Annotated in this window: 39 protein-coding genes and 1 pseudogene; 23 read left to right on the top strand and 17 right to left on the bottom strand. The window is 73.6% G+C overall.

Annotated features, from left to right (window positions below; all coding sequences use genetic code 11):
• Positions 1–216: 216 nt before the first annotated feature.
• Together ABZY20_RS36175 and ABZY20_RS36170 are read right to left on the bottom strand one after the other, a co-directional pair.
• Complete coding sequence (locus ABZY20_RS36175) at positions 217–840, bottom strand: LysE family translocator (RefSeq protein WP_356447617.1); 624 nt, start codon at positions 838–840, stop codon at positions 217–219.
• An 86-nt stretch (positions 841–926) separates the two neighbouring features.
• Positions 927–2,816, bottom strand: coding sequence for an ATP-binding cassette domain-containing protein (locus ABZY20_RS36170; RefSeq protein ID WP_356447615.1), 1,890 nt, complete (start codon positions 2,814–2,816; stop codon positions 927–929).
• 499 nt (positions 2,817–3,315) lie between these two features.
• Here ABZY20_RS36170 and ABZY20_RS36165 point away from each other — a divergent pair, with 499 nt between their 5' ends.
• From ABZY20_RS36165 to hypA, 10 genes are all read left to right on the top strand, one after another.
• Positions 3,316–4,056 carry an SDR family oxidoreductase gene (locus ABZY20_RS36165; RefSeq protein ID WP_356447613.1) on the top strand — a complete coding sequence of 247 codons (741 nt, stop codon included), beginning with the start codon at positions 3,316–3,318 and terminating at the stop codon, positions 4,054–4,056.
• Between the two features lie 111 nt (positions 4,057–4,167).
• The gene (locus tag ABZY20_RS36160; RefSeq protein WP_356447611.1) at positions 4,168–4,632 is read left to right on the top strand and encodes a DUF6069 family protein; all 465 of its coding nucleotides are present in this window, start codon (positions 4,168–4,170) and stop codon (positions 4,630–4,632) included.
• A 341-nt stretch (positions 4,633–4,973) separates the two neighbouring features.
• The gene (locus tag ABZY20_RS36155) at positions 4,974–6,506 is read left to right on the top strand and encodes a hypothetical protein (protein WP_356447609.1); all 1,533 of its coding nucleotides are present in this window, start codon (positions 4,974–4,976) and stop codon (positions 6,504–6,506) included.
• A 1-nt stretch (position 6,507) separates the two neighbouring features.
• Entirely contained in the window at positions 6,508–7,596 is a 1,089-nt protein-coding gene (locus tag ABZY20_RS36150; RefSeq protein ID WP_356447607.1) for a hydrogenase expression protein HypE, read from the top strand.
• 49 nt (positions 7,597–7,645) lie between these two features.
• Positions 7,646–9,439: a nickel-dependent hydrogenase large subunit gene (locus ABZY20_RS36145; RefSeq protein ID WP_356447606.1), complete on the top strand. Its 1,794-nt coding sequence runs from the start codon at positions 7,646–7,648 to the stop codon at positions 9,437–9,439.
• Positions 9,432–9,956 carry a NifU family protein gene (locus tag ABZY20_RS36140; protein ID WP_356447604.1) on the top strand — a complete coding sequence of 175 codons (525 nt, stop codon included), beginning with the start codon at positions 9,432–9,434 and terminating at the stop codon, positions 9,954–9,956. The genes ABZY20_RS36145 and ABZY20_RS36140 overlap by 8 nt, the downstream gene beginning before the upstream one ends.
• Positions 9,953–10,549, top strand: a complete 597-nt coding sequence (locus ABZY20_RS36135) for a DUF5947 family protein (protein WP_356447602.1) — start codon at positions 9,953–9,955, stop codon at positions 10,547–10,549. Before ABZY20_RS36140 ends, ABZY20_RS36135 begins: the two co-directional genes overlap by 4 nt.
• A gap of 40 nt (positions 10,550–10,589) precedes the next feature.
• Entirely contained in the window at positions 10,590–10,796 is a 207-nt protein-coding gene (locus ABZY20_RS36130; RefSeq protein ID WP_356447601.1) for a hypothetical protein, read from the top strand.
• 5 nt (positions 10,797–10,801) lie between these two features.
• Complete coding sequence (locus ABZY20_RS36125; protein ID WP_356447599.1) at positions 10,802–11,026, top strand: hypothetical protein; 225 nt, start codon at positions 10,802–10,804, stop codon at positions 11,024–11,026.
• A gap of 7 nt (positions 11,027–11,033) precedes the next feature.
• A complete protein-coding gene (gene hypA / locus ABZY20_RS36120; protein ID WP_356447598.1) occupies positions 11,034–11,390 on the top strand; it encodes a hydrogenase maturation nickel metallochaperone HypA in 357 nt (118 codons plus the stop codon).
• A 57-nt stretch (positions 11,391–11,447) separates the two neighbouring features.
• On the opposite strand, the gene hypE is transcribed toward hypA, so the two are convergent.
• From hypE to paaI, 9 genes and pseudogenes are all read right to left on the bottom strand, one after another.
• Positions 11,448–12,518 (bottom strand): hydrogenase expression/formation protein HypE, encoded by a 1,071-nt coding sequence (hypE, locus tag ABZY20_RS36115; protein WP_356447595.1) that lies wholly within the window; start codon positions 12,516–12,518, stop codon positions 11,448–11,450.
• Entirely contained in the window at positions 12,511–13,644 is a 1,134-nt protein-coding gene (gene hypD, locus ABZY20_RS36110) for a hydrogenase formation protein HypD (RefSeq protein ID WP_356447593.1), read from the bottom strand. The genes hypE and hypD overlap by 8 nt, the downstream gene beginning before the upstream one ends.
• A complete protein-coding gene (locus ABZY20_RS36105) occupies positions 13,641–13,958 on the bottom strand; it encodes a HypC/HybG/HupF family hydrogenase formation chaperone (RefSeq protein ID WP_356447591.1) in 318 nt (105 codons plus the stop codon). Before ABZY20_RS36105 ends, hypD begins: the two co-directional genes overlap by 4 nt.
• A 3-nt stretch (positions 13,959–13,961) precedes the next feature.
• Entirely contained in the window at positions 13,962–16,274 is a 2,313-nt protein-coding gene (gene hypF, locus ABZY20_RS36100; protein WP_356447589.1) for a carbamoyltransferase HypF, read from the bottom strand.
• Positions 16,271–17,008 (bottom strand): hydrogenase nickel incorporation protein HypB, encoded by a 738-nt coding sequence (gene hypB / locus ABZY20_RS36095; RefSeq protein WP_356447587.1) that lies wholly within the window; start codon positions 17,006–17,008, stop codon positions 16,271–16,273. The genes hypF and hypB overlap by 4 nt, the downstream gene beginning before the upstream one ends.
• A gap of 37 nt (positions 17,009–17,045) precedes the next feature.
• A complete protein-coding gene (locus ABZY20_RS36090) occupies positions 17,046–17,633 on the bottom strand; it encodes a hydrogenase maturation protease (protein ID WP_356447585.1) in 588 nt (195 codons plus the stop codon).
• Positions 17,630–19,375, bottom strand: a complete 1,746-nt coding sequence (locus ABZY20_RS36085; RefSeq protein ID WP_356447583.1) for an enoyl-CoA hydratase-related protein — start codon at positions 19,373–19,375, stop codon at positions 17,630–17,632. The genes ABZY20_RS36090 and ABZY20_RS36085 overlap by 4 nt, the downstream gene beginning before the upstream one ends.
• 188 nt (positions 19,376–19,563) lie before the next feature.
• The gene (gene paaK, locus ABZY20_RS36080) at positions 19,564–20,916 is read right to left on the bottom strand and encodes a phenylacetate--CoA ligase PaaK (RefSeq protein ID WP_356447581.1); all 1,353 of its coding nucleotides are present in this window, start codon (positions 20,914–20,916) and stop codon (positions 19,564–19,566) included.
• A pseudogene (gene paaI, locus ABZY20_RS36075) lies at positions 20,913–21,301 on the bottom strand (hydroxyphenylacetyl-CoA thioesterase PaaI). The gene paaK and the pseudogene paaI overlap by 4 nt, the downstream one beginning before the upstream one ends.
• A gap of 211 nt (positions 21,302–21,512) precedes the next feature.
• Between paaI and paaA the strand changes: the two are divergent.
• Genes paaA through paaE form a run of 5 tightly spaced genes read left to right on the top strand, consistent with a single transcriptional unit; the run spans position 21,513 to position 25,251 of the window.
• Positions 21,513–22,499 carry a 1,2-phenylacetyl-CoA epoxidase subunit PaaA gene (paaA, locus tag ABZY20_RS36070; RefSeq protein ID WP_356447579.1) on the top strand — a complete coding sequence of 329 codons (987 nt, stop codon included), beginning with the start codon at positions 21,513–21,515 and terminating at the stop codon, positions 22,497–22,499.
• Positions 22,496–22,789, top strand: coding sequence for a 1,2-phenylacetyl-CoA epoxidase subunit PaaB (gene paaB / locus ABZY20_RS36065; protein ID WP_356447577.1), 294 nt, complete (start codon positions 22,496–22,498; stop codon positions 22,787–22,789). Before paaA ends, paaB begins: the two co-directional genes overlap by 4 nt.
• 10 nt (positions 22,790–22,799) lie before the next feature.
• Positions 22,800–23,627: a 1,2-phenylacetyl-CoA epoxidase subunit PaaC gene (paaC, locus tag ABZY20_RS36060; RefSeq protein ID WP_356447575.1), complete on the top strand. Its 828-nt coding sequence runs from the start codon at positions 22,800–22,802 to the stop codon at positions 23,625–23,627.
• The gene (paaD, locus tag ABZY20_RS36055; protein ID WP_356447573.1) at positions 23,621–24,136 is read left to right on the top strand and encodes a 1,2-phenylacetyl-CoA epoxidase subunit PaaD; all 516 of its coding nucleotides are present in this window, start codon (positions 23,621–23,623) and stop codon (positions 24,134–24,136) included. The genes paaC and paaD overlap by 7 nt, the downstream gene beginning before the upstream one ends.
• Entirely contained in the window at positions 24,136–25,251 is a 1,116-nt protein-coding gene (paaE, locus tag ABZY20_RS36050; protein WP_356447572.1) for a 1,2-phenylacetyl-CoA epoxidase subunit PaaE, read from the top strand. The genes paaD and paaE overlap by 1 nt, the downstream gene beginning before the upstream one ends.
• A 46-nt stretch (positions 25,252–25,297) precedes the next feature.
• Here paaE and ABZY20_RS36045 read toward each other — a convergent pair whose 3' ends face one another.
• The gene (locus ABZY20_RS36045; RefSeq protein WP_356447570.1) at positions 25,298–27,163 is read right to left on the bottom strand and encodes a PucR family transcriptional regulator ligand-binding domain-containing protein; all 1,866 of its coding nucleotides are present in this window, start codon (positions 27,161–27,163) and stop codon (positions 25,298–25,300) included.
• Between ABZY20_RS36045 and ABZY20_RS36040 the strand changes: the two genes are divergently transcribed.
• The 4 genes from ABZY20_RS36040 (at position 27,162) to ABZY20_RS36025 (ending at position 33,093) form a co-directional block, all read left to right on the top strand.
• On the top strand, positions 27,162–28,421 hold the full coding sequence (locus tag ABZY20_RS36040; protein ID WP_356447568.1) for an aminotransferase class III-fold pyridoxal phosphate-dependent enzyme: 1,260 nt from the start codon (positions 27,162–27,164) through the stop codon (positions 28,419–28,421). The genes ABZY20_RS36045 and ABZY20_RS36040 overlap by 2 nt on opposite strands.
• 133 nt (positions 28,422–28,554) lie before the next feature.
• Positions 28,555–29,994, top strand: a complete 1,440-nt coding sequence (locus tag ABZY20_RS36035) for an NAD-dependent succinate-semialdehyde dehydrogenase (RefSeq protein WP_356447566.1) — start codon at positions 28,555–28,557, stop codon at positions 29,992–29,994.
• Positions 29,995–30,092: 98 nt separating this feature from the next.
• Positions 30,093–32,057, top strand: coding sequence for a heavy metal translocating P-type ATPase (locus tag ABZY20_RS36030; protein WP_356447564.1), 1,965 nt, complete (start codon positions 30,093–30,095; stop codon positions 32,055–32,057).
• A 634-nt stretch (positions 32,058–32,691) separates the two neighbouring features.
• Positions 32,692–33,093, top strand: a complete 402-nt coding sequence (locus tag ABZY20_RS36025; protein ID WP_356447563.1) for an SseB family protein — start codon at positions 32,692–32,694, stop codon at positions 33,091–33,093.
• Between the two features lie 30 nt (positions 33,094–33,123).
• On the opposite strand, the gene ABZY20_RS36020 is transcribed toward ABZY20_RS36025, so the two are convergent.
• The 5 genes from ABZY20_RS36020 to ABZY20_RS36000 form a co-directional block, all read right to left on the bottom strand.
• On the bottom strand, positions 33,124–33,513 hold the full coding sequence (locus ABZY20_RS36020; protein WP_356447562.1) for a MarR family transcriptional regulator: 390 nt from the start codon (positions 33,511–33,513) through the stop codon (positions 33,124–33,126).
• A gap of 70 nt (positions 33,514–33,583) precedes the next feature.
• Positions 33,584–34,615, bottom strand: coding sequence for a LacI family DNA-binding transcriptional regulator (locus ABZY20_RS36015; protein WP_356447561.1), 1,032 nt, complete (start codon positions 34,613–34,615; stop codon positions 33,584–33,586).
• Positions 34,612–35,520 carry a carbohydrate ABC transporter permease gene (locus ABZY20_RS36010; protein ID WP_356447559.1) on the bottom strand — a complete coding sequence of 303 codons (909 nt, stop codon included), beginning with the start codon at positions 35,518–35,520 and terminating at the stop codon, positions 34,612–34,614. Before ABZY20_RS36010 ends, ABZY20_RS36015 begins: the two co-directional genes overlap by 4 nt.
• Positions 35,517–36,506: a sugar ABC transporter permease gene (locus ABZY20_RS36005; protein WP_356447557.1), complete on the bottom strand. Its 990-nt coding sequence runs from the start codon at positions 36,504–36,506 to the stop codon at positions 35,517–35,519. The genes ABZY20_RS36010 and ABZY20_RS36005 overlap by 4 nt, the downstream gene beginning before the upstream one ends.
• Entirely contained in the window at positions 36,503–37,822 is a 1,320-nt protein-coding gene (locus ABZY20_RS36000) for an extracellular solute-binding protein (protein ID WP_356447555.1), read from the bottom strand. The genes ABZY20_RS36005 and ABZY20_RS36000 overlap by 4 nt, the downstream gene beginning before the upstream one ends.
• A gap of 184 nt (positions 37,823–38,006) precedes the next feature.
• Between ABZY20_RS36000 and ABZY20_RS35995 the strand changes: the two genes are divergently transcribed.
• The 4 genes from ABZY20_RS35995 to ABZY20_RS35980 all read left to right on the top strand — a co-directional run bounded on the left by ABZY20_RS35995 (position 38,007) and on the right by ABZY20_RS35980 (position 43,346).
• On the top strand, positions 38,007–40,028 hold the full coding sequence (locus tag ABZY20_RS35995; protein WP_356447553.1) for a beta-galactosidase: 2,022 nt from the start codon (positions 38,007–38,009) through the stop codon (positions 40,026–40,028).
• Between the two features lie 117 nt (positions 40,029–40,145).
• Positions 40,146–41,705: an arabinogalactan endo-1,4-beta-galactosidase gene (locus tag ABZY20_RS35990; protein ID WP_356447551.1), complete on the top strand. Its 1,560-nt coding sequence runs from the start codon at positions 40,146–40,148 to the stop codon at positions 41,703–41,705.
• Positions 41,706–41,919: 214 nt separating this feature from the next.
• Positions 41,920–42,177, top strand: a complete 258-nt coding sequence (locus ABZY20_RS35985; protein ID WP_356447550.1) for a helix-turn-helix domain-containing protein — start codon at positions 41,920–41,922, stop codon at positions 42,175–42,177.
• Positions 42,178–42,386: 209 nt separating this feature from the next.
• On the top strand, positions 42,387–43,346 hold the full coding sequence (locus tag ABZY20_RS35980; RefSeq protein ID WP_356447548.1) for an SMP-30/gluconolactonase/LRE family protein: 960 nt from the start codon (positions 42,387–42,389) through the stop codon (positions 43,344–43,346).
• Positions 43,347–43,466: the final 120 nt, after the last annotated feature.

The following is a 43,466-nucleotide window of genomic DNA, read 5'->3' as shown; positions in this document are numbered from 1 at the left end:
TCCCGCCGCCTGGCGCGCGGAGTCCGCCGAGCGGGACACGCACTGGTTCACCTGGCCGACCGACAAGTGGGACTGGGGCGAGCACGGCGCGGCCCACGCCACCTGTTACGTGCTCACCCGATGACGCCACGCCCGGCTCCGGGACCCGAGGGCCCGGGGCGGTGGCAGCAGAGGGCTGCGGAGCGAGCGTCAAGGCGTACGAGGCCGGGTGCACCGTCAGGCGGCCGCGGCGACCGAGGCGCCGATGGCGACGAACAGCCAGCCGGTCGTCAGCTCCCAGCGGTGGCGGAACGCCGGCCTGGCGAGCAGGGTGCGAAGCCGCCCGGCGACGGCGACCAGGGCGAACCAGTAGCCGACGCCGATGACGACGTCCAGGGTGCCCAGCAGGAAGATCTGCCGGGCCGGGGAGCCGCCGCCGTCGACGAACTGCGGCAGGAGGCTGAGGAAGAAGAGCGCGGCCTTCGGGTTCAGCACGTTGGTGAGGAACCCCTGGGTGAAGGCCGAACGTCCCCGAGCGGTTCCCTCGCGTGGGCGCCGCTCTCCGGCGCCCCGGGCGGCCCGGCGCGCGGCCAGCACGGCCCGCACCCCGAGGAAGACCAGGTAGGCCGCGCCCAGCAGCCTGATCCCGTCGTACACCACCGGCGTACGGGTGGCGATCACCGAGAGCCCGAGGGCCGCGGCCAGCATGTGCACGCAGAGCCCGGTCTGCGCGCCCAGCGCCGCGGCCCTTCCTCGGGCGGGGTGCTCGGCCGCCGATCTGAGCACCACGACGAAATCGGGCCCGGGCACCAGGTACGCCACCAGCACCACACCGAGGAAACCGACCAGATCGACCGTCATCCGCCCTCCGCTCCGTCCCCCCGCCCCCGCGAGGCCGCCCTCCGGTCCAGGGGGGCGGTCGCGTCGGGTACCCCGGCTCAGGCCGTTCAGCGGTCCTTGGCCAGGGCGACGAGTTCCGCGAACAGGCCGCCGCCCGCGGCCAGTTCCTCGTACGTGCCGTGCTCGACGACCCGGCCCTGGTCCATGACGACGATACGGTCGGCCAGGCGGGTGTTCTCCAGCTGATGGGTCACGACGACCGTGATGCGCTCGGCGGCGATCCTCTTGATCTCCAGGAAGATGCCGTGCTCACCCCGGGCGTCCATCTGCGAGGTCGGCTCGTCCAGGATCAGCAGCGGCGTACGGCGGTACAGGGCGCGTCCGCACACCAGGCGCTGCCACTGCCCGCCAGACAGCTCGGCACCGCCCCACAGCTCCTTGGCGAGGAGGGTGTCGAGCCCCTGCGGGAGCTTCTCGATCGCCTCGCGCATGCCGACGGCGTCGACGACGTCCCACACCGGCCCGTCGTCGAAGGTCTTCGGCTGCCCGAGGGTGATGTTCTCCCGGGCGCGCAGCGGCCAGCAGGCGAAGTTCTGCGGGACGAGCGCGGTCCGGCTCCACACCGCGTCGGGATCGGCGTGGGCGAGATCGGCACCGTCCCACAGGACGCGTCCCTTGTCGGCGAGGAGGATGCCGGTGACCAGCCGGGTGAGGGTGGACTTGCCCGAGCCGTTCTCGCCGACGACCGCCACGATCTCGCCCCGCCGCAGGCTCAGCGACACCCCGGCGACGGCCGGCTCCGCCTTGCCCGGGTACCGGTACACGACCTCGTCGAGGCGGATCTCGTCCACGCGTGCGGGGATGGCCAGGTCGCCTCTGCGGGGGGCGCGTTCGGCGGCCATGTCGAGGAAGGCCCGCATGTCGGCCAGGTAGAGCGAGGTGTGGAACATCGCCGCGCCGTGGACGACGAACTGACCGAGCGCACCGAGAGTGGTCTGCACGGCGACCACGGCCGTGGCCGCGACGGGCAGGCCGATCCGGCCGCCCGCGGCCAGCCAGGCCAGCGCGGCCCACGTGCACAGCAGGAAGAGCCCTCCCAGGGCGCTGGTGGCCAGCGTGATGCGCAGCAGGCGCGGCGCCGCGGTGAGGGTGCGCCGGTCGATGCGGTCGGACAGGGCCCGGTACCAGTACACGAGGTAGCCGGTCATGCCGTTGGCGCGGACCTCGTCGCCGAAGCGGGAGTAGGTGGCCCACCAGCGCATCATGGAGCGGACGTTGCGGTCGCCGACGTTGAGGTAGTGGGTCTCGTAGTCGACGCGGGCGGACAGCACGGCCCCGGCTCCCGCGGGGAGCACGGCCAGGAGAAGCAGCGGCAGCATCAGTGGGTGCAGGGCGGTGATGACGCCGCTCGCGGCGATCATCCGGATCAGGGCGGACAGGAACCGCTGGGCGTCCTGGACCATCAGCCGGGTGCGCGTGACACCCACTTCGGCGGCTTCCTGCCGGTCGGCGAAGCCGTCCTCGCCGTACGCGGAGGACTCCACCCGGCACACCGCGGCGACCAGCGCGATGTCCGCCTCGGTCGTCAGCAGCGGGGTGATCCGGCCGTCGGCGTAGGAGGACAGTGCGCCGCTGATCCGGCCGGTGGCCGCCGCCGCCGTCACCACGATCAGGGCGGGCAGCGCGCCGTGCAGGCGTTCGGAGACGGAGCCGCCGCCGAGGATGTGGCTCATGGCCTGTGCGGTGAACGCGAGAACGACCGCCGCCGCGATGCCGGTGAGGAGCTGACAGACGACCAGCAGGACGACCCCGCGCCGGTCGACCGACCAGGCCATCCGCGCGGTGTGTCCGAGGACCGACGGCAGACGGCGGCACATCGCGCCGAAACCGGCGTCAGCCAGCGGGTTCTTGCCGTGCTTCCCTCCGAAGGCGAGGGTCGCGGGCGGCGGAGGGGGCGGCGTCTTCCCGCCGGTGGTCGAGGCGTCGGGCACGGTCACGTGCGTCCCTCCCGTGGGGTCGGTGCCGGACCGGGACGGTTCGGCGGTGCCCGGACCAACGACGTGCCACCGGAATCGAACGCGCTCGATTCCGGTCGCGTCGGGAGCCTTGCCGCGTAAGGGGACGGCGTGCGCGAGGCGGCGCTGGGGCCGCTCCGGGGCGCGCGCGATTGGCCGAATCGCGGAGACTCGAAACGCGTGTGACGGATGAGGGGACCCGGCCGCGCCGAGTCCGCGCCGCGCGCCCGGCCTCGGACCTGCCGCGCACTCCCGTCCCGGGCCCTCGGTCTCGGCCTCCTTCCCCGGCACCCGGTACCGGCCCCCCGGGCCCGGCCTCCTTTCCCGGCCCTCGGTCCCGGACCCCCGGTCGCGGACCCCCGTCGAGCCGCGCCCGGGCGAGCCGCTGTGCCGGGGGAGTGACGTCCCGGCCCGCCTGTCGCACAACCGGACCCCGCCCTGCCTCTCTGGTGAGTCAGAGCCTCAGCGAAGGGAGACGGTGATGAGGATCGTGGTCGTCGGCGGTACGGAACTGGTCGGCTCACAGGTGGTCGCACTGCTGCGCGCCGCCGGGCACGAGGCCGTGCCCGCCGACCCGTCCACGGGGGTCGCCACCCTGACGGGGGAAGGCGTGGCCGAGGCGGTCGACGGCGCGGACGTCGTCGTGGACGTGTCGAGGGCGCCGTCCTTCGAAGCGCGGCGGGCGCTGGACTACTTCACCCGCTCGGCCCGCACCCTGTTCGCCGCCGAGAAGGAGGCGGGCGTCCGCCACCATGTCGCCCTGTCGATCGTCGGCGTCGACCGGGTGCCCGGCAACGGCTACTACGAGGCCAAGGCCGCCCAGGAGAAGGCCGTGCGCGAGAGCGGTGTGCCGTACAGCCTCGTACGCGCCCCGCAGTTGCTCTTCGAGTTCGTCGCCCCGGTGATGGACCTGTCCACCGAGGGCACGCACGTGCGGCTGCCGTCCACGCGGCTGCGGCCCATCGCCTCCGCCGACGTGGCCGCGGCCGTCGCCGAGGCGGCGCTGGGGGAGCCGTCGAACGGCATCCGCACCATCGCGGGCCCCGAGGTGTACCGGCTCGACCGGCTCGGTGAACTCACCCTGGCGGCGAAGCCGGACGGCCGCACGGTCGTCACCGACGAGACGGCCGGCCTGTTCGCGGGCCTGCCCGACGTGCTCACCGGCGACGACACGACGCATTTCGCCACCACCCGCTACGAGCAGTGGCTGAAGCAGAGCTGACCGAGACCTCGCGCGGCTCCCGAGCCCGGCCACCGATGAGTTCCTCCACGCCGACCGGTCTACCTCTCCGCAAGGACCACCGAGCCACAACGTCCCCCAGGAGACAGCGACATGAGTGTGACGTCCTCTCAGAACCGGTCCGCCCGGCCCGCGTTCGGCAGCGCCCTTCTCACCACCCGCCCCGTCTGGCTGGCCGGCCTCGTGGCCGCCCTCGCCGGTGCCGTCGTGACGGAGGTGTTCGCGCTCGTCACGCGGGCGGCCGGGGTCCCGATGGACGCGGCCGGCCCCGGCGCCACGGAGGCGGCGGAGATCCCCGTGGGCGGGTTCTTCGGCGGCGTGGTCTTCTGGTCGATCCCCGGCATCGTCCTCGCGATGGCCCTCGCCCGCTGGGCGAAGCGGCCCGCGCGCACCTTCACGATCGTCACCGTCGCGCTCACCGTCCTGTCCCTCGCCGGACCCGCCGTCGCCCCGCACACGGCCACCTCCACCCGGATCGTCCTGGCCGTCTCGCACGTGGTGGCCGCCGCGGTGGTCATCCCCCTCCTGGCACGCCGCCTGTCCCACGCCGGGCGGTGACGCCCCCCGCCGCTCCCGTACGACCGACCCCCGGCCCCGAAGCACCGGCCCGTCGCGCCCACCCCGGGCCGACGGGCCGTCGCCATGCCCGCCCACCGCCACCCCCGGACGCACCTCGCCACCCCGAACGCACCGCACCGCCCCCCGGCCGCACCACGCACCCACCACACCGCCCCCCGGGCCGCACCGCCCCACCCCCGGGCCGCACCGCCCCACCCCGCCTCCCCCCCACCCCCCGACCCGAACGGCTCAACGGCGCTGAGCCGGAGGAGGCGACCGTGGATGGCCGGTGTGAATGTGGTGGAAGGGATGCGTGCACACCAGCGGGACGAGGAGGCGCGATGGCGGACGGGCTGGCCGAGGGCGGCACGGCAGGCACGGGGACGCGGGACCGCGCGACCCGTTCCCCGGGCGTCTTCGAGCAGATGAGCGCCGTCGCCGACGCCGTCCTCTACGAGGGCTACCTCCTCTACCCCTACCGCCGCTCCTCCGCCAAGAACCGGGTCCGCTGGCAGTTCGGGGTGCTGTTCCCCCGGGACTGGGTGGAGGCGGACGGACCCGTCCTCCCCGGCGTCTCCGGTTCCGCCGACTCCTGGTACCAGCAGACCGAATGCCTGCTGCGGATCCCGCGGCCCGGCGGCGCCCGCGCCCGTGCCCGCGTCCGGGTGCGCGTCCGCTGTCTGCAGATGCAGCGCAAGCAGGTGGAGGACGCCGGCCACCGGCCCGTCGCGTCCCTGCGTACCGGCGACGGCACGCTGCACCTGACCTTCGACGAGGCCGTCCCGCGTGACGCCGAGGTCGAGGTGCCGATCGACGCGCTCCTGCGGGACGCGCGCACCGTCGCCGTGGACGCGCCGGCCGGCACGGACATCGAGCCGCTGCCCGGGGACGCGGGCCGGATCGTGCGGTCCCGCGAGGACGTACGGGCCGAGACGACCGTCACCGCGGAGCGCCTCACCGACGACCTGTGCCGGCTGCGCGTACGGACCGTGAACACCGGACCCGCCCCCCGGCCGGGCGCCCCCCGGGAGGAGGCGCTGCGCCGGGCCCTCATCGCCACCCACACCCTCGTCGGCGGCGACGGCGTGGAGTTCGTGTCGCTCATCGACCCGCCGGACGACCTGGCCGGGCACGCCCGCACCTGCCGCAACGAGTTCACCTTCCCCGTGCTCGGCGGCCTCCCCGGGGAACCCGGACACGTCCTGCTCTCCGCCCCGATCATCCTGCCCGACCACCCCCAGGTCGCCCCCGAGAGCCCGGGCGACCTGCACGACGCCGCCGAGATCGACGAGATCCTCACGCTGCGCACGATGCTGCTGACCGACGAGGAGAAACGCGAGGCCCGGGCCACCGACCCGCGGGCCGCCGCCATCCTCGACCGCGTCGACACCATGCCGCAGGAGGTGTTCGAGCGCCTGCACGGCGCCGTCCGCTCCCTGACCCCGGCCGCCCCCGCGCCCACGGTGCCCGCCGAACGCCCCGCCTGGTGGCAGGAGGGCGGGGACGCCGGCCTCTCCCCGTCCACCGACACCGTCCTCGCCGGCGGCGTGCCCCTGGGCCGCGGCAGCCGCGTCCGGCTCCGCCCCCGGGGACGCGGCGCGGACGCCCAGGACATGTTCCTGGCCGGACGCACCGCCGAGGTCGCCGCCGTCTTCCACGACGTCGACGGCAGCGTCCACCTCGCCGTCACTCTCGACGACGACCCCGCGGCCGAACTCCACACCTGGTACGGCCGCTTCCACTACTTCCGGCCCGACGAGCTCGAACCCCTCGGGCACGCCGGAACGCCGGAGGAGCCGTCGGCACCGGCTCCCGCCGCGGCCCAGGCCCGGCACACGACCGACTCCGAGACCCCCGCAGCGGAGGCCGAGTGACATGACCACGCACAGCAGCACCACCGACGTCAGCAAGGAACCCGCCCGGGCCGAGGACCGGCAGGGGATGGAGGAGATCACCATCCTCTGGATCTCCGAGGGCATGAGCTGCGACGGCGACACCGTCTCCCTGACGGCCGCCGACCAGCCCTCCATCGAGGACCTGGTGCTCGGGCTGATCCCCGGCCTGCCCAAGGTGAACCTCGTCAACAAGGTCCTCTCCCCGAGCCTGGGCGGCGAGGACTTCCTCGCCCCCTACCGGGCCGCCGCACGCGGTGAGCTGACCCCCTTCGTGCTCGTCATCGAAGGCTCGGTCCCCAACCAGAACATCATCGAGGGCGACGGCTTCTGGACGTCCTTCGGCAACGACCCGGAGACCGGCGAACCGCAGACCCTCAACTGGTGGATCGACCAACTCGCCCCGAAAGCCTGGGCGGTGGTGGCCGCCGGCACCTGCGCCACCTTCGGCGGCATCCACGCCATGTCCGGCAACCCCACCGGCTGCATGGGCCTCGCCGACTACCTGGGCTGGGACTTCGTCTCCGAGGGCGGACTGCCCGTCGTCAACGTCCCCGGCTGCCCCATCCAGCCGGAGAACTTCATGGAGACCCTCGTCTGGGTCCTCTACCACGCGGCCGGCTCCGCGCCCCCGCCGCCGCTGGACCACATGCTGCGCCCGCAGTGGCTGTTCGGCAAGACGGTCCACGAGGGCTGCGACCGCGGCTCCTACTACGAGCAGGCCGGCTTCGCCAAGGACTACAACTCCCCCAAGTGCCTGGTGAAGACGGGCTGCTGGGGCCCGGTCGTCAACTGCAACGTGCCCAAGCGCGGCTGGATGGCCGGCATCGGCGGCTGCCCCAACGTCGGCGGCATCTGCATCGGCTGCACCATGCCCGGCTTCCCCGACGCCTTCATGCCGTTCATGGACGAGCCCCCCGGCGGCACCCTGTCGTCCCTGGCCATCAAGCCCTACGGGGCGGTCATCCGCCGGCTGCGCGGCATGACCAACGAACTGGTCAACCACGAGCCTAAGTGGCGCCACAACAAGCGCAAGCTGACCAGCGGCTACGACCCGCGCTGGCGGCCCTGATGACACCACTCGTCCACCACACCACCGACAGCGAGGGGCAGTACCGCAGATGACCACCACCGAGGCCCGGCCCACTGAGCGCAAGCCGCCACAGCTCGTGGACATGTCCTGGGATCCGATCACCCGCATCATCGGAAACCTGGGCATCTACACGAAGATCGACTTCGCCAACCGGGAAGTCGTCGAATGCCACAGCACCTCGTCGCTGTTCCGCGGCTACTCGGTGTTCATGAAGGGCAAGGACCCGCGTGACGCGGGCTTCATCACGTCCCGGATCTGCGGCATCTGCGGCGACAACCACACCACCTGCTCCGACTACGCCCAGCAGATGGCCTACGGCGTCAAACCGCCCCCGCTGGCCGAGCACATCGTCAACCTCGGCGAAGCCGCCGAGTACATGTTCGACCACACCATCTTCCAGGACAACCTGGTGTTCGTGGACTTCTGCGAGGCCATGGTCAAGGCCACCAACCCCGGTGTGCTGGCCCGCGCCGAACGCACCGACGCGCCCCGCGGCGACATCCACGGCTACCGCACCATCGCCGACATCATGAAGGCCTTCAACCCCTTCGAGGGCGAGGTCTACAAGGAGGCCCTGAAGGTCAGCCGCGTCACCCGCGAGATGTTCTGCCTCATGGAAGGGCGGCACGTCCACCCCTCCACGCTGTACCCGGGCGGCGTCGGCACCATGCCGCAGCCGACCGTCTTCACCGACTACCTCAGCCGCCTCATGCGGGTCATCGACTTCGTGAAGAAGGCCGTCGCCATGAACGACGACGTCTTCGACTTCTTCTACGAGGCGCTCCCCGGCTACGAGGAGGTCGGCCGCCGCCGCGTCCTGCTGGGCTGCTGGGGCGCCTTCCAGGACCCCAAGGTCGTCGACTACCGCTACGAGACGATGAACACCTGGGGCAAGGCGATGTACGTCACCCCCGGCATCATCGTCGACGGCGAACTCGTCACCAACAACCTCGTCGACATCAACCTCGGCCTGCGCATCATGCTCGGCAGCTCCTACTACGAGGACTGGGTCAACGAGAACCCCTTCGTCACGCACGACCCGCTCGGCAACCCCGTCGACATGCGCCACCCCTGGAACCAGACGACCCTGCCCGAGCCGCAGAAACGCGACTTCGACGGCAAGTACAGCTGGGTGATGAGCCCGCGCTGGCTCGACGGGCGCACCGGCGACCACCTCGCCCTCGACACCGGCGGCGGCCCGCTGGCCCGCCTGTGGTCGACCGCGCTCAGCGGCCTGGTCGACACCCCGTACATCAAGGCCACCGGCCACAGCGTGCGCATCTCCCTGCCCAAGGGCGAGTCCCTGCCGGAGACCACCCTGGAGTGGCGCATCCCGCAGTGGAGCAACACCATCGAACGCGACCGCGCCCGGCCCTACTTCGTCGCCTACGCGGCCGCCATGGCCCTGCAGTTCCTCGAAGAGGCCATGGGCCTGGTGCGGGCCGGCGAGACCAAGGTGTTCGAGAACTACGAGGTGCCCGACGAGGCGATCGGCTGCGGCTTCCACGAGGCGGTGCGCGGTGTCCTCTCCCACCATCTGGTGATCAAGGACAAGAAGATCGCCAACTACCACCCGTACCCGCCCACCCCGTGGAACGCCAGCCCCCGCGACATGTACGGCACCCCCGGCCCGTACGAGGACGCCGTGCAGGGCCAGCCCATCTTCGAGGAGAACGGGCCGGACGACTTCAAGGGCGTCGACATCATGCGCACGGTCCGCAGCTTCGACCCCTGCCTGCCGTGCGGCGTGCACATGTACGTCGGCAAGGGCAAGACGCTGACCACCCTGCACTCGCCGACGTACGGGGCCAACCATGGCTGAGGCCGCTCCCGCACGGCTCGCGGACCCGGACGTCGAGGCCCGGCTCGCCCGCCTCGACGAGGTCCTCGACGGACTCGGACCGGTGCCCGGCCCCGCCACCGAGGCGGTCCGGCTGCTGACCGAGGTCTACGGCGAGGCCCTCGCCCGCGTCCTCGACCACGCGGACGCACCGCTGGCGGCCCGCCTCGCCGACGACGAGCTGGTCGGACACCTGCTGGTGCTGCACGACATCCACCCCGAGCCCGCCGAACAGCGGGCGGCCCGCGCGGTGGAACGGCTGCGGCCCGCCGTGCGCGAGCGCGGCGGCGACGTGGAGTGGGCGGGCCTGGACGGGCAGGTCGCCCGGGTGCGCCTGACGACGGGCTCCGGCTGCGGAGGCGGTGCCGCGGAGGTCACCGACGCGGTCCGGGAGGCGGTGCTCGCCGCCGCCCCCGAGCTGACGGCGGTGGAGCCGCTGACCGAGACCCCGCCCGCCTTCGTACCGCTGACCACGCTCACGCACCGGGGCGCGCGGTGACCACCGACGGGGCGCTGGCCCGCCTCATCCGCTCCTCGGCCGGCCAGCCGGCGGCGGCCGCGGCGCAGACGTGCGACCTGTGCGCCGCGCCGGTCGCCGAGGAGCACGCCCACCTGCACGACTCCGGGCGGGACGAGGTGCACTGCGCCTGCGGTCCCTGCTCGGTGCTGTTCGCCGAGGCCCCGGCGGGTGACGGCCGGTACCGGCTGGTGCCGCGGCGCCGGGTCCGGCTGCCGCACGTCGACACGGCCGTGCTGGGCGTGCCGGTCGGTCTGGTCTTCTTCGTGCCCCGGGCGGACGGCACCGTCACCGCCCAGGGCCCGAGCCCGGCCGGCGCCATGCGCTGGGAGGTGGACGCGGATGCCTGGCGGCGGCTGGCCGGGACGTGTCCGCCGCTGGCCGGTGTGGAACCCGAGGTGGAGGCCCTGCTGGTCAACACCGTCCACGGTCTCGACCACCACTGGATCGTGCCGATCGACGACTGCTACCGCATGGTCGCCGTCGTACGCCGGGAGTGGCGCGGCCTGTCCGGCGGGGGCCGGGTCTGGCCCGCGGTCGAGCGGTTCTTCGAGGACCTCACCGAGCGGCCATGAGCACGCACTCCGCACGTCGGAGGCGAGGAAGGAGCACCCCATGGGCAGGATCAGAGTCGGCCGGGCGCAGGCGAGGCCCGACACGCCCGGACACGTCGCCGGTATGCACCAGGGCAACCAGGGCCGGTACGAGGACCAGAAGGGACACCACGCGGACGGCACCGCGGACGCGCGCCGCTCCACGGGGATCCACTGGAAGCGGCATGACGCCCTCGTGGAGACCATGCCGAACATCTCCCCGGGATGAGCACCGTGACGACAGAGCAGAAGGAAGCCGCGATGAAGGTCCAGCGAGCATGCAGATTCGCCGCGCGCAGGCGCGGCGGCACGAGCGGAGGGCGGGTGCTGAAGGCCGAGGCCCTGCTGATGGGCGGGGTGGTCCTGGCGTTGCTTGCCTGGGAGCTGCCCAGCCTGCGGCGCGAGGTGCGGATCTGGCGGATGGCCGGCGGTTTCCGCGCCGGCCGCCGCTATCCGTGAGCCGGCCGTGCACGAACTGTCCATCGCGACCGCGATCATCGATCGGGCCGGCGAACTGGCCCGCGCCGACGGGACGGACGCCGTCGGGGCGGTGACCGTCCGGGTCGGCGAGCTGGCGGGTGTCGTCCCCGACGCCCTCGGCTTCGCCTTCGAGGTGGCCCGCGACGGCACCGCCCTCGCCCGCGCCCGGCTCGTGGTCGAGCAGGTCGCCGCGCGGGCCTGGTGCGAGGACTGCGCCGAGGAGTTCCCGGTGGGCATGCCCCCGTTCTTCTGGTGCCCGCGCTGCGACCGGCCCTCCGGCGAGCTGCGCAGCGGCCGGGAGCTGGAGATCACGGGGATCGAGCCCTTACCGGCCCCGGCATGACAGCAGGGGGCCCCGCCGACACCTCGGCGGGGCCCCCTCGTGCCGATGGGGCTCCGGTCAGCAGATCCGCGGCAGCTGCTCCCCGAGCGGCAGGTCCACCACCCGCGTCCCCCCGAGCCCGGTGGCGACCACGACCATGCCCGGATGGTCGGCGACGCACTCGCCGATCACCGTCGCCCCGGCGCCCTGCGGATGGGCGCGCATCGCCGCCAGCACCTCCTCCGCCCGGGACGGCGGCACGAACGCCACCAGCCGCCCCTCGTTGGCGACGTAGAGGGGGTCGAGCCCGAGGAACCCGCAGGCGTTCGCCACCGCGTCCGGCACCGGCACGGCCCTCTCCCGCAGCCTGACCCCGGTCCCGGACGCCCGGGCGATCTCGTTGAGGGACGCCGCGAGACCACCCCGGGTGGGGTCGCGCAGGACGTGGATGTCCGGCGTCACCGCCAGCATCGCCGCGACCAGGTCCGCGAGCGGCGCGGTGTCGCTGGCCACCTCCACCCCGAACTCCAGCCCTTCGCGCACGCTCATGATCGCCACCCCGTGCAGTCCGATCGGCCCGCTGACGAGGACCACGTCCCCGGGCCGCGCCCGCTGGGGCCGGATGTCGACGCCGTCGGGCACCAGCCCCACCCCGGCGGTGGTCACGTACACCCCGTCGCCGTGCCCGGACTCCACCACCTTGGTGTCGCCCGTGGCGATCGTGACCCCGGCGGCCTCGCAGGCCGTGCCCATGGCACGCGCGATCCGCTCGACGACGCCCAGTTCGACGCCCTCCTCCAGCACGAACGCGGCCGAGAGGCAGGCGGGCCGCGCCCCGCTCATCGCCAGGTCGTTGACCGTGCCGTTGACCGCGAGGTCGCCCAGGCAGCCACCGGGGAAGAACAGCGGCCTGACCACGTAGGAGTCGGTGGAGAACGCCAGCCGCGCGCCGCCCAGTTCGAGAACGGCCGAGTCGGTGAGACCGGCGAGGACGGGATTGCCGTAGGCGGGGGTGAAGACCCGTTCCATCAACTCCGCCGACAGGGCGCCCCCGCCGCCGTGCCCCATCACCACCACTCCCTGGTCGCGCAGGGGAGCGGGGCAGGTCCAGCCGGCCGGGTCCACGACGTCCGCGAGCGGTTCAGCCAACGGGAGTCACCTCCTGCGCCGCCCCGCCGTCCTGCGGGGTGTTCATCCTGCGGTACAGGTAGTAGGCCGCGCAGGCGCCCTCGCTGGAGACCATGGTGGCGCCGAGCGGTGTGCGCGGGGTGCAGGTGGTCCCGAACGCCGCACACTCGGTCGGCTTGATCAGCCCTTGGAGCACCTCGCCGCTGCGGCACTCGGCGGGCTCCTCGGTCCGGATGCCGGTGACGTCGAAGCGGTGCTCCGCGTCGTAGGCCCGGAAGGCGTCGGACAGCCGCCAGCCGCTGGCCGGGATCCGCCCGATGCCGCGCCAGGAGCGGTCGCAGACCTCGAAGACCTCCTCGATCATGCGCACCGCGGCCGGATTGCCCTCCTCGCGCACGGCCCGCGGGTAGGCGTTCTCCACCCGGTGCTCACCGCGCTCCAGCTGGCGGACCGCCCGGCGGATGCCCTCCAGGATGTCCAGCGGCTCGAAGCCGGTCACCACCATCGGCACCCGGAACCGCTCGGCGAGCCCGGGGTACTCGGCCATGCCCATCACGCTGCACACGTGCCCGGCGGCCAGGAAGCCCTGCACCCGGCACGCGGGCGCCGTCATGATCGCCTCGACGGCCGGGGGGACCCGTACGTGCGAGACCAGCAGGCTGAAGTTGTCCAGGCCCAGGCGGCGCGCCTGGTGCACGGCCATCGCGTTGGCGGGCGCGGTGGTCTCGAAGCCGATGGCGAAGAACACCACCTGCCGGTCCGGGTTGCGGCGGGCCAGCTCCAGGGCGTCGAGCGGTGAGTAGACCACCCGGACGTCGCCGCCCTCGCCCTTGACCCGGAACAGGTCCCGGCCGGTGCCCGGCACCCGCAGCATGTCACCGAAGGAACAGAAGACCACCTCCGGCCGCGAGGCGATCTCCAGCGCCTTGTCGATCACCTCCAGCGGCGTGACACAGACGGGACAGCCCGGGCCGTGGATCAACTCGACCTTTTCCGGGAGCAGTTGATCGATGCCGTGCCGGATGATCGAGTGCGTCTGCCCGCCGCACACCTCCATCAGGGCCCACGGCCGGGTGGCGGTGGCGTGGATGTCGTCCAGCAGCCGCCGGGCCAGATCGGGGTCGTTGAACTCCTCGACGTACTTCACCGGGCCTCACTCCCGGTGTCCTGCCGGTCCGCCACCGCGGCTCCCGCCTCCTGCGCCGCCTGCTCCCAGGCGTCGCCGAACTCCTCCTCCAGCAGCCCCAGTTCCTCGAACAGCTTCAGCGAGGCCAGGGCCGACTCCTCGTCCAGGCGCTGCAGCGCGAAACCGACGTGCACGATGACGTACTCACCCACCCGCACGTCGGGCACGTACTCCAGGCACGCCTGTTTGCGCACTCCGCCGAAGTCGATCAGCCCGGTGAGCGGGTCGGCGCCGTCGTCGATGGCCACCACCTTGCCGGGCACTGCCAAACACATGGGTCACTCCTCCTGTCGTAGGTGTGCCGCGACCACCAGCTGGCCGAGGGCCAGCCCGCCGTCGTTGGGCGGGACCTCGCCGTGGCGGAGCACCGCGAAGCCGTCCCCGGTCAGCAGCCGCGCGCACTCCTCCTCCAGCAGGGCGTTGGCGAACACCCCGCCGCTGAGCGCGACGGTGGCCAGGCCGGTGTCCTCGCGTGCCCGCCGGCAGACCGAGGCGACGGCCCGCGCCACCGCGCGGTGGAAGCGGGCGGCCAGCACGGGCGCCGGGGTGCCGCGCCGCAGATCGGCCACGAGGGCGCGCAGCACGGGCGCCGGGTCGAGGTCACCGGTGAAGGCGTACGCCGAGGTGTCGGCGTCCCAGGCCGTGGCGGCCGCCGCCTCCAGCTCCAGCGCGGCCTGCGCCTCGTATCCGGCGCGGTGGCAGACGCCCACGAGGGACGACACCGCGTCGAAGAGCCGCCCCATGCTGGAGGTCGCCACACACGCCAGACCGCCGGTCAACTGCCGCTCGAGCAGCGCGCGTTCCCCGGGCGCGCAGGCCGTCACACACGGCAGGCCCGGGTCCCAGGGCAGGCCCGCGGCCCACAGCCGGGCCAGGGCCAGCCGGCACGGGTTGGCCACGCCCGCGTCCCCGCCGGGCAGGGGCGCGGGCGAGAGGCGGGCGTAGCGCCGGAAGCCGGTGTAGCCGGCCAGGAGGATCTCGCCGCCCCAGACCGTGCCGTCGTCGCCGTAGCCCGTGCCGTCGAAGGCGACACCGATCACCGGTGAGGTGCCGTCGAGCCCGTGCTCGGCCATCGCGGAGGCGATGTGCGCGTGGTGGTGCTGGACCCGCACCGGGGCCTGGCCGGCCAGCCGGGCGGCCAGGCGCGCCGAGTGGTATCCGGGGTGCCGGTCGGCGGCCACGAGCCGGGGGCTGACGCCGGTCAGGCACCGCAGGTGCGCCTCCGCGCGCCGGGCCGCCTCCAGGGTGGCCAGATCGCCCATGTCACCGATGTGCGGGCCGAACCAGGCGTGCTCGCCCTCGCCGAGGCACAGGGCGTTCTTCAGGTCGCCGCCCACCGCCAGCGCGGGCCGCACCGGCACCGGCAGCAGCAGCGGGCGCGGCACGTACCCCCGGGAGCGGCGCAGCACCTGTTCGGTGCCGTCGGGCCGGACCCGCAGCAGGGAGTCGTCGCAGGGCGAGGCGATGGGCCGGTCGTGGGCGAGCCAGGCGTCGGCGAGTCCGGCCAGCCGGGTCAGCGCCTCCTCGTCGTCGGTGACGATGGGCTCGCCGGAGCGGTTGCCGCTGGTCATGACGAGCAGACGGGGGCCGGGCGGGTCGCCCGGCAGGCCGAACAGCAGGCTGTGCACGGGGGTGTAGGGCAGCATGACGCCCAGGTGCGGGCTGCCGGGACAGACACCGGGCGCCAGCCCCGTCGCCTCCGCGCGGCGGCGCAGCAGCACGATGGGGCGCCGGGGGCCGGTGAGGGCGGTCTCCTCGGCGGCGGTCAGCACCGCGATCCGCCGTACGGCGTCGAGGTCCGCGGCCATCACCGCGAACGGTTTCCCGCCGCGCGCCTTGCGCGTGCGCAGCGTCCGCACGGCCCGGGCGTCGGTGGCGTCGCACGCCAGGTGGTAACCGCCCAGGCCCTTGACGGCGACGATCCGCCCGGCGGCCAGCAGTTCACGCGCCGCCGCCAGGGCCCCGCCGTCCCGCGCCGGCCGCACCCCGCTGCCGGAGGCGGGAACCAGGCGCAGCCGGGGTCCGCAGCCGGGGCAGGCGACCGGCTGGGCGTGGAAGCGCCGGTCTCGCGGATCGCCGTACTCCCGGGCGCAGTCGGCGCACATCCGGAAGCCGCTCATGGTGGTGACGGCCCGGTCGTAGGGCATGCCGGTGGCGAGGGTGAAGCGGGGGCCGCAGTGGGTGCAGGTGACGAAGGGGTGCCGGTACCGGCGGTCGGCCGGGTCGGCGAGCTCCCGCAGGCAGTCGGCGCAGGTCGCCGTGTCCGGCGGGAGGTGGGTGCGGCCCGGGGAGCGGTCGGTGGAACGGATCGCGAAGGCGCCGCCGTCGCCGGTGGCGGGCAGGTCCTCGAAGCCGACGCCGGTGACGGCGGCCAGCGGCGGCGCCTGGGCGGCCAGCCGGTCGCAGAAGCCGGCGACGCCCTCCGGCGGGCCCTCCACCTCGATGAGGACACCGCCCGCCGTGTTGCTCACGAAGCCCGCGAGGGCGAGATCGGTCGCCAGGCGGTGCACGAAGGGCCGGAAGCCCACGCCCTGGACCGTGCCGCGCACCAGGACGCGGCGGCGCACCGCCCGGGTGGCGGGCGCGGTCACGGGACGAGGCCGGCTGCGGCGCCCTCGTGGGTGTGGGTGTGCGGCCGGGGCGCCAGGGGCGGCCGATGCACCGGGGCCCCGTCCCGCACGGCGAGGACGCGTTCCAGCAGCGCGTCGACCCCGGCACCGGTGCGGGCGCAGGAACGCACCACGTCCACCCCGGGGTTGACGCGCTGGACGTGGGCGGTGAACGCGGTCTCGTCGAAACCGGCCGGCCCGGCCAGGTCCGTCTTGGTGAGCACCACCAGGTGGGCGGAGCCGAAGGCGGTGGGGTACTTCAGCGGCTTGTCCTCGCCCTCCGTCACCGCCATCAGCACGATCCGCAGGCTCTCGCCCAGGTCGTAGGACGCGGGGCAGACCAGGTTGCCGACGTTCTCCACGAACAGCAGCGAGGTCTCGTCCGGCAGCCAGCTCTCCAGAAGGCCGCGCAGCTGCCGCGCCTCCAGATGGCACAGCCCGTCGGTCAGCAGCTGCTTCACCGGGGCCCCGGAACGGGCCAGCCGGTCGGCGTCGTTCTCCGTCGCCAGGTCGGCGGTGAGCGCGGCCACCGGAAGACCCCGCTCCACCGCCCTGGCCAGCACCCGCCCGAGCAGTTCCGTCTTGCCGCTGCCCGGGCTGGACAGCAGGTTGACCACGCTCACCGCGCGCCGGGCCAGTTCCTCGCGCAGGCCCGCGGCCAGACGGTCGTTCCTGGCCAGGACGGCCTGAGTGACCTCTTCCACGGAATCGCACATGGGCGCCGCTCCTCGCGGTCGGGGGCAGATCGGTCCGTCAGCCATCCTCCGCGCCGCCGCCCGGCCTCCCCGGCAGCCCGGCCGGGGACAGGGCGGCGGATTCGTCCGGGCGGCTCAACGGGGGCGTGGCGGCCGGATCGGCGAGCAGTGCCGGGACCAGGGTGTGCAGCGCGGCGACGGCCCGCCCGACCGCCTCCCGCACGGTCACGCTGACGCCTGGGGCGATGTCCTCGTCGGCGGGGGCCCGCAGTTCGGGCTCGCAGGCGAGGACCAGGACGCGGGGGAGCGGCTCGTCGCCCAGGTGGGCGGCCAGCGCGAGCACCTTCGCCGGATCCATGCCGTGCGCCTCGGGAGGCGCCCCCGCTCCGCTGCCGTCGGGCAGGTCCGGCTCGATCAGTGACAGGGTGCCCGGCGGGTGCCCGCGTACGGCCGCGTCGACCAGGACGGCCGTGTCGTAGCCGTCGAGCAGCTCGTACGCCAGGTCCATGCCGCGGATGCCGAAGTCACGCACCCGCACCCCGGACGGCAGGGGGCGGTGCTCCAGGGCCCGGATCACCTCCGGGCCGAAGGCGTCGTCGGCGAGGAAGATGTTGCCGACGCCCGCCACCAGCAGGCGCGCGGTCATCCGGCGTCCCGCGGGGCCAGCGGCCGGGCGGAGCCGTGCGGAAGCTTGCGCACGAACGCCGAGCGCAGCGCGTGGTACGGCGCCCGGGGGTCGAAGAACACGGCGCGCATCCGGGCCAGTTCCTCGCGCCGGTACTCGGCGAGCGGCCGCCGCTCCTCGTCCGAACGGCGCGCCCCCACCTTGGCGTTGATCCGGCGGGGCAGGTCGGGGTCGGCGGCGAGCGCGGTGGCCAGCTGCTCGGTCCTGGCGGTGAACTCCGCGGCCGGGACCGGCACCACGTGGTCCACCAGCCCGATGCGCGCGGCCGTCGCGGCGCTCACCGGCAGCGCCTGGGCCGTCAGCCGTTCGGCCGTCTCCGCCCCGACGCGGCGCGGCAGCGAGTACGTCCAGTACTCGGAGCCGTACAGGCCCATGTTCCGGTAGTGCGGGTTGAGGACGCTGCCCGCCCGGCACCAGATCTCGTCGGCGGCCAGGGCGAGCATCACGCCGCCGGCCGCCGCGTTGCCGCCGAGGGCCGCAACCACCAGCCGGTCGGTGGTGCGCAGCACCGCCTCGACCAGGTCGTTCATGGCATTGAGGTTGGCCCAGGACTCCTCGGCCGGGTCGGCCGCCGCCTCGATGACGTTGAGGTGGATGCCGTTGGAGAAGAAGTCGCGGCAGCCGCCGAGCACCAGGACCGAGGTGGGGCGGGTGAGCGCGTACCGGTAGGCGGCGAGCAGCCTGCGGCAGTGCGTGGTGCTCATCGCGCCGCCGGGGAACGAGAACGCCAGGTAGCCGATGGAGCCGCGCTGCCGGTAGCGGATGTCGGTCCAGGTGGTGCGGTCCGGGGGCAGTTCGAGCGGGGCGGCGATCTCCGGCAGCCAGTGTGGGCGCTCGGTCGAACTCGGCATGCCCGGACCGGAGTCGGGCGGCACTGGCAGCCCCGCGAGGACCGAGGCCGCCGGGCGGCGGAACGGGGCCGGGTCGCCGGAGCTCTTGCGGGGGCGCAGCTCCGGGATCCACACCGCGCCGTCCCGGGTGGCCCGGCACAGCGCACCGGACCGGGTGGCGAGCAGCTCCCCGGGCTCCCCGCGCAGCCGGTCCTCCCGGTGCCCGCCGTGCAGGAACACCTCCCGGCCGCAGATCTCGTCCAGGACCCCGGGCCGCGAGTCGGCCCCGCGCAGCTTGCGCAGCACCGTGTCCGTGTCGTCGTGCTCCCAGTCGATCCGCCGCTGCTCCTGCCGGAAGAAGTCCCGCCACACCACGCGGATGCCGGAGTCGCTCTGCGGCCGGGGCTTGAACGACCCCTCGGCGTAGCGCCGCACCGCCTGGAGCACCGCGGCCGCGGCGGCGTCGGACACCTCGTTGCGGTACATGTCGCTCTTGCCGGTCACCGGCACCGGGAAGGTGCCGTCCGCCCACACGTCGCCCGCGTCCATCGCCGCCTCGGCCTGGAGCACCGTCACGCCCCACTCGGACGCCTCCTCGGCGATCGCCCAGTCCAGCGACGACGGGCCCCGGTCGCCGGGTGGCCCCGGGTGCACGATCAGACAGGTGTGCTCCTGCCACACGTCCTGCGGCAGGGCCGACTGCAGCATCGGGGCGACGATCAGCTCCGGGCGTACCTCGCTCACGGCGGCCCGGACCGCGTCGGTGCCGTGCGAGGCGAGGACGACGTCGACGCGGTGGCCCTCGTCGGACAGTTCGGCGTACACACGCTGGGACAGGCTGTTGAACGCGCTGGCGACAAGCAAGATGTCCATGACACGGCATGCTCGCCCTTCGGAGCGGGGCCGCGAAGGACATCACGGCGTTTCGCCCTCCGCTTCCGCTTGCTGGCCTACTGCAGGCAGGCAGGCAGGCAGGCAGGCAGGAAGGAAGGAAGGAAGGGAGGGAGACAGGCAGGCAGGCCGTCGGGGCCCGGCGCGCCCTCGCCGGGCCCCGGGCCGCGTCACGCCTCGCGCAGGTCCTTCACCCGGCGGAGCTTGCCGAGGGAGCGCTCCAGGGTCTCCGGTTCGACGATGGCGACGTCGGCGGAGACGCCGACGCCGTCCTTGACGGCCTTCGCGATCGCGCGGGCGGCGGCGTCCCGCTGCCCGGGTCCGGTGCCGGGGCGGGACTCGACGCGCACGGTCATGTGGTCCAGCCGGCCGCGCCGGGTCAGCTGGATCTGGAAGTGCGGGGCGACGCCGGGCGTGCGCAGCACGATCTCCTCGATCTGGCTGGGGAAGACGTTCACCCCGCGCAGGATGATCATGTCGTCGCAGCGGCCGGTGATCTTCTGGATGCGGCGGAACGCGGGCCGGGCCGTGCCGGGCAGCAGCCGGGTCAGGTCGCGGGTGCGGTAGCGGACGATCGGCAGGGCCTCCTTGGTGAGCGACGTGAAGACCAGCTCGCCCTCCTCGCCCTCGGGCAGCACCTCGCCCGTGATCGGGTCGACGACCTCGGGATAGAAGTGGTCCTCCCACACGTGCAGCCCGTCCTTGGTCTCCACGCACTCCTGCGCCACACCCGGGCCGATCACCTCGGACAGGCCGTATATGTCGACGGCGTGGATGCCCGTCCGCTCCTCGATCTCGCGGCGCATCTCCTCCGTCCACGGCTCGGCGCCGAAGATGCCCACCCGCAGTCCGCTGCCGCGCGGGTCGACGCCCTGCCGCTCGAACTCGTCGAGCAGGGTGAGCATGTACGACGGGGTGATCATGATGATCTCGGGCCGGAAGTCCTGGATGATCTGCACCTGCCGGGCCGTCATGCCCCCGGACGCCGGGATCACCAGACAGCCGGCCCGCTCGGCGCCGTAGTGCGCGCCGAGGCCACCGGTGAACAGGCCGTAGCCGTAGGAGACGTGCACCTTGTGGCCCGGGCGTCCGCCGGCCGCGCGGATGGAGCGGGCCACCAGGTCCGACCACATGGACAGGTCGTTCTCGGTGTAGCCGACGACCGTGGGGCGGCCGGTGGTGCCGCTGGAGGCGTGGACGCGGCGCACCCGGTCCATGGGGACGGCGAACATGCCGAAGGGGTAGTGGTCCCTGAGGTCGGCCTTGGTGGTGAAGGGGAAGCGGGCCAGGTCCTCCAGGGAACGGCAGTCCTCGGGCGTGACCCCGGCCGCGTCGAACTTCTCGCGGTACGCCTCCACGTTGTCGTAGGCGTGGCGCAGGCTCGCGCGCAGGCGGTCGAGCTGGAGTGCGCGCAGCTGCTCGCGCGTCAGGCGCTCGGCGTCGTCCAGCAGCGCGTGGGGGAGGGGCTCGCCCCGCCGCCCGGTGGCGTCCGTGGCCCGGGGGGCCGTGGTCTCGCTCGTCATCCCGACTCCTTGGACGTCGTGCTCCTGATGCTGCGGCTGCGGCCCCGGAACTCCGCTATCACCTCGTCGCCGCGCCGGACGCTCACGTCGTAGAGGCCGCTGCGGCCGTACCGGGTGCGCTCCTCGGCCCGCGCCTCGAGGACGTCGCCCTCGTGCGCCGGGCGACGAAGGTGATGTCGGCGCCGGCCGCCACCGTCACCGGGCCGTGGCTGTTGCAGGCGCAGGCGAAGGCGCTGTCGGCCAGCAGGAAGACGTAGCCGCCGTGGGCGATCCCGTGCCCGTTGACCATCGACGGGGTCACGGTCATCCGGAGCACGGCCGACCCCTCGCCCCGCTCGACCAGCTCGATCCCGAGCCCGCGGGAGGCCTCGTCCGCGGCGAACATCGCCTCCGCGGCCGTCGTCGCGTCAGCGGCATGGGTCACTTCTCGCACCACCTTGTAGCCCGACCGAACATTCGGTTAGCTTCGGTTTCGCCAAGTAATCAACTCGCTCCGGCGCCTGTCAAGGGCCGGGGACTTGCCGGGAGGTCTTACCAAGGCGCGCCCGCTTGTCCTACCATGGACCGAACGAATGGTCGGTTGGGAAGTGGGACGGATGGACACGACACACTCCAGCGCCCCGGGGGCGGACGGCACCGAGCCGGCTCTCCAGCGGCACTTCGACGCGACGATCGCGCGGGACCAGCGCATCGAGCCGCGCGACTGGATGCCCGAGGGCTACCGCAAGACGCTGATCCGGCAGATCGCGCAGCACGCGCACTCGGAGATCATCGGCATGCAGCCGGAGGGCGAGTGGATCACCCGCGCCCCGTCGCTGCGCCGCAAGGCCATCCTCTTCGCCAAGGTCCAGGACGAGGCCGGGCACGGGCTGTACCTGTACTCGGCGGCGGAGACCCTGGGCGCCGACCGCGCCGACCTGACCGAGCGGCTGATCGAGGGCCGCCAGAAGTACTCGTCGATCTTCAACTACCCGACGCTGAGCTTCGCCGACGTCGGCGTGATCGGCTGGTTCGTGGACGGCGCCGCGATCTGCAACCAGGTGCCGCTGTGCCGCTCCTCCTACGGGCCGTACGCGCGCGCCATGGTGCGGATCTGCAAGGAGGAGTCGTTCCACCAGCGGCAGGGCTACGAGCTGCTGATGACGATGATGCGCGGCACCCCGGAGCAGCGCGAGATGGTGCAGGACGCCGTGAACCGCTGGTGGTGGCCGTCGCTGATGATGTTCGGCCCGCCCGACGACGCCTCGCCCAACTCCGCGCGGTCCATGGCCTGGAAGATCAAGCGGCACAGCAACGACGAACTGCGCCAGCGCTTCGTCGACATGACCGTCCCGCAGGCCGAGAAGCTCGGCGTGACGCTCCCCGACCCGGAGCTGCGCTGGAACGAGGAGCGGGGCCACCACGACTTCGGCACGCCCGACTGGGACGAGCTGATGCGGGTCATCAAGGGCGACGGCCCGTGCAACGAGCAGCGCATGACGCGGCGGCGCACGGCCCACGAGGAGGGCGCCTGGGTGCGTGAGGCGGCCACCGCCCACGCGGCCAAGCAGGCGTCCCGCGAACGGAAGGGAGCGGTGGCATGACCGCCGGCAAGCAGGACTGGCCGCTGTACGAGGTGTTCGTGCGCGGCAAGCGCGGCCTGAACCACGTCCACGTGGGCTCGCTGCACGCCGCCGACGACCGCATGGCGCTCACCCACGCCCGCGACCTGTACACCCGGCGCAACGAGGGCGTGAGCATCTGGGTGGTCCGCTCCGAGCACATCGCCGCCTCCACCCGCGACGAGAAGGACCCCTTCTTCGCGCCCAGCGCCGACAAGGTCTACCGGCACCCCACGTTCTACGACATCCCCGACGACGTCCCCCACATCTGAAGGAGAGGGCATGAGTGACGACCACGTCTACCTGACCCTCGCCGAGGGACACGAGGACGACACCCGCTGGGCCTACGGCACCGGCTTCGAGGACCCGCTGCACGGTGTCGACACCACCGTGCCGGACGGCGTCGACGCGGGTGAACTGGCGACGCTCTGCGTCACCCTGGCCGACGACGCCCTGGTCTCGGCCCAGCGGCTCGCCGAGTGGACCACCCGCGCCCCCGAGCTGGAGGAGGAGGTGGCGCTGGCCAACATCGGGCTCGACCTGCTCGGCCAGGCCCGCCTGCTGTACTCCCGCGCGGGCCAGGCCGACGGCACCGGCCGCGACGAGGACGCCTTCGCCTACTTCCGCGACGCCGGCGACTTCCGCAACGTGCGCCTGGCCGAACTGCCCAACGGCGACTTCGCGTTCTCGATCGTGCGGCTGCTCGTCCTGTCCAGCTGGCGCCTGGCGCACTTCGAGCGGCTCACCGCCCACCGCGACCCGGTGCTCTCCGCGATCGCCGCCAAGGGCGTGAAGGAGCTGGCCTACCACCGGCAGTACGCGGCCGAGTGGGCCGTGCGCCTCGGCGACGGCACCGAGGAGTCGCACCGCCGTATGCGCCGCGCGCTGGAGCAGGCCGGCCCCTACCTGGGCGAGCTGTTCACCGCGTACGACGTCCGCGACGAGGTCGTCGCCGTGCTGCGCCAGGTCACCGAGGCGGCCGGGCTGCCCATGCCGGTCTACCGTCCGCTGCCCGGCTCGGGCCGCTCCGGCGAGCACACCGGGCATCTCGCCCCGCTGCTGGCCGAGTTGCAGGGCGTGGCCCGCGCGCACCCGGAGGCGGCATGGTGACCACGCTCCTGGACGAGGCCCGGGCCCGGCGGATCGCCGAGCGGGTGCCCGACCCCGAACTGCCCATGCTGACCCTGGCCGACCTCGGCGTGCTGCGCGAGGTGTCCCTCACCGAGGACGGCACGGTGGTCGCGAGCCTGACCCCGACGTACTCGGGCTGCCCCGCCATGGCCGAGATGCGCGCCGGCGTGGCCGCCCGGCTGCGGGACGCCGGGTACGGGCGCGTGGAGATCCGCACCGTGCTCGACCCGCCGTGGAGCAGCGACTGGATCACCGCGGACGGCCGCCGCAAGCTCGCCGAGCACGGCATCGCGCCGCCCGGCGCCGCGCCCGCGCGCACCGGCGGCCCGGTGCCGCTGGTGCTGTCGCCGACCCGCCGCTCGGTGGCCTGCCCCCGCTGCGGCAGCGCCGACACCGAGGAGACCTCCCGCTTCGCCGCCACCTCCTGCAAGGCCCTGTGGCGCTGCCTGGCCTGCCGCGAGCCCTTCGAGTACGTCAAGGAGATCTGATGGAGGACCTGATGGAGCCGGCCCCCGCCCCGGCGGCACGCGCGCGTGCCCGCCGCCGCCCGGCCTTCCACTCCCTGCGGGTCGCCGCCGTGCGGCCGCTGTGCGAGGACGCGGCCGCCGTCAGCTTCGACATCCCGGCCGGGCTCGCCGAGGAGTTCGCCTTCGCGCCCGGCCAGTCGCTCACGCTCCGGCGCGAGATCGACGGCCGTGACGAGCGCCGCTCCTACTCCATCTGCTCGCCCGCCGGATCGGCACCGCGCATCGGCGTCCGGGTCGTCCCGGGCGGGCTGTTCTCCTCCTGGCTGGTGCACGAGGTGCGCCCCGGCGACACCGTCGAGGTGATGGCCCCCACCGGCGCCTTCACCCCGGACCTCACCGCCCCCGGCCACCACGTGCTGATCGCGGCCGGCTCCGGCATCACCCCCATGGTCTCCATCGCCGAGTCCGTCCTGGCCGCCGACCCGCGCTCACGGGTCACCCTCCTGTACGGCAACCGCCGCACCGGCACGGTGATGTTCGCCGACGAGCTGGCCGACCTGAAGGACCTGTACCCCGCGCGCTTCCAGCTCGCCCACGTCCTCTCCCGCGAACCGCGCGAGGCCGAGGTGCTCTCCGGCCGCCTCGACGCCGAGCGGCTCTCCGCGCTCGTCGGCGCGCTGGTCGACGTGGAGTCCGCCGACCACTGGTGGCTCTGCGGCCCGCACGGCATGGTCCGCGCCGCCCAGCAGGTCCTCACCGGCCTCGGCGTCCCCGCCGACCGCGTCCACCAGGAGCTGTTCTACGCCGACGACGAGCCCGTCCGCGAGGTCCGGCACACCGAGACCGGCCCGTCGGGCCCGGTCAGCCAGGTCACGGTCACCCTCGACGGCCGCTCCACCACCTCCCCGCTGCCCCGCGACCGCTCGATCCTCGAAGGCGCCCAGCAGACCCGCCCCGACCTGCCCTTCGCCTGCAAGGGCGGCGTCTGCGGCACCTGCCGCGCCCTGGTCACCGACGGTGAGGCGGACATGCGCCGCAACTTCGCCCTGGAACCGGCCGAGGTGGACGCGGGCTACGTCCTCACCTGCCAGTCGTTCCCGGTGTCACAGACGCTGACGGTGGACTTCGACACCTGAGCCCGCCGCGGGCGTGCGGGACCGCGGCCTCCTCGGGCAGCTCCGCTCAGTGGTCGCGCAGGACGCGCAACGCCGTGAGGGCGACGTGCAGTTCGGTGCGGCGCTCACCGGATTCGAGGTCCTGGCCGAGGAGCCGTTCGATGGTGCGCAGCCGCTGGTAGAGGGTCTCCCTGGACAGCCCGCCCCGGCGCGCGGCGGTGGTCTTGTTGCCGGCGGCGTCCAGGTAGTGGCCCAGGGTGGTCAGCAGGCCGGTGCCGTGCCGGGCGTCGTGGTCGATGAGCCGGCCGAGGCGGCGCTCGGTGTAGTCCTGGATGCGGGTGTCCTCGCGCAGGGCGTACAGCAGGCGGCGCAGGTCGACGTCCGGCGGTTCGTGGAAGGAGCGGCCGGCCGGGAGGGGCTGCCCGGGCGGGGTCGCCTCGCTGACCCGGGCCGCCTCGCGGAAGGAGCGGGCGGTGCCGGCGAGGTCCGCCGCCCGTGAGCCGACGCTGACGATCGCCCCGGGGGACAGGCCCAGCGCGGTGCGGCCCAGGCGCTCGGCCACCGCACGCCAGGGCTGCTCGGGGCGCAGCGCCAGGAGGATGCCGAGGCGGCCGGGGGAGAGTTCACCGACCAGTGCCGGGATGCCCGCCGACCTGAGCTCCCGGCGCAGCCCGGGTTCCGGATCGCCGCCCGCCTCTCCGGGACCCGGGTCGACGAGGACCGCCAGGAACACCACGCCCCGCGTGGGCAGCCCCAGGGCGGCGCAGCGGGCCCGGGCGTCCGCGGGGGAGTGGTGGCGCTGCTCCACCAGTTCCCGCAGGGCGGTGCGGTGCGCCGTGTGCTCCCACGGCGTGGAGTGGATCAGCCGGGCCACGGTCAGGGCCATCGCCGTGCGCTCCAGCACGGTGAGGTGCTCCGGTGCGAAGTCCGACCCGCCGCCGGGCAGCATCGCGAGCCGGCCCCAGCGTTCGCCGCGGTAGGACACGGGCGCGACGAGCCAGCCCTCCCGACCGCCCGCCCCCGTGCGGTCCGCGGGCCCCGCCGCCCGGGAACGCCGCTCCCAGCCGGCCAGCGCCTCCTCGATGGTGCTGCCCGACGGCTCGCAGATCAGCGCCTGGTGCACCAGGTTCTCCAGCACGACCGTGCGACCGCTCATCTCCGCCGCCGCGCGGACCACGTCCTCCGCTCCGGCGCCGCGCAGCGTCAGCGCCGTGAACGCCTCGTGGATGCGCTGCGTCCGGCGCATCGCGTCCGCCTGATGGCCGAGGATCAGGGCGTGGACGACCTGGGTGACCTCCAGGAAGTTGACGTCCCGGGCGAGCGTGACCAGCGGGAGATCCCGCGCGCGGCAGGCCCGCACCAGGGCGTCGGGCGGGCGGTGGTAGCGCCGTACCAGCTCGATGACCAGGGCGGCGGCCCCCACTTCCGTGAGCTCGTCGACGTACCGGCGGACTCCCGCCGCGTCGTCCGGCAGCGGCATGCCCGTGGTCAGCACCAGTTCGCCGCCCTTCAGGAAGGACGCCGGGTCGGTCAGCTCGGTGATGTGCACCCAGCGCACCGGCCGGTCCAGCCGGGCCGGCCCCGCAACGACGTGCGGCTGCCCGGCGGCCAGCACGGGCAGGGCGAGGACGTCGGCCACGGTGGGCGCGCGGCCGGCCGGGACGGCGGCCCGGTCGTCCGCCGGAGGGTGTTCGCTCACGGTTGTCTCCCTGCCCGCCCGGTCACCCCGGCAAGCGGCACCCGCCCGCGCGCCGGCCGTCCGCGTACGGGGCGGGCGGGACGTGCGGGGCGCGGTGGTTGACACACCGTCCGGACACGGCGTCCCCGCCGGACAGATCACGCGTTGCCGGGCCCCGCGGCGGCCCGGATGCTCGGACCCGGAGCAGATCCGGGCAGGGCACCCCACCTCGACGCACGGCCGGGAGACGAACATGACCGCACTGTCGCCGCACCTCCGCCAGGCCACGCCCGTGGTGGCGGTCCGGGGCGAGGGCGTCCACCTCTACGGTGAGGACGGCCGCCGCTACCTCGACTTCACCGCCGGCATCGGCGTCACCAGCACCGGGCACTGCCACCCCAGGGTCGTGGAGGCGGCACGGGAACAGGTGGGCACCCTGGTGCACGGCCAGTACACGACCGTCATGCACCGGCCGCTGCGCCGCCTCGTGGACAGGCTCGGCGAGGTCCTGCCCGCCGGGCTGGACAGCCTGTTCTTCACCAACTCCGGCAGCGAGGCCGTCGAGGCGGCCCTGCGGCTGGCCCGCCAGGCCACCGGCCGGCCCAACGTCCTGGTCTGCCACGGCGGTTTCCACGGCCGTACGGTCGCCGCGGCCTCCATGACCACCTCCGGCGTCCGCTTCCGGTCCGGCTTCGCCCCGCTGATGAGCGGCGTGGTCGTGACCCCGTTCCCGACGGCCTTCCGGTACGGCTGGGACGAGGAGACCGCCACCCGCTTCGCCCTCCGGGAGCTCGACTACACCCTCCAGACGATCTCGTCGCCCGCCGACACCGCGGCGATCGTCGTCGAGCCCGTCCTGGGCGAGGGCGGGTACGTGCCCGCCAGCCGCGCCTTCCTGGAGGGCCTGCGCGAACGCGCGGACCGGCACGGCTTCCTGCTGGTCCTCGACGAGGTCCAGACCGGCGTCGGCCGCACCGGCCGCTTCTGGGGCCACGACCACTTCGGCGTCCGCCCCGACATCCTGGTCACCGCCAAGGGCCTGGCCAGCGGCTTCCCCCTCTCCGCCATCGCCGCCCCCGAGGAGCTGATGGGCAAGGCCTGGCCCGGCTCGCAGGGCGGCACGTACGGCGCCAACGCCGTCGCCTGTGCCGCCGCCTGCGCCACGCTGGACGTCGTCCGCGACGAGAAGCTCACCGGGAACGCCGAAGCCATGGGCGAGCGGCTGCGCCGGGGGCTCGAGGCGGTGGCGGCCCGCACCCCGGGCATCGGCGACGTGCGCGGCCTCGGCCTGATGCTCGCCAGCGAGTTCGTCCACGAGGACGGCAGCCCCGATCCCGAGACCGCCGCCCGGGTGCAGCGCGCCGCCGTCGACGAGGGCCTGCTCCTGCTGCTGTGCGGCGCCTGGAACCAGGTCGTCCGTATGATGCCGGCGCTCGTGATCGGCGAGGCGGAGGTGGACGAGGGCCTCCGTGCCTGGGCGAAGGCCGTCGTGGCGGGCACGTCGCCCGGCTAGCCGCCGCCGAGGGGAGGGCACAGGCGCCGCCTCCAACTGCCGTGCAGCGCACGGGCGGTGGACTTCTCCCCGCGCCAGCCGACTCCGGACCGGACCCCGACGACCCCGCCGCCGACCCGCCAGGAGGCGCAACATGACCGAGACCCCGACCCAGTTGTTCATCGGTGGTGCGTGGACCGACGCCGCGGACCGCGCCACCCTGCCCGTCGACGACCCCGCCACCGGCGAGATCCTCTGCCGCGTCGCCGACGCCGGCCCCGAGGACGCCCGGCTCGCCGAAGAGGCCGCCGTCCAGGCACAGCCCGCCTGGGCCCGCACCGCGCCCCGGGCCCGCAGCGAGATCCTGCGCCGCGCCCACGACCTCATCCTCGAACGCACCGGCGAACTCGCCCGCCTCATGACCTCCGAGATGGGCAAGCCGCTGGCGCAGGCGCGCGGGGAAGTGGCCTACGCCGCCGAGTTCTTCCGCTGGTTCTCCGAGGAGGCCGTCCGTATCGACGGCGGCTGCGGCCTGCTCCCCGACGGCGGCACCCGCATGCTGCTCACGCGCCGCCCGGTCGGCCCCTGCCTGCTGATCACGCCCTGGAACTTCCCGCTGGCCATGGGCACCCGCAAGATCGGCCCGGCGATCGCCGCCGGCTGCACGATGGTCCTCAAACCCGCCCCGCAGACCCCGCTGTCCAGCCTCGCGCTGGCCGGGATCCTCGCCGAGGCGGGCCTGCCGGACGGGGTGCTGAACGTCGTCACCACCTCCCGCGCGGGAGAGGTGTGCGAGCCGCTCCTGCGCGGCGGGCGCATCCGCAAGCTGTCCTTCACCGGCTCCACCGCCGTCGGCCGGATCCTGCTGGCCCAGTGCGCGGGCACCGTCGTACGGACCTCGATGGAGCTGGGCGGCAACGCGCCGTTCATCGTCTTCGGGGACGCCGACCTGGACGCGGCCGTGGACGGTGCGATGGTCGCCAAGATGCGGAACATGGGGGAGGCCTGCACCGCCGCCAACCGCTTCTTCGTGCACCGGCCGGTGGCCGCCGAGTTCGGGCGCCGGCTCGCCGGGCGGATGGGCGCGCTGGTGGTCGGCCCCGGCAGCCGGGACGGCGTCGACGTGGGCCCGCTGATCGACGCGGCCGGGCGCGCCAAGGTGGAGGCACTCGTCGCGGACGCCGTGGAGCGCGGCGCCCGCGTCCTCACCGGCGGCCGGACACCGGAAGGGCCGGGCAGCTTCTACCCGCCGACCGTGCTCGACGGCGTCGACCCCGGCAGCCGCCTCATGGACACGGAGATCTTCGGACCGGTCGCGGCGATCCTCGCCTTCGACGACGAGGACGAGGTGCTGCGCCGCGCCAACGACACGCCCTGGGGCCTCGTCGGCTACGTCTTCACCCGCGACCTGGACCGCGGCCTGCGCGTCGGCGAAGGGCTGGAGGTCGGCATGGTCGGCCTGAACACCGGCCTCGTCTCCAACCCCGCCGCGCCCTTCGGCGGCGTCAAGCAGTCCGGACTGGGGCGTGAGGGAGGGCGGGTCGGGATCGACGAGTTCCTGGAGTACCAGTACCTGGCGATGCCCGTGCGGTGACGAGGAGGACGAGCCCCGTCGCACATGAAGGTATGAATGAGTCTTCATGTGTTCCTGTATGGTGGGGACGCTTCGCGCCCCCGCCAGAAGGACGCCTGATGACCTCCACCCTCACGCCGCAGCCGGTCGACCGGGCCGGGCCCTCCCGCACCGGGCCGGTGCCCCGGCGGCGTACCCGGGTCCTCGCCCTCCCGGAGGCGCGCTGGGCCGCCGCGGCCACCGCCTGCTTCCTGCTCGCGCTGCCCCTGCAGCTGACCGGCGCCCCCGCCTGGACCTGGGGCCCGCTGTACGCGCTGGCGTACGCCACCGGCGGCTGGGAACCGGGCTGGGAGGGGCTGAAGGCGCTGAAGGACCGCACCCTCGACGTCGACCTGCTGATGGTCGTCGCCGCCCTGGGCGCGGCCTCCATCGGGCAGGTGATGGACGGGGCGCTGCTCATCGTCATCTTCGCCACCTCCGGGGCGCTGGAGGCACTGGCCACCGCCCGCACCGCCGACTCCGTGCGCGGCCTGCTCGACCTGGCCCCCGCCACCGCCACCCGGCTGACCCCGGACGGCGGCGAACGGACCGTGCCCGTCGAGGAGCTGACGGTCGGTGACACCGTCCTCGTGCGCCCCGGGGAGCGCCTCGGCGCCGACGGGCACGTGCTGGACGGGGCGAGCGAGGTCGACCAGGCGACCATCACCGGCGAACCGCTCCCCGTGCCCAAGGAGCGGGGCGACGAGGTCTTCGCGGGCACCCTCAACGGCACCGGCGCCCTGCGCGTGCGGGTCGCGCGCGACGCGTCGGACTCGGTGATCGCCCGGATCGTGCGCATGGTGAAGGAGGCGTCCGAGACCAAGGCACCCACCCAGCTGTTCATCGAGAAGGTCGAACAGCGCTACTCCCTGGGCATGGTGGCCGCCACCCTGGCCGTCTTCCTGGTGCCGCTCGCCTTCGGCGAGCAGCTCTCCGAGGCGCTGCTGCGGGCCATGACCTTCATGATCGTGGCCTCGCCCTGCGCGGTCGTCCTGGCCACGATGCCGCCCCTGCTGTCGGCCATCGCCAACGCCGGACGGCACGGCGTGCTGGTGAAGTCGGCCGTGGTGATGGAGCGGCTCGGCCAGGTGGACGCGGTCGCGCTCGACAAGACCGGCACCCTCACCGAGGGCAGCCCGCGCGTCACCGACGTCCGGCCGCTGCCCGGATCCGGCCTGGACGAGCGCGAGCTGCTGACCCTGGCGGCCGCGGCCGAGCGGCCCAGCGAGCATCCGCTCGCCCGCGCCGTGGTCGACGCCGCCCACGAGCGCGGCCTCGACCTGCCCGACGCACGCGACTTCAGCTCCGCTCCCGGGGTGGGGGTGGAAGCCGTCGTCGACGGCCGTACGGTCGCGGTGGGCGCCCCCGCCCGGCTCACGGACGACGTCCCGGCCGCCGTCGCCGGCCTGGAGGAGTCCGGCCGTACCGCCGTCCTGGTCGTCGTCGACGGCGCCCCGGCCGGGCTCCTCGGCATCGCCGACCGGCTGCGCCCCGACGCGGCCGCCACGGTCGCCGCGCTCACCGCCCTCACCGGCGCCGCCCCGACACTCCTCACCGGCGACAACCCCCGGGCCGCCGCCCGCCTCGCCGCCGAGGCCGGCATCGACGACGTGCGCGCCGGGCTGCTGCCGCAGGACAAGCTGACGGCGGTGCGCGAGCTGGAGAGCACCGGCCGCAAGGTGCTGGTCGTCGGCGACGGCGTCAACGACGCGCCCGCCCTGGCCGCCGCCCACACCGGGATCGCCATGGGCCGGGCGGGCTCCGACCTCGCACTGGAGACGGCCGACGCGGTGATCGTCCGCGACGAACTCGCCGCCGTCCCCGCCACCGTCGCCCTCTCCCGCCGCGCCCGTCGGCTCGTCGTGCAGAACCTCGTCATCGCCGGGGTGTTCATCGCGGGCCTGGTCGTCTGGGACCTCGCCGGGGAACTGCCGCTGCCGCTGGGCGTCGCGGGTCACGAGGGCTCCACGGTCCTGGTCGGGCTGAACGGGCTGCGGCTGCTGCGCGAGACGGCCTGGCGGCGGGCCGTGGCCGAGAGCGGCTGACGCCGGCGTACGGCGGCGGACCGGCGGGAGGACCGCTGCCGGTCCGGCCGCCCTCAGCGCGCGGCCGCACGGGTCAGCCCGGGCGGGTCAGCAGGGTGAGGTCACTGCTCGTCGCCACGCCCAGGGTCCGCCCGGAGGGCGAGAAGCCGGCGGCCGCGCAGCTCCGAGCAGTCGGCGCCGAAGATGTTTCACCAGCCCTCACCGTGCGGCCTGCGGTACGGCACCCCCCCCGCCTGGGCGGAGCAACACCTTGTGGTCGGGCCACGCGGGGCCGACGACGTCGACGCTCCAGCCGTCGGACGTCCCGGTGGGCAACCCGCCGCCGAGAGACCGGCGACGGGCACGCGCGTCCCCGCCGGCGGCCCCAGCCCGGGCAGGCCAGATCCGTCGCCGCCTCCGCCTCCGCCTCCGGGAAGCTGTCGCCGGGGCCGGGATCACCGTCCCTGGCGATCCTCTCGCCGGTGACGGCGTCCTTCACCGGTCCTCCCCAGCCGGGACAGGACCGTGCCCGTCCCGCAACCGGCGGTACCCACCAGGATTGTGCCGTGCCCGATCGGGTACGCGGGCAGGACCGTGCCCGGGGCGACCCATGTGCCGGGCAGGCCGCAAGACCGCCGCTACCAGGGAATCTGCCATGGAGACACCCGCAAACGAACCCACGCCCACGCCCGCCCAGCGGGCTCTGGACGTCCTCGCCGAGAACACCGAGGACGCGGCGGCTCTGGACGCGCTCGCCAACAGCGACGTGCTCATCCCCGTGCCCGACGACGCGAACGACGCCGACGCCGCCAACCCCTCGGCGGTGGCGCTGCCCGTGCTGGAGCAGCCGGGCGGCGAGCCGGTCGTGCCCGTGTTCACCTCCGAGGTGGAGATGGCCGGGCTGCTGCCGTTCGTGTCCCGCTACCGTCTGGTGCCGCTCGGCGCCCTGGCCGCACAGTGGCCGGCCGACGACCTGTCGCTCACCATCGACGGCAGCTCGGAACACCGCCTGACGCTCACCTCGGAGGGAGTGCGCACCCTGCTGGCACGCCCCTAGGGCGACCGACCAGAACCGGGCCCGGGCCGCCTACGCGCCCAGGGTCCGGGCCAGTGCGGCCCGCTGCAGCGGCAGCACCTCGGCGTGCAGGTCACGGCCCTTGGCGGTGAGCCTGACCCACACACCGCGCCGGTCCTCCTCGCACACCGTGCGCGTCACCAGCCCGTCCTTCTCCAGCCGGGCGATCAGCCGCGACAGCGCGCTCTGGCTCAGATGCACCCGCCCGACCAGGTTCTGCACCCGGCACTGGTCGCCCTCCCCGGGCGCGGCGCTCGCGAGCATGTCCAGGACCTCGAAGTCCGACGCGCCCAGGCCGTAGGGATGCAGCGCCCGGTCGATCTCGCACATCGTGCGCGCGTGCGCCGACAGGATGTCCCGCCACCGCTCCTCGAGCCGCGTACCAGCCGTTTTCGCCGCCATAGGGGAACGGTAACACCGGCACGGCGTTCGATGACCGTGCATGGAGCACGCCCCGCCCGCGAGGGGAGCCTCAGGTCGACTCCCGCTTCACCAGCTCCGTCGGCAGGATCACCGCCGCCGCGTCCTCGCCGCCGATCTGCGCCAGCAGCACCCGCACCATCTCGGCGCTGATGCGGTCCCAGGGCTGCCGGATGGTCGTCAGCTCGGGGCTGGCCGCCACCGCCGCCGGCGAGTCGTCGAAACCGCCGACCGCCACGTCCTCCGGCACCCGCCGGCCCGCCCGCTTCAGCGCCGCGAGCACCCCCTGCGCCATGAGGTCCGACGCCACGAACACCGCGTCCACGTCCGGGGCCCGCGCCAGCAGCCGCTCGGCCGCCGCCTCGCCGCTCGCCCGGCTGTAGTCGCCGGAGACCACGAGCCGCTCGTCGAACTCCAGCCCTTCCGCCGCCAGCACCTCCCGGTAGCCGGCCAGGCGCTCCACTCCGCCGGGCGTGTCCAGCGGGCCGGTGACCGTGCCCACCCGGCGGCGCCCGAGCGACAGCAGGTGCCGGACCATGTCCCGGGCGCCGTCGCGGTCGTCGGCCGCCACGTAGCTGACCTTGGAGCCCAGCCCGATCGGCTTCCCGCACGCCACGAGCGGCACCCCGGCCCCGCGCAGCTGCTCGGCCACCGGGTCGCCGGAGTGGCTGGAGACCAGCAGCACCCCGTCGACGTGCCCGGCGGTGATGTACCGCGTGATGCGCCGCCGTTCGTCCTCCGTGCCCGCCAGCATCAGCAGCAGCGGGATGTCGTGCGCGGCGAGCGCCTGGGTGCAGCCGCGCAGCAGCACGTTGAAGTTGGGGTCCTCGAAGAACCGCTCCTGGGGCTCGGTGAGCAGGAAGCCGACCGAGTCGGACCGGCCGGTGATCAGGGAGCGGGCGTGCCGGTTGACGACGTAACCGGTCTTGCGGATGGCCGCGTTGACCGCCTCCTGGGCGGCCGGGCTGACGTAGTGGCCGCCGTTGAGCACACGTGAGACGGTGCCGCGCGAGACCCCCGCCTCGCGCGCCACGTCGTGGATCGTGGGCGGCCTGCGCCTGCCCCCCGCAGCGTTCATGGTCATGACTTTACGGCTCCGGAGAGCAGATCAAGACTCCAGAACCGCTGGATGACCAGGAAGAGGGCGACCAGCGGCAGCACCGCGAGGAACGCGCCCGTGATCACCAGGGTGTACAGCGCCGGGGCGTTGGCGCCCTGCTCCAGCAACGTGAACAGCCCCAGGGTGATCGGGAACTTCTCGTCGTCGCTGAGCATGATGTACGGCAGCAGGAAGTTGTTCCAGATCGCCACGAACTGGAACAGGAACACCGTGACCATGCCGGGGATCATCATGGGCAGCCCGATCCGCGTGAAGATCCGCCACTCGCCCGCCCCGTCCATCCGCCCGGCCTCCACCACGTCGGCCGGCACCGCGGCGGCGGCGTAGATCCGGGCCAGGTAGACGCCGTACGGGAAGAGGATCTGCGGCAGCAGCACGGACAGGTGCGAGTCCGTGAGGTCGGCCTTCGCCAGCAGCAGGTACTGCGGGACGGCGAGGATCACCGGCGGCATCAGCACCCCCGCGAGCAGCACGTTGAAGAGCGCCTCGCGGCCCCGGAAGCGGTAGATCGCCAGCGCGTAGCCGCTGACCGCCGACACGCACGTCGACAGCAGGGCGCCGAGGCCGGCGTACAGCGCGGAGTTGCCCATCCACTGCCAGTAGACGCCGTCGCGGTAGGCGTTCAGGTCCCGGACGTTGTCCGTGAAGCCCGTGCCGGGCAGGAAGGTGAAGGTGGAGAACAGCTCACGCCCGGACTTGGTGGCCGCGATGACCACCCAGGCCACCGGCAGCAGGCAGTACAGCGCGCCCAGGAGCAGCGTGACCGTCGGGATCGGGGCGATGCGGCGGCGCAGCGGCGGCCGGTCCCGGGAGGTGCCGGGCGTGCTGCCCGCCACCGGCTCGGCCTGGGGGACGGCGAGGGAACTCATCGGGCTGTCTCCTGCTTCTGACGACGGTTCGCGGCGCGCAGGAAGCCGAAGGACAGCAGCAGCGTGGCGAAGGCGATGATCACGGCCTGCGCGGCGGCCCCGTGGATGTCGTTCTCGCCGAAGGCGTCCCGGTACACCTTCATCAGCGGACTCCACGTCGTGGACACGGAGTTGGTGAGCGGTTTGAGGGTGGTGGGCTCGTTGAACATCTGCAGCGTGGCGATGATCGAGAAGAAGAACGTCAGCACCAGCGACGGGGCCACCATCGGGATCTTGATGCGCAGGGCGATCTGCACAGGCGTGGCGCCGTCCAGCTTCGCCGCCTCGTGCACCTCCGCGGGGATCGCCTGGAGGGAGGTGTAGATGACGATCATGTTGAAGCCGGTGCCGCCCCACACCGCGATGTTCGACAGGGCCAGGTACAGCGGCCCGCCGTCCAGCAAATCCGGTTGCGGCAGCCCCAGCCTGTCGAGCACGAAGTAGAAGGGGCTGACGTCCGGCAGGTACAGGAACCCCCACAGCAGCGCCGCGACCACGCCCGGGATGGCGTACGGCAGGAAGATCGCGAGCCGGGTGAAGGGCGCGAGCCGCACTCTCTCCGCGTCGAGCATCAGCGCGAACAGCAGGGCCAGGCCCAGCATCACCGGGACGACGATGCAGCCGTAGCCCAGCACCCTCAGGGCGCCGTGCAGCAGTTCGCTGTCGGAGAGGGCGTCGGTGTAGTTCTCCAGACCGGCCCAGACCTCCGTGCGGGCGCCGGAACCGAGGCCGAGGCCGGAGACCTTCACCTTGCGGAAGCTGAGCCACACCGCGTAGCCGATGGGCAGCGCGAAGAACAGCGCGAACAGGACCGTCGCGGGGATCAGGAAGAGATAGGGGGCGCTCCGCGCTCGTGCGCGGGTGGTCGCGCGGGTGGTGGTGCGAGACGGACGGGCGTACGGGGCCCCCTCGCCCCCGTACGGTCGCCGGCGTGCCGTGCTTTTCACTCCGCGACCTCGAAGCCCTGCTTCTTCAGGTCGGCGACGGTGCCGGCCTGCATCCTGTCCAGCGCGGCGCCGAAGTCCGACTTGTTCTTGGCGGCGGCGCCGAAGGCGTCCTTGAAGGTGGTGTAGGCGACGTTCACGTTCGGGCCCCAGGCCGAGGGCGCGGTGGTCTCGGCGATGTCGGCGGCCTTGGTGTAGAAGTCGGCCTGGTTCGAGAAGTAGGCCGGCGGCTTGAGGAAGGCGCCGCTGGTCTGGGCGTTGGTGGCGGCGGGGTAGATGCCGCTCTCCTTGGCCAGCGCGTTCAGGGCCTCGCTGTCGGTGTTCAGCCACGCGGCGAACTTCGCGGCGGCCGCCCGGTGCCGGGAGTCGGTGGTGACGGCGGTGGAGGAGCCGCCCCAGCTGCCGGTGCGGTTCTCGCTCGCGGACCACTGGGGGAGCGGGGCCATGGCCCACTTGCCCTTGGTGTCGGGGGCGGCGGTGGTGAGCGTGCCCGGGGCCCACACGGCGCTGACCCAGGCGATCTGCTTGCCGGTGTTGAGCGCCTTGTTCCAGGCCGGGGTGTACATGGGCTGGTTGTCGATGGCGCCCTCAGCGACGAGGCCGCCCCAGAACTTCGCGACCTTCTGGGTGGCCGCGTCGTCGATGGCGACCTTCCACCGGTCGCCGGAGGCCGTCCACCACTTCGCGCCGGCCTGCTGGGCGAGGCCCGCGAAGAGGCCGGAGTCGTTGGCGGAGAAGGTGGTGAGGTCCTTGCCGGGCGCCGCCTTCTTCAGCTTGCGCGCGGTCTCGGCGAACTCGTCCCAGGTCGCCGGCACCGTCAGGCCGTACTCCTCGAACAGGTCCTCGCGGTAGTAGAACATCATCGGCCCGATGTCCTGCGGGACCGCGTAGACCGCGTCCGTGCCCAGGGTCGTCTGCTGCCAGACGCCGTCGGCGAACCTGTCCTCGACCCCGCCCACCTCTCCGGAGATGTCCGCGAGCGCGTCGTTGCTGACCAGGGTGGGCAGCGCCTGGTACTCGGCCTGCACCAGGTCGGGGGCCTTGCCCGCCTTGTGCGCGGTGAGGATCTTGGTGACGAGCGTGTCGCCGGAGGCCTGCTTCTTCACCGTGACGGTGATCCGGTCCTTCTTTCCCGGGCCCTTGTTCCAGAGGTCGACGACCTTGTCCATGCCGGGCGTCCACGTCCAGTACGTCAGCGAGGCCGGGCCCGCCTCGCTCCCGCCGTCGCCGGAGTCCGTGCCGCAGGCGGCGAGGGTGGTGGCGCCGAGGGCCAGTGCGACGGCGGTTCTCACCAGGCGGCGGCGCTTTGTGTACGGCATGGATCTCTCCCCTGACCTGGGGTCCTCGCCCGCTGCGAGGACCTGCCCTGCTTCTGTGAGCGTTCACAGTAGAGAAACATCCCGGACACTTGTCAATGGTTGTTGCTGTGCGGTTATGTTGGGCTCAGCGCAGCGATACTGTGTGTGCACGTTCCCAATTGATCGATCGACCGGGAGACCATCCATGCCGGAGACCACCCCCAGGGGCCTCACCAGGCTCGCCTTCGGTGGGGACTACAACCCCGAGCAGTGGCCGGAAAGCGTCTGGCAGGAGGACGTCCGGCTGATGCGGGAGGCCGGCGTCACCATGGTGAGCGTCGGGATCTTCTCCTGGGCCCTGCTGGAGCCCGCGCCCGGCACGTACGACTTCGGCTGGCTGGACCGCCTGCTGGACCTGCTGCACGAGCACGGCATCCGCGTCGACCTCGGCACCCCCACCGTCGCGCCGCCCGCCTGGTTCTACCGCGCCCACCCCGACGCCCTGCCCGTCACCGCCGAGGGACTGCGCCACGAGTTCGGCTCCCGCGGCGCCATCTGCCACAGCAACGCCGACTACCGCGCGGCCGCCGCCGGCATCACCACCCGGCTCGCCGAGCGCTACGGCGGCCACCCGGCCCTCGCCCTGTGGCACGTCCACAACGAGTACGGCGTCCCCGTCTCGGCCTGCTACTGCGACTCCTGCGCCGCCCACTTCCGCCGTTGGCTGACGGCCTCCTACGGCACGGTCGACGCGGTCAACGACGCCTGGGGCACCGCCTTCTGGGGCCAGCGCTACGCCTCCTTCGAGGAGATCAACCCGCCGCGTACGACCCCCACCGTCGGCAACCCGGCCCAGGCCCTGGACTACAAGCGGTTCGCCGACGCCACCATGCGCGAGAACTTCCGCGCGGAACGGGACATCCTGCACCGCCTCTCACCCGGCGTCCCGGTCACCACCAACTTCATGACGGCGCTGAGCCAGTGCGACTCCGTCGACTACTGGGCCTGGGGCCGCGAGGTCGACCTCGTCACCAACGACCACTACCTCATCACCGACGGCCGCCGCACCCACGTCAATCTCGCGATGGCCGCCGACCTCACCCGCTCGGTGGCCGGGGGAGCCCCCTGGCTGCTGCTGGAGCACTCCACCTCGGGCGTCAACTGGCAGCCGCGCAACCCCGCCAAGGCCCCCGGCCAGATGGCCCGCAACTCCCTCGGCCACGTGGCGCGCGGCTCCGAGGGCGCCATGTTCTTCCAGTGGCGCCAGTCCCGGCGCGGCGCCGAGAAGTTCCACTCCGCGATGCTCCCGCACGGCGGCACCGACACCCGCGTGTGGCGCGAGGTCGTCGAACTCGGCGCCTCCGTCGAGTCGCTGAGCGCCGTACGCGGCACCCGCACCGAGGCCGACGTGGCCGTGCTGTGGGACTGGCACTCCTGGTGGGCGCAGAACCTCGACTGGCGCCCCAGCGAGGACCACGACGCCCGCGAACGCGCCGACGCCTTCTACGAGGCCCTCTACGACCGCCACCTCACCGTCGACTTCGCCCATCCGGAAGCCGACTTGTCGAGGTATCCCCTTGTCGTCGTACCGGCCCTCTACCTGATGACCGAGGCGGCCGGCGGCAACCTGAGGCAGTACGTCGAGAACGGCGGCACACTGGTCGTCTCGTACTTCTCCGGCATCGTCGACGAGCACGACGCCGTCCACGCGGGCGCCTACCCGGGCGCGCTGCGCGACGTCCTCGGCCTCACCGTCGAGGAGTTCTCGCCGCTGCTGCGCGGCGAGACGGTGCGCGTCACCGGCCCCGGCACGGCCGGGCTGGACGCCGACGTCTGGACGGAGTTCGTGGTGCCGCGCGGCGCCGAGACCGTCCTGACCTACGCCGACGGCCTCACCGCGGGCCGCCCCGCCGTCACCCGGCACCGCCTCGGCGAGGGCACCGCCTGGTACGTCTCCACCCGGCTCGGCGCCGACGGCCTCGACACCGTGCTCGCCCGGGCCGGCCAGGACGCGCGGCTCGACCCGCGCGCCGACCTGCCCCGCGATGTCGAGGTGGTGCGCCGCGTCGGCGAGTCGGGCACCTTCCTGTTCGCCGTCAACCACACGAGCGCCGACGCCAAGGTCCCGCTGGAGACCCCCGGCACCGAACTGCTCACCGGGGAACGCGCAGCGGGCCGCCTGGCCGTCCCCGCCGGAGCCGTCCGGGTCGTCCGGCTCGACGGCTGAACCGACTCCCTCCGCCCGCGCGTGCCACGAGCCGCGGGCGGAGGGTCACGCCCCTCACCGCCCTTCCGGGGCAGGGGCACCCCACCCCCACCGACGTCGAAGGGACGACGGACGACGATGTTCCATCCCAGACGCACACTGAGAGCCCTGCTGCTGCCGCTCGCCGCGGGACTCGCCCTCACCGCCCTGCCCGCCCCCTCCGCCCAGGCGGCGAGCACCCTGACCAACGGCGGCTTCGAGGCCGACGGTTCGGGCACCGCCGTACCGGCGGGCTGGTCCGAGTACGGCGACACCGGCGCCTCGTTCGTGGAGTCCGGCGGTCACGGCGGCAGCCACCGCCTGAGCCACTGGGCCTCCTCCGCGTACAAGGCCGAGACCTACCAGTACCTGTCCGGGCTCACCAACGGGTCCTACAGGCTCACCGCCTGGGTGCGCTCCGGCGGCGGCCAGAAGTCCGCGTACATAGCGCTGAAGAACTGCGGCGGGCCCGAGCAGCGTACCGACCTGCCGGTCTCCTCCAGCGGCTGGATCAGGATCGTCGTGCCGGTCCGGGTGACCGCGGGACAGTGCACCATCAGCGTCAACAGTGACGCGAACGCGGGCAACTGGATCAATGTCGACGACCTGACCTTCACCCCGGGGACGTCCGGTACGTCGATCAAGGGCGCCGACGTGTCCTCCCTCGCCAAGAGCGAGGCCAAGGGCGGCGTCTACCGCACCGGCTCCGGCACGGCCGGCGACGCGCTGTCGATCCTGAAGTCCTCCGGCATGAACTACGCACGCCTGAAGGTCTGGGTGAACCCGGCCGACGGCTACAACGACAAGGCCCGGGTCCTGGCCACGGCCAGGCGCGTCAAGGCGCAGGGCATGAAGCTCCTGGTCGACTTCCACTACTCCGACTTCTGGGCCGACCCCGGCCGCCAGGACAAGCCCGCCGCCTGGGCCGGGCACACGTACGCCCAACTCAGGACCGACGTGTACCGGCACACCCACGACGTGCTGAACGCCCTGAAGGCGCAAGGCACCACCGCCGACATGGTCCAGGTCGGCAACGAGATCAACGGCGGCATGCTGTGGAACGAGGGGTCCACCGCCGACTGGACCCGGCTGGCCGGCCTGCTCAACTCCGGCTACGACGCGGTCAAGGCGGTCGACGCGTCCACCACCGTGGCGCTGCACCTCGCCGAGGGCGGTGATCTGGAGGGCACCCGCTGGTGGTTCGACAGCGCCCGCTCCCACGGAGTGCGCTTCGACGCGATCGGCCTGTCGTTCTACGGCTACTGGCACGGCACCCTGACCGACTTCCAGACGACCCTCGACGACGCGGCCGCCCGCTACGGCAAGCCGGTCTTCGTCGCCGAGACGGCCTACCCGTTCCGGCTGGACAGCGAGGACGCACACGAGAACATCATCGACACCGCGGCCGAACTGGTCCCCGGCTACCCGGCGACCGTGGCCGGCCAGACCCGGTGGATGAACGACATGATGAGCATCGTGGAGGCCGTACCCAACGGCCGCGGCCTGGGCATCTTCTACTGGGAGGCCACCTGGACCGCGGTGGACGGCAACGGCTGGGACCCGACCGACCCGTCCTCCGGCAACGCCTGGGAGAACCAGGCGCTGTTCGGCTACGACGACCGGGCGCTGGCGTCGGTGTCCTGGTTCCGCCACCGCTGAGACGGCGGGGGAGGGGGCGTGGCGGTCCGCGCCGCGCCCCCTCCCGCCGAACGCCGGCCGGCCGGACTCCTGCCCGCTGAACTCCGCCGCGCCGTGGAGGAGTTGGGTATCGGTCAACGCTGCCGAGTGCCGGACACGGCCGCGCGGGGTGCGGGACAGTGGGAGGACGCGGCGAAGAGGACCAGAGGACGGTGCCGCGAGGCAGGGGCACGACATGCTGAGGACTCCCACGGACGAGACGCGGATGCGCATCCTGGCCTGGCTGAGGGAACCCGACGCCGGCGCCGGCGGGGTCACGGCGGACGAGGTCGCCGCGCGCTTCGCCCTCCCGCTCCCGGTCGCCGTCACCCATCTCCGGCTGCTGGCGGCCACCGGCATGGTGCACACCGGCCGGTCCGCGGGCCGGGTCCGCTACCACCGCGACGACGTGCGGATCGCCGAGATCGCCCGGGTGTTCGAAAAAGGCTGGTAGGCGACCCGGTCCGGCCAATCCGGCCCGGCCGGGCCGGTCCGTGCAGCAGAATCACCCCGACGGCCGGGCGAGCCCCGCAAGCAGAACCACTCCGACCGGGCGGACCCCGCAGCGGCGTCACCCAAGCCGGGCGGCCCGGCGCTGCGCCACGGCCCCGACTCGGCGACCCGGCAGCCCGATCGCCCCCGACGGTGGAGGACCCGCACACGATGGACCGTCCCACGGCACTCGTCCCCCGTCACTACGTCGCGGTGGGCCACGGCCCCGAGGACGTGGTCGCCGACCCCCGCGGCCGGGTGCTCACCGGCCTGGCGGACGGCCGCATCCTGCGTCTGGAAGGGGTGACGGACCCCGTCACGGCCCGTACCGAGGTGATCGCGGAGACCGGTGGCAGGCCGCTCGGGCTCGAACTGCTCCCGGACGGCGACCTGCTGGTGTGCGACGCCGAGCGCGGGCTGCTGCGCGTCGGCACCGGCGACGGCACGGTCCGCGTCCTCGCCGACACGGTGGAGGGGGAGCGGCTGCGCTTCTGCAGCAACGCCGTGGCGCTGTCGGACGGCAGCGTGTACGTCACCGTCTCCACCCGCCGCTACCCCCTGGAGCACTGGATCGGCGACATCGTCGAACACACCGCGACGGGGCGGCTGCTGCGTCTCGCCCCCGGCGCCGACACCCCCGAGGTGGTGCTGGACGGCCTGCGGTTCGCCAACGGGATCGCCGTCGGCGCGGACGAGTCCTTCCTCGTCGTCGCCGAGACCGGCGCCCGCCGGCTCGTACGGCACTGGCTCACCGGACCGCGGGCCGGGCGGACCGAGCCCTTCGCCGAGAACCTGCCCGGCATGCCCGACAACCTCTGGCGCGGTACTCCCGACGGACCCGTCTGGGTCGCGCTCGCCGGGCCCCGGGTCCCCCCGCTCGACCTGCTCCACCGCGCCGCGCCCGCGGTCCGCCGCGCCGCCGCCCGGGTGGCCGTGCGCGCCCCGTTCCGCCCCACCGGCACGGTCGCCGTCCTGGCCTTCGACGACGCCGGCCGGGTCGTCCACCACCTCGCCCGCCGCCACTCGGGTTACCGCATGGTCACCAGCGTGTGCGAGGCCGAGGGGCACCTGGTCCTGGGGAGCCTGTGGGAGCGGGGCGTGGCCGTCTGCGAGGCACCCGCAGCGACGTGACCCCGGCGCGCACGGGCCGCCAGGAGGTTGTGAACTGCTGGCGGCTGACTGTGCATGAGCGTGTTCAGGTGCGCATGAGTGAGTGTCCGGACTGCGGAAGGTGCGGCCTCGTGCGCGTGA

The organism is Streptomyces sp. NPDC006624, assembly GCF_040611555.1.
Lineage (GTDB): Bacteria > Actinomycetota > Actinomycetes > Streptomycetales > Streptomycetaceae > Streptomyces.
Note: the sequence above shows the minus strand (reverse complement) of the source record. Positions and strands in the feature narration are given on the sequence as shown.

Excerpts from the sequence above, each read along its gene's own strand:
- ABZY20_RS36175 (WP_356447617.1), bottom strand. The coding sequence starts at position 840 with ATGACGGTCGATCTGGTCGGTTTCCTCGGTGTGGTGCTGGTGGCGTAC.
- ABZY20_RS36165 (WP_356447613.1), top strand. The coding sequence starts at position 3,316 with ATGAGGATCGTGGTCGTCGGCGGTACGGAACTGGTCGGCTCACAGGTG.
- ABZY20_RS36160 (WP_356447611.1), top strand. The coding sequence starts at position 4,168 with ATGAGTGTGACGTCCTCTCAGAACCGGTCCGCCCGGCCCGCGTTCGGC.
- ABZY20_RS36155 (WP_356447609.1), top strand. The coding sequence starts at position 4,974 with ATGGCGGACGGGCTGGCCGAGGGCGGCACGGCAGGCACGGGGACGCGG.
- ABZY20_RS36150 (WP_356447607.1), top strand. The coding sequence starts at position 6,508 with ATGACCACGCACAGCAGCACCACCGACGTCAGCAAGGAACCCGCCCGG.
- ABZY20_RS36145 (WP_356447606.1), top strand. The coding sequence starts at position 7,646 with ATGACCACCACCGAGGCCCGGCCCACTGAGCGCAAGCCGCCACAGCTC.
- ABZY20_RS36140 (WP_356447604.1), top strand. The coding sequence starts at position 9,432 with ATGGCTGAGGCCGCTCCCGCACGGCTCGCGGACCCGGACGTCGAGGCC.
- ABZY20_RS36130 (WP_356447601.1), top strand. The coding sequence starts at position 10,590 with ATGGGCAGGATCAGAGTCGGCCGGGCGCAGGCGAGGCCCGACACGCCC.
- ABZY20_RS36105 (WP_356447591.1), bottom strand. The coding sequence starts at position 13,958 with ATGTGTTTGGCAGTGCCCGGCAAGGTGGTGGCCATCGACGACGGCGCC.
- hypB (WP_356447587.1), bottom strand. The coding sequence starts at position 17,008 with ATGTGCGATTCCGTGGAAGAGGTCACTCAGGCCGTCCTGGCCAGGAAC.
- ABZY20_RS36090 (WP_356447585.1), bottom strand. The coding sequence starts at position 17,633 with ATGACCGCGCGCCTGCTGGTGGCGGGCGTCGGCAACATCTTCCTCGCC.
- ABZY20_RS36085 (WP_356447583.1), bottom strand. The coding sequence starts at position 19,375 with ATGGACATCTTGCTTGTCGCCAGCGCGTTCAACAGCCTGTCCCAGCGT.
- paaK (WP_356447581.1), bottom strand. The coding sequence starts at position 20,916 with ATGACGAGCGAGACCACGGCCCCCCGGGCCACGGACGCCACCGGGCGG.
- paaA (WP_356447579.1), top strand. The coding sequence starts at position 21,513 with ATGGACACGACACACTCCAGCGCCCCGGGGGCGGACGGCACCGAGCCG.
- paaB (WP_356447577.1), top strand. The coding sequence starts at position 22,496 with ATGACCGCCGGCAAGCAGGACTGGCCGCTGTACGAGGTGTTCGTGCGC.
- paaC (WP_356447575.1), top strand. The coding sequence starts at position 22,800 with ATGAGTGACGACCACGTCTACCTGACCCTCGCCGAGGGACACGAGGAC.
- paaD (WP_356447573.1), top strand. The coding sequence starts at position 23,621 with ATGGTGACCACGCTCCTGGACGAGGCCCGGGCCCGGCGGATCGCCGAG.
- paaE (WP_356447572.1), top strand. The coding sequence starts at position 24,136 with ATGGAGGACCTGATGGAGCCGGCCCCCGCCCCGGCGGCACGCGCGCGT.
- ABZY20_RS36040 (WP_356447568.1), top strand. The coding sequence starts at position 27,162 with ATGACCGCACTGTCGCCGCACCTCCGCCAGGCCACGCCCGTGGTGGCG.
- ABZY20_RS36045 (WP_356447570.1), bottom strand. The coding sequence starts at position 27,163 with ATGTTCGTCTCCCGGCCGTGCGTCGAGGTGGGGTGCCCTGCCCGGATC.
- ABZY20_RS36035 (WP_356447566.1), top strand. The coding sequence starts at position 28,555 with ATGACCGAGACCCCGACCCAGTTGTTCATCGGTGGTGCGTGGACCGAC.
- ABZY20_RS36030 (WP_356447564.1), top strand. The coding sequence starts at position 30,093 with ATGACCTCCACCCTCACGCCGCAGCCGGTCGACCGGGCCGGGCCCTCC.
- ABZY20_RS36025 (WP_356447563.1), top strand. The coding sequence starts at position 32,692 with ATGGAGACACCCGCAAACGAACCCACGCCCACGCCCGCCCAGCGGGCT.
- ABZY20_RS36020 (WP_356447562.1), bottom strand. The coding sequence starts at position 33,513 with ATGGCGGCGAAAACGGCTGGTACGCGGCTCGAGGAGCGGTGGCGGGAC.
- ABZY20_RS36015 (WP_356447561.1), bottom strand. The coding sequence starts at position 34,615 with ATGACCATGAACGCTGCGGGGGGCAGGCGCAGGCCGCCCACGATCCAC.
- ABZY20_RS36010 (WP_356447559.1), bottom strand. The coding sequence starts at position 35,520 with ATGAGTTCCCTCGCCGTCCCCCAGGCCGAGCCGGTGGCGGGCAGCACG.
- ABZY20_RS36000 (WP_356447555.1), bottom strand. The coding sequence starts at position 37,822 with ATGCCGTACACAAAGCGCCGCCGCCTGGTGAGAACCGCCGTCGCACTG.
- ABZY20_RS35995 (WP_356447553.1), top strand. The coding sequence starts at position 38,007 with ATGCCGGAGACCACCCCCAGGGGCCTCACCAGGCTCGCCTTCGGTGGG.
- ABZY20_RS35990 (WP_356447551.1), top strand. The coding sequence starts at position 40,146 with ATGTTCCATCCCAGACGCACACTGAGAGCCCTGCTGCTGCCGCTCGCC.
- ABZY20_RS35985 (WP_356447550.1), top strand. The coding sequence starts at position 41,920 with ATGCTGAGGACTCCCACGGACGAGACGCGGATGCGCATCCTGGCCTGG.
- ABZY20_RS35980 (WP_356447548.1), top strand. The coding sequence starts at position 42,387 with ATGGACCGTCCCACGGCACTCGTCCCCCGTCACTACGTCGCGGTGGGC.